The following is a 57,671-nucleotide window of genomic DNA, read 5'->3' as shown; positions in this document are numbered from 1 at the left end:
CCGGAAGCGGCGCATCTCACAGGTATTAACGTTAAGAAAATTACGTACATCGTCTTCGGATCGATGGGTATGCTGTCCGCTCTGTCCGGCATTCTGTTCACAGCGCGCATGCAATCGGCTTCGACAACGGCGGGAACGCTGTTCGAGCTTGACGCGATCGCGGCGGCTTATGTCGGCGGCGTATCCTCCGCGGGCGGCGTCGGCAAAGTAACGGGCGCGATTATCGGCGCGATCGTTATGGCGTCGCTCTCCAGCGGTATGAACCTGCTGGGCGTAGGCGTCTCCTATCAGTACATGATTCGCGGCGGCGTTCTGGCCGCAGCGGTTATCTTCGACGTGATGACGCGTAAGAAGAGAGGCTAGTTTTGGAAGGAAAGGACCTCGAACGGGTAATCGTTCGAGGTTCTTTTTTTGTACGCGGTTTGCGTCTGGAGGAGCGATAGCGACATGAGAGAGCGTTACTGGCGCGCTGATCGTGCCTTGAGGAGCGATAGCGACATGAAAGAGCGTTACAAGTGCGCGGGTCACGCCTCGAGGAGCGGTAGCGACACGAGAGAGCGCTACAATCCCCTGCTCCTATCAGCGATGTCGAAAGTTAGTCGTAACTGGATGATTTAGCAGGCAACCCTTCTCATGGAGGTAAAATTAGGGATCAAGGTTTGAAAGAACGAGAGATTGGACTGGATCTGGAGCAACAGGGTAAACTTGGGAAGATTGTGCGCGACCCGCAAGGCGACGGAGGAGCAGAATTTATTGATACTACAAGTGGCGTTAAATGGGACGTTAAAAGCTTCGTATCTTACCCAAATGGTCATACATCACCCAAAAAAGGGGCATTTACAGTAGAAAACGGGATGAGGGCCATTAATAAAGAATTGGATAAAAATTATAATGTAATTGTAGATAAAAGAGACATGATTCCTGAACATGTTGAGCAGTTAAAAGAGGCAATAGAAAAGGCGGGAATATCAAGTAGGGTTATTTGGTATCCATAGGGGGTTACGTTACGTATGACAACTGATATCAAAGAAATTATGGATCGATTAGAGTCGCACCGTCTTTGGATAGACACTATTGGAGAACAAGGCGATAAACTGGGGATAGACGAAATTGATCTGCGAAATGTGGATTTGTCACAGTACCCATTAGACCAAGCCTATATTACAGCTTGTGCCTTTGACGGCATGAACTTAAATCACAAAGATTTCTCCTCATCTTTACTAAGTTCATCAACTTTTATATCTACAAATTTAGAAGGGGCAGACTTTTGTAAATCTAATGTCTCGTATGCGGACTTCTCATATGCCAATATTAAAGCCGCTAGATTAGCTGATAGTGAGTGTATTGGGACGTTGTTTGTAAAAGCGGATTTATCGGATGCTAATTTAGTAGCTGCTCTTTTTGATGAGACGGATTTCCGCAATGCCATATTAATTAATGCTGATGTGCGATTAGCTACGTTTGAAAGAGTACTGCTAAAAGGAGCAAAATTAACTGGAGTTCAAGGGTTGGAAGAGGCTTTCATAAAAAGCATCAATATTGGGACGCCAGAACAACCAAATCTTCTAGTAGGTGAAGAAGCCAGAATATGGCTGCAAGATAACTGTTTGAGTCATGAGTAGTAATGAAATAGCGTCTTGTGACTTTGAGGAGTTGCTTCCAAGAAACGGAGGCTATAATTTTGCGGGATAGTTTATGAATTTGCTGGAGGATTTCCTTGCAAAAATTCAGACGTAAAAGGCCCTCGAACGAAATCGTTCCAGGGCCTTTTTTTGTGCGCAGGTCGCGCCCCAAGGAGCGATAGCGACACGAGAGAGCGTTACTGGTGCGCGAGGGTACGGCCTACGTCGCTTCCTGGGCGGATAACGGCTGGCGGGAGGCTGCCCGGCCGCGAAGAAGCATGACGCTGAGCAGGCCGACGGCGATCATGGCCGCGCCGGCATACAGCGCTGGCACGACGTGATCTCCGAAGTCGGCAGCGCTCTGGATGGCGCCGCCCGATTGGAACACGAGGCCGCCGATCGCGATGCCGAATACGCCGCCGAGCTCGCGCGTCGCGTTGCTGATGCCGCTTGCTTCTCCTTCGGCGGATGCTGGCACCGAGGAGAGAATGCCGTGCGAGATCGGCGTGAAGCTGAGGCCCATGCCGGTGCCCGCCATCATCATGAACGGCAGCATGTAGCCGAACGGGAAGCTGACGCCTTGTGTGACGATGAGCAGGCCGAAGCCGAGCAGCGCGATGCCTTGCAGCGCCAGTCCGGTCGTCAGGACGGCGCGGGTGCCGAACTTGCCGACGGCAAGCCCGGCCAGCGGCGCGGCAATCATCGTGCAGCCGGTCCAAGCCATTTCGCGGACGCCCGCCTCAAGAGCGGAGTAGCCCTGAGCTTGCTGCAGGAATAGCGTCAGCAGGAAGATCGCGCAGAAGATGCCCGCATTCATCCAGAAACCGGCCAGTACAAGACCGGAATACTTGGCGTTCTTGAACAGATCGAAGCGGATGAACGGCTGCTTGCGGCGCTGCTCCCATAGGTAGAAGAACACGAGGAGCAGCAGCCCCCCTCCGAGCAGGGACAGCACGGTGACGGAGCCCCAGCCGTCTTCGTTGCCGCGTTCGAGACCGAAGACGATGCCGAACAAGCCGGCGCCAAGCAGCAGGATGCCAAGCGGATCGATCGGCTTCTTCTCGCCGCGCGTCTCCTTCAGCCACTTCATGCCGAGCAGGAACGCTAGTACCCCAACCGGAATGTTGACCCAGAAGATGAGCTGCCAAGCCGCGCCTTCCACGATCAACCCGCCGACAAGCGGACCAATCGACAAGCCGAGTCCGGAGATGCCGGACCAAATACCGAGCGCCGCGGCCCGCTTATCCACGGGGAATGCACCGTTGACGAGCGTCAAGCTTAGCGGCACGATGGCCGCTCCGCCGACGCCTTGCAAGGCGCGGGCCAAGATCAGCTCGATCGAGCTGCCGCTCATGCCCGATAGAGCGGAACCAAGCGTGAACAGCACGACGCCAGCTAAAAACATGCGCTTGCGGCCGAATCTCTCGCCGAGCACGCTGAATGGAATAAGCAGCACGGAGAAGGCGAGCGTGTAGGCATTCATGAACCATTCGAGGTCGGACATGCTGGCATTGAACGATTCCTGGATGGACGGGAGCGCGACGCCGAGCACCAGGTTGTCGAGCATGGCCATGAACAAGGCGGCGCAGGTAACGACGAGCAGTTTAATGCGATCGGGGGTAAACATGGTTTTCCTCACTCCTAATCGATAAATTATTTATTAATAAATAAATTGAAGCCCAAAAAGAGGGCGACCTCATTCAAACAGACATTGCTTTTACAATCGAGAATGAGGTCGCGTGAGTGTTGAAGCTTATTCTTCCACGTGCTTCTCTCTCCAGCGACAGAGATGCGGAAGGTCGAGCGTCTCGGACATGGCGATGAGAAGACCCTCCGCGATAAAGCTGCTGGCTTCGACGTCAGCGTCGGGAATGCCCGCCGCTTGGAACCGGGCCGTTACCCGTTCATGGATTATCGCTATTTCCCTACGGGTGTAGGCTCTCACTTCCTTCTCCGGCGTGGCGTAAGCCATCATGACCAGCAGGATCTCGTCGCGATGGCTCCCTATCAGCTCCGTAAACGCGCGGCCCATCGTTTCCTTCAATTGTTCTGGTGGAGCATCAACGGTAGAGAAAGCGTACAAGATCCGCTGATACGCACGCTCCAACACGGCGAGATAAAGCGATTCCTTGGTCTTGAAGAAATGAAACACATAAGGCTGAGTTACGCCAACGGACGCGGCGACGCCGGCGGTCGTCGTCTTGTAATAGCCATTCTCGGCGAACAACGAGGCGGCGGCGTCCAATATTTGATCTTTGCGGTTAAGAGCGTCGTCTTTGGGTGTCATGATTGCGGATGCTCCTTATGATTTATTTATTGACTAATAAATAATTATCATAAAGAGATGGTCCATGTCAATCATTTTAAAAAATGTCGGTAATTCAATCCCCATTCAAACAAACCAAAAAAGGCTCCCCGCATACGCGGAAAGCCCCAAAGCAAATTATAGATTCAACGCTGGTTTCTTCAGCTTCTTATCCAGCATCGTCTTGATGTCTCTCACCAGCTGAACAGAAGCCTCGATTTCGACTTTCCTTGTGGAGACGCTCTCGACGCTGCATCCGACCGGAATGCCTTTGTCGAGCGCAAAGTCTAAGATTTCCTCGAAGATGGTCTTCGATAATTGAATGGACTTATCCAGCACATCATGGGAGTATTTCAGCTCGTTCTCTAACCACTTCGGTATGCTGATCCCAAGCCACTTCATGAATTCGAGCGTTTTTTCGGAGCCGCACGGAGCGAGATTGAACAAGATCGGCACCATGTCGAGCCCGTTATTCGCGCAGTGATAATAATAATCCGACAAGAAGTTTTTCGAAGCCTCTACGTTGTAAACGGCCTGCGATACGAAGAAGCGGCACCCGTTCTCGATCTTCTGCTGCACCCGCAGATGTTCGTCATTCCGCTTCATATGCCTTTCGGGTATGACGACGCCCCCGAGGTTTAGGTTGCGGTTAAGCTCGCAGCTCAGCCTGGATGCCTCCGCCACATTCAAGGTGACTTCCTGCTTGCTGGAGGAAGCGCCCACGTATACGGAATATAGGTCGCGTTCCTGATCGGCCGTTACCCAATTGACGAACTGCTCCTTGCTGTATCGGCCAACGCAGCGATAGATGATGCTCGGAACCTGAAGCTCATGCAAATATTGCTCGCTATAGGCTGCGGGATCTAGAGTCTGCAAATAGGGAAAGGGCCTCTCTTGATCCGTCCGGTCGGCCTCATCCTGCACGTCATAAAGAATCAAAGCGTCTATATCCAAATGTTTAATTCGTTCGACTTGCTTCTGCGCAATTTCGGCGATCTTCTCCGGAGTATTCGTCATCTTCGGCGGCGTAATGCCGTAGGTTAGAATGCCGGGCTCTCTACCTACTATCTTATCTCTCAGCATATTCTCATGCCCCTCCAGCTGTATATATAGTAATAATAGAGTGTTCCGGAGCTTAACGGGTAATTTGAATTTCTTATACCCTGCTATAGGCTGAGGCTATAGCTGGCGACCTACTCCAGATCGGGATTCCTCTTCGCCGAAACTCCTCACAAAAGCGATACCATACTTAGAATATCCAGTTAATCCTTCCTTGTAAAGGCGGGATATGTCCGGCCGAGAGTGTCGCTGATGTGGAATCCCATAAGTTTCTTTATCAGAAAAATTTGGTTGACCTCTTCGTTGTCGAGGGAGAAAATGGATGGAGCTGAGAAAAGGGGGATGCGCCATGAAAGGAAAGGCGAGTAAGGAGAAGCTCGCGGAGCAAGCCGACCTTGCGGAATCGAGAAAATCTTATCTGTGGGCGCTTCGATTCCTATGGCCATATAAGAAAAAAATAGCGGCACTGGCCATCTGCGGCTTAATGGCAGTGATCGGGGAAACGCTGACGCCGAAGATGATCCAGTATATCATCGATCACGTCGTGAAGACGAAGGATACGGAGCTGTTCTTCGCCATTATCGGGGGGCTGGTCGCCGTTAACTTGCTTATGCTCGTCGCGAAGAACTTCCGCAATCTGATTCAGCGGACGATCGGCGAGCTTGCCTCGCGCGATATGCAGCTCGCCATCTTCAAGCATTTGCGGAAGCTGGGGTTCTCCCACTACGAGCGCCATCCGGCCGGCGAGACGCTGTCGATGTTCAACTCGGAGGTCATGTCGGTCATGCGGATTTACCGCAACTTCCTGCCGGGGGTCATCGATAATCTGCTGTTCGTCACGGTCGCCATGGGGATGCTGATCTCCATTAGCGGCTGGCTCTCTCTGATCATCCTGCCGACGTTCGGCCTCTATTATTTGTTCGGTCCTTACTTCGAACGCAAGGCGGCGCTCTACGGCCGGCAGACCGGGAAAGCGCGAATTGCCTACAACCAATCCATATACGAAACCGTATCCGGCCTGCGCGAGTTCCGCGCCTTCGGCGCCCAGCCTTGGTACCGCGACCGCACGCTTGCGAAGCATAAGAGTTGGTCGGACGTTTATCTGCTAAGCGCCACGTTCAGCTTCGCCAGAGGCAGCTTTCGCCGGTTCACCTTTTACATGGGCGCTATTGCCGTATTCCTAACCGGTTATTACGCGGTCACGAACCATTGGCTGACGCTCGGCGCGTTCATCGCCTTCATCTTGCTCTACATGACGACGATGTTCCGCCTTACCCTGCTCGTGACCATGCTGACGGAGCAGAAGCTGGTCATTAATCAGACGATTCCTCTTTATCAATTCATGCATAAACCGATCGAGGTCGAGGATCCGGAGAAGCCGGTCCATCTGAAGGAGGTGCTCGGCGGGCTTGTCTTCGAGGACGTGCGCTTCCAGTATCCCGGCCAGCCGCCGGTGCTCAGGGGCTTCAGCCTTACAATTAAGCCGGGCGAGAAGGTGGCGTTCGTCGGTACGAGCGGCGGAGGCAAGACGACCCTGTTCAAGCTGATCGGGAGGTTCTACGATCCAACGAGCGGCGTCATCAAGCTGGACGGGGTGCCGATCCAGGAGTTGACCATGGCGCAGCTTCGCGAATCGATCGGGTACGTGTTCCAGGAGACCTACCTGTTCGGCTCGTCCGTGAAAGAGAATATCCGTTTCGGCCGGCCCGACGCCACGGATGAAGAGATCGTGGAAGCGGCGAAGGCCGCTTATGCGCATGATTTCATTATGCAGCTTCCGGAAGGCTACGATACGCTGGTCGGCGAGAGGGGCATGAAGCTGTCCGGCGGACAGAAGCAGCGGATATCGATTGCGCGCATGTTCGTCAAGAAGCCGGCCATCATCTTGCTCGACGAAGCCACATCCTCGCTCGATAATGTAAGCGAATACGAAGTTCAGCAGGCGCTGGACCAGGTGCTGGTGAACCGGACGACGATCGCGATCGCGCACCGCCTGTCGACGGTGAAGCACTTCGACACGATCGTGGTCATCCATGAAGGGCAGGTCGCGGAAGCAGGCAGCTATGAGGCGCTTATGGCGCGTCAAGGACTGCTCTATCAGCTGGAGGCCGGACAGTCGGAGGCGGGAACGGAAGCAGAAGGAGGGCGGATTGCCCATGAAGTACGTTAAGATCTTTTGGAGCAATTCGATGTTAATCAAGGGCACCTATTTGGCCGCTTTGCTGTACCTCGTGCTGGAGTCGGTGTCTAACTATACCCTTGTCTACGTGCAGAAAATATTAATCGACGACGTATTCGGCAAGGAGCAATATGAGCTGCTGCCCGTAGTCGTCGGAGTTTTCGCCGCGGCGGGGACGGTATACGCGCTTATGTTCACCCTCACGAGCCGCAGTCTCGTCCGCAACGAATTTGCGGTGAGCCGCTCCTTGCTCGCGCGGATGCTGAAGCGGATCGAGAAGGTGCCGGTCGAGCGATTCCAGAACGAGCGGACCGGGAAGTACGTCTATTCGTATACGCAGGATTTGTTCCAGACGGCAAGCGTCATGGGATGGCAGGTTCCGCGCGGTCTGCAGGACCTGCTGAATCTATGCATTCTCATGATCATCATCGGTTTGTCCAGCCCTACGCTGCTGCTGCTCATTGTCACGCTATGCGCCATATATGTCTCGGTTGGGTATTATTTTGCCCCGAAGCTGAAGGAAGCGGCCAAGCGGGTGTCGGAGAAGCGCGCCGCGCTGCTCGTCCAGATTGAAGAGGGTGTGGCGTCGACCCGGGAGGTCGTTGCTTATCATCGACTGCAGTGGGAGGAGAAGCTATACGACGCGATGTTCCGGGATTACTTCGACCGGGTCATGGAGGAAGGCAGGCTGGCCAACCGTCAGATGCGCTACAGCGACCCGATCAAATGGGGAATCGGCCTGCTTGTGCTCGGCTACAGCGGCTACCGTCTCATTCAAGGCGACCTATCGATCGGCACCTTCGTTATTTTGTTCCAGTTCTCCACGCAGCTTTCGGACTCTTTCTTCAACTTCTTTCAGTTCTTGATGGGCATATCGGCGCAGACGGCGAATATTGACCGCGTGTACCGCATTCTCGAGCTGGAGCAGCAAGAGGAAGGGAGCCGGCCGATTGCCGGCAGGGTCCAGCAGTTGTCCTTCGACAAGGCGAGCTTCCGCTATGCGCCCGAGCTTCCGGAGGTCATTCGCCAGCTCAGCGCCGAGCTCCCGATCGGGAGAAAGATTGCATTCGTCGGCTCAAGCGGCGGCGGCAAGTCGACGGTTGCCCAGCTGCTGGTTCGCTTCTACGATCCGGCCGAAGGAGGCATAAGTTTGAATGGCATACCGGCAGGCGGGTACAGCCGCGAGCAGTGGAGCGACAAGCTCTCCATCGTGTTCCAGGATCCCTACCTGTTCTCGGATACGATCCGAGAGAATCTGATGCTTGGACGCGACGTGACCGAAGCGGAGATGGAGGAGGCATGCAGAATCGCGCAAATTCACGACTTCATTCAAGGGCTGCCGGATGGCTACGAGACGGATATCGGAGAGCGCGGCATTAAGCTGTCCGGCGGACAGCGTCAACGTATTGCCATCGCCCGCGCCATTATGAAGAACCCGGAGATTCTCGTGCTGGACGAGGCGACGTCAGCGCTTGATTTGGAGACGGAGCGGGAGCTGCTCAGACGGCTGGATGAGCGGCGGAGAGGGCTCACGACCATCATGATCGCGCACCGGCTGTCCACGATCGAGAATGCCGATATCATCTACGTCATGGATCAGGGAACGCTGGCCGAAGCGGGCACCCATCAGGAGCTTTTGCGCCAAGGTGACGTCTATCAGCAGCTGCTGCGGGCGCAGCATTGAGGATGCGAAAGGAGAACGACCATGCGATTAAACGATGTCCAAAGCCATATCCCGCGGCTGCGGAATGCAACGGCTGTTTCTAAAATTCATAAAGGCTTCTCTTATGACGGGAAGTATCTCGTTTACGAGGGCGGCACCAAACCGGTCTACGTGCTCCGCACCGCGCCGTTCAACCAGAGCGAAAGCAAGCGCCGGGAGTTTACGGCGGTAGAGAATATTCATCAGCTGGGCGTCCGAACCTCTGAGCCTGTCGAATTCGGCACGCTCGAAGCGCTTGACTTATGCTACATGGTTTTGCGCTATGTCGAGGGGGAGGACGCCTCTGAGAAGCTACCTTTTATGACGACTGAGGAACAGTACCGCGTGGGGGCTGAAGCCGGTCGTGAGCTGCTGATAATGCATAGCGTAGGAGCTCCGGATGGCATGGAGGCGTGGTCCGATCGAAGGATCGCAAAGCATAACCGCCATTTGGCGGCCTACCTTCGTTGCGGAGTGAAGCTGCCCGAGGAGGAGGCGGTTATGGCATTTATCGAGAGCCATATGCCGCTGCTTGAGGGCCGTCCGAACCGGTTTCAGCACGATGACTTTCATCCCGGCAATCTACTCGTTCATAGCGGCGGTTATGCGGCGGCGATCGACTTCAATCGTTATGACTGGGGAGATCCTTATCATGATTTTCTGAAGGTGGCCTATTTCAGCCGCGAGGTCAGCATTCCGTTCTCCATTGGTCAAATCGACGGTTACTTTCAGGGGGAGATTCCCGCGGATTTCTGGAGCCTGTATGCTCTCTATACGGCTATGAGCATATTCGGCACGATTACTTGGACGCTTCAGGTCGTGCCGGAGCAGATGGATTCCATGATGGACCGCATTCGCATGGTGCTGGATGATCACCGCAACTTCGAGTGTGCCACCCCGATCTGGTACAAGCAGAGCTAATTGGGGCCAAGAGGCTATATTCTGGAATCCTCCAGGCATGTTTGAATGGACTTCTCCAATACTTGAATCACCTCGTCGAAATCGAGGAGCTCGAGCTGCTCCTCTTTTGCTTCATTCATGCGTTCGAAGTCGCGAGACAAATCATGAATAAGCTCGGGCAAATAGCTGTAATCGACTTCATCGATGTCAACAGGCTCAACAAGGAATTGCTTTAGCGCAATGGAATAATGATCGATTAATTTCCCGTTCAATCTCCAGAAGTCCCGGTAGTATTTTTGCTGGGCTTCCTTCTTCTCTTCGGTAGGAAGATATTTTATTTTTTTGAAATAAATATCTCGCAGCCACACCTCGTCGGAAATTAAGTGAAAGTAATAACCGATATGAAAGGGAGATTGCCGATTGATCAGATATTTGTCAAAGAAAGCATTATAATCGGTGTAGATTACACCGTTGGCATCATATTTAGCGAAGTGAGAGATGGACTTCTGTTGGTTCATATATTTGTTTAGGTCTGGCGCTAGTCCGCCAAGCAAAAAAGGAGCTTCATCCAGCTTTAAGCGAGCGTTGATCTTAGACGTAATGCAATAATGCATAATACGAGAGCCCAAGTCAGATGCCCCTTTCTATTCGAATTCTAGCTAGCACGTCCTGATAAACCCCTGCAATCCGCTTCAAAATAGCCAAGTTCTCCTCGACGTCCCCCGTTTCAAGTCCATGATCCGCCCTTGGGATTTCTATGACATTTTCGCTATACTCGATTTGCTTAGCAGCTTCCGAAGGGAAGGCGGGATCCATTCCGCCGTAAATGACGACGCGATCGGATGCATTTATATAAGGAATCGTTTCGACCAACGGAGTCAGAAAGATATGGTTTACTTTCTGTTGCATTCGACGATGTACCTCGCCGGCCACAATGGTTCCCATGCTCTTACTGATGAATAGGAGTTGATCGTAGTTTGGGGATACCTGGAGGACGGACTCTGTACATTCGTCTATAACCTTCGATAAATCCTGGAGGTCAAAGCTGGCACGGGCTGCTTGGTATCCATACTCCAGCTTCAACACGCTATGGTTATGTTGGAGCGCGGCATTCCCTGCATAGTAGAGGAGGGGGAGCTCGCATGAATAGCCTCTGCCAGGAAAGAGGACGACAAGCTTGTTCGTTTGACCTTGAACGGTTATGTGCTTTTGTTGCATCGGCGTTCCCCAGTACGAAGGAACGGTAACGATTTCCATGTTCATGCCGGCACCTCCATAAAGAATGGGCCCCGCCGCCTCCTAAAGAGGCGGCAGCTGCACCTTTTTCACTTTCAATGAATCAAATCGAATGTCTCGAATCCCTCTATCCGAGCACTCCTCGATTATCTTATTGAATATCCTTGCGATGAGGATGCTGTCGCCCAGCGCGTCATGCCTCTGAATATCCGCATCCGGGATTACATAGTGCTGGATTAAAAAATTGGTAGATACAATAGCCGAGACTTCCGGGTGCAGGTATGTAAATAGGGCTTTTGTATCAAGAACTGCAAGATCATCTAGAGGTGTATGGCTTCGTCTGCATTCCTCCGTCAATAAGGGGAGGTCATACTCGTATCCGGCTTGCGTCACGAGGACGCACCCCTTAATGAAGGCTAGGAAGCCAGCGATGATTTCGGAGAAAGAGGGGGCCTTTTCAACATCATGGTTGGAAATGCCCGTTAATTTTTCAATGGCTTCAGGTATTGGCTTTGGCGGTCGTACAAGTGTTTTGTATCGAGTGACTATAGAGCCATCCTGTCCGAGAATGACAGCCCCGATTTGCGTAATCGAGTCTTTCACGGGGTCGGGACCCGTCGCTTCAAAGTCGAATACGCAGTATTGTCTTTTATCTAGTTCCTCAAGGATAAAATCTGTAATTACATATTCGCTTTCGGAGTGATCAATGAGCTTCATAGTTGATACCTCTAATTCTAGTTATTAGCGGGCCAACCGCTCCACAGGTCGATTTTGTTGCCGGCAGGGTCGTAAGCAAAGAAGTTGTGCCCGCAGCTGCCATTATCTTCGAGGTCGGATACGTGTGCTCCGGCATTTTTCATTTTCTCATAAAGGGATGGTAGGTCTTGAACCTCCAAAGTGAGGGCGCACTGCTCCGAGCCGCCAATCTCCGTATAATTGAGGTTGTGGGGCTCTTGGCTTCTGATGAGGAAGATGGCTTGCCCGGAGCCGATTCCCAGCTGGGCTTGGTTCGCGTCCACGGGCCGCAGCAGCTCGAGCCCGAGATGCTCCATGTACCATTGCGCCGATTCCTCGGTATTCGTTGCGGGCAGGTAGATGCAATTGATATTTTTAATTACATGCAAGGCTTGACTTTGCACTCTTCCATCATCCTCTCTCCTTATCATTTGATTCTCAAATAATATACCATAACCGTTCTTTTCTGTAATCATTTGGATTAAACATTTGTGTTGTGAAAAAAGCGGAGAAGTGTTGACTCTCACGTCGCGTGATACCCTATAATCGGTTTTGTGAGGGGGCTGAGAACCGTGAAAGTAAAAGAAGTAGCCGATCTAGTCGGCATTAGCGTGCGCACGCTGCATCATTATGACGAGATGAGGTTATTGTCGCCCGATCGGATGACCGACGCCGGCTACCGTCTCTATTCCAATGCCAATCTCGAAATGCTCCAGCAAATACTGTTCTTTCGTGAACTCGGCTTCCCGCTCAAAAAGATCAAGGAAATTATCCACGATCCGGCATTCGATCGGCTGGAGGCATTGGAGCTGCATCGCAGCATGCTGCTGGAAAAGCGCAGCCGCCTTGATCAAGTGATCGCGACCGTCGATAAGACCATACGTCACGCGAAAGGAGAGCTTCAAATGACAAACAAAGAGAAGTTTGAAGGCTTCGATTTCAGTCATAACCCATACGAGCAGGAGGCCCGTGAACGGTGGGGTGACGAAGCGATGGAGAAGTCGAATGCCGTAATCGGAAATATGCCCAAAGATGAACAATCGGCGATGTCTGACGAAATGGTCATGATTTTCGAGAAAATAGCGACCGTTCGCAAGGGCAGTTCTGATTCGGAAGAGGCTCAAGCCGCAATTGGCGAGTGGTATGCTTTATTGAACAGCAAAGACTACCACTATTCGCTCGAGGCATTCAAGGGCTTGGGGCAGCTATATGCGGAGGATGAACGGTTCACTCGAAGCGTCGACCGGTTCGGCGACGGGCTGGCTGAATTCATGCGCGATGCGATGGCTGTATATGCGGATATGAATGCCTAATGGCAGGCGAGGAAGCTCGCTCTATGCGGGATGAGCTTCCTCGGTTCGGCTAATGCGCCGAGCTCTTCTAGCCGCCGAACGCGATGCGATAACCGTCGGGATCCTTGATAGTAAACTCGCTGAAGAAGTCGTTGAGATCGGGTCCCCGCTCTATCACAATCTCTTTCTCGTTAAACTCCTCTAGCAGCTTTCGAACATCGCAGTAGCAGAAGGCGTCGAAATATAATCCTCCGGCTGCCGAGGAGAACGGGCGGACATCGTCCGTATTCATCGCGGGGTGCAAGATAAATACGACAGAATCCCGAGTCATGTGAACGTGCCCAACCTCAGGGCCGCCAATAAGCTCATAGGTGAATCCGAGACGTTGATAAAACTCGATAGACCTCTCCAGATCGCTGACGAGCAGTACCATGGATGGTCCTTTCAACTCGATCTTTGACATAACATGACCTCGTTTCCTTTGTTTATTGAAGTTCGACTTGCATCTCATGGATGAGCTGCCGCATTTGATCATGCTCGCTGAAGATCAGGAAATAATCATCGTCATGGCCATAGAGCATACCGTCGGTAATATCGAAGTTTAAAGTAAGAGGGTTGGGTTCCAGGGAACCGGCATTGTATAGGACGTGAAAATAATACCCCGGCTCGTCCCCGATCTCGACGTAGAAGCCCTGTTCATTGGAAATTATCGCTGCTTTCAGCATATAGTCTCGATGAAGCTCCAGCTCTACGCCATTCCAGCGGTATCCCTCCGTTGTCTCCTCGGTTAGAATAAGGGGGCCCTTCACGACTCTAAGCTGGCCGTCATCGTTCGAATCGAGCGCGGCTTCGTACAATCGGAACCTTATGCCGTCCTCCTCGGAGACCCGAGCTGCTTTAGTAATTTCGTTACCCCTTTTGCCTTCTTTATATCTGAGTTTGTATGAGTATCCTGCCACTAAATAAGACTCTCTGTTGTCTACGAGCTGAATCTGATGGGTAATTCCCCGTTCACCCTCAATTAGCGTCTCATAATAATGCTCAAACCTCGCAAACATGTCGCCTTCGGGCACATTCGATTCTTTGATATAAGCCGTCGTGCTCACGCTCGCCTTTTCTTGAAATAGAGAAAAATCGAAAATGAAAATAAGTATGGCGCCTATCGGTATAGCGACTAGCAGAAAGAGAAACGCAAATATAGACCCTATGATGATTAATACGGTTTTTGTGCCGGATGAAATGCTGCGTTTAGCCTCTATGCCAGCCACTCTCCATTCAATGACACTGTCTGTTATGGTAAATTAATCCATACAGCTATCTTAAAGAATGCACGTTCGGTTGTAAACGGTTTTTTTGGGTTATCGGGATCATATATAAGCTCGGTTGACTCGAAAGAAGGGGGAATGCCAGCCCGCATACATAATGCGCAAACGTTGTCACAACTCGCCGAATCCAGTCAATTTATATTCGTTTTGTGATAACCGCTTTAATTTTTATTGACAGCGCTTTATTGCTGGTCGTAAAATGGCAGTAAGCAAACGCTTACAAGTGGTATTTTCCAGTAAATCATCAGTCGGGAAGGAATACTTGGGTACGGATGCTTTTATTTTTGCCATTTGTGCAAACGATTGCGCAACATGTCGAGAAAGCAGCCAAGCGGCGAAGCAGCAGACTTCGTCAGGTACGGAAGGCGTTCAAACGGGAAAGGGAAGGGAGACTTGTTTTATGGTACGGTTCAAAAGGTTCAGGCAGCAGATGGCCATCGCTCTTGCGGCGGCGCTGACCTGGACGACAATGGGGATTGCGCCGGTCCGGGCGGACGAGGAGGCGCCGAGCAGGGTGACGCTTGTGGGATCGCTGCAAACGGAGCTTGGCGCGGCCAGCGACTGGGAGCCGAAGGAATCGGCTACGGATATGACCAGCTTAGGGGGAGGGAACTACTCCTTCAAGGGTACGCTTCAGGCTGGCACGTACGAGTACAAAGTAGCGCTTAACGGCACTTGGGACGAAAACTATGGTCACGGCAGCTATACGAAGCCGGACGCGACAAGCAATAACGGCAATATCGTGCTGACGCTGGAGGAAGCAGCCGATGTAACATTCTACTACAACCACGCAACGAAGAAGATTGCGGACTCGACGTACTACGCTCCGCTGGGAACGGCGGAGCTGCCGAGAGTGGTGGGAAGCCTGCAATCGGAAATCAGCGAGTCGGACGATTGGAGTCCTTCCGCTTCGTCGTTGATCATGTCGGATGACGATTATGACAACGTGTACACCATGACGGCGAATGTGCCGGAAGGTAACTACGAATATAAAGTCGTGCTGGGTAACAGCTGGGACCACCAAGCCTATCCGGGCTCGAATGCGGTGCTTAGCCTACCGCAAGAGCTGCCTGTTACGTTCAGCTATAACAAGGCAACGAACGAAGTGAAGAGCGAGTTCATCGTGCCGGCGCCAACGGATCCGGTGCCGGACGGGCACTTACGCATTCATTACAATCGGCCGGCCGGCGATTATGATGCATTCGGGCTGTGGCTGTGGGAGCATGTGGCGGCACCGTCGACGGGGTGGCCCGGCGGGGCAACGGCGTTTCCGGCAGATAAGCGTGACAATTACGGCGCTTATATCGACGTGAAGCTTGCGGACAATGCTTCGAAGGTAGGGTTTCTGGTCTTGAACCTCTCGACGGAGGCCAAGGACGGCGGTGACAAGTCCGTCATCCTGACATCGCCGGACATGAACGAGATATGGATCAAGCAAGGAGACGATAAGGTATACTCGTCGCCGTCCGGAGAGGTAGCTAAGGCGCTGCTGTCGGCCGAGATCGTCTCGGACAACGGGCTTCTTCTTGGTTTTACGACGACAGAAGGACTGAACACGGACGTTGTGCTCAAAGACGTTACAGTCGTAGACAGTGAAGGCGAGCCTCTTGCTATTCAGACTGCGGCCGTGACATCCGGAACCAGCGTGTCGCTGACCCTGACGGCAAACATTGATATGGCTCGCGTTCCTCTCGCCGTGCAATATAACGGTATAGACATAGCGGCGAATGTCGGCTGGCGCCTGATTGACAGCAAGTATGCCTACAACGGCAACGACTTGGGAGCGACCTATGCCGACGGAGGCGTGACTCTGAAGCTGTGGGCGCCGAAGGCAAGCAAGGTGACGGCGAAGTTCTACGATAAAGACGATACTGCGATCCTGGTCGGGAGCGTGGAGCTCGCGCTTGGGGATGACGGCGTCTGGTCGGCGAAGGCCGGTCCAGCCAACATGTCGACGGAAGGCATCGAAGACCTTCGCGGCTACTATTACCAGTATGAAGTGACGAACGACGGCGTCACGAAGAAAGTGCTCGATCCTTACGCCAAGTCGATGGCCGAGTTCCGCGTTAATACGGCAGGAGAAGCCGGACCCGATGGGGACACGGTCGGCAAGGCGGCAATCGTCGACTTGAGCGGTACCGATCCGGCAGGCTTCGGTTATGCCCAAATCGATGGCTACGAGAAGCGCGAGGATGCGGTCATTTGGGAAGCCCATATTCGCGACTTCACGTCCGATCCGTCCATCGATGGCGATCTGACGGCGCGCTTCGGCACTTACAAAGCGTTCATCGACAAGCTGCCTTATATTCAGTCGCTCGGCGTGACGCATATTCAGCTCCTGCCGGTGATGGCATGGTATTACGGCGACGAGCTGGCGATGGATGAGCGCCAGATGGAATACTCAGCGGTCGGCAACGAATACAACTGGGGCTATGACCCGCACAGCTACTTTTCGCCGGATGGCGCGTATTCGGAAAATGCGATGGATCCCGAGCTGCGCGTTCGGGAGCTGAAGGAGCTCATCGACGCGATCCATGAAGCGGGTATGGGCGTCGTGCTCGACGTCGTCTACACGCATATGGCGAAAGCCGATTTCTTGAACGACATCGTACCGAACTACTACGCGTTCCAGGACGCGAGCGGCAAGTTCCTCGGCGACTTCGGCAACAACCTGGCAACGAACCGCGCCATGGCCGAGAAGCTGATGGTCGATTCGGTGAAATATTGGTTCGACGAATACAAGATCGACGGCATGCGCTGGGACATGATGGGCGACGCGTCGTATCCGGCCGTGCAGAAGGCGTATGACGAGGCTGTCTCGATAAACCCGGACGCGTTGTTCATCGGCGAAGGCTGGCGCACGTTCAAGGGCAATCTGTCGGATCCTTCGCTTGCCGGCATGGCCGCGGATCAAGACTGGATGAACAAGACGGACAGCGTCGGCGTATTCTCAGACGAGATCCGCAACGAGCTGAAGTCCGGCTACGGCTCCGAGGGCGAGCCCCGCTTCATCACGGGCGGCGCGCGGGACATTCAGACGATCCTGAACAATATTAAGGGTCAGCCAAGCAACGTGAACGAAGATGATCCGGGCGACATCGTGCCGTATATCGAAGCGCACGACAACCTCCCGCTGTATGACGTTATCGCGCAGTCCATTAAGAAGGACCCTGCGATCGCGGAGAATAACCTGGAGATTCATAAACGAATCCGCCTCGGCAATCTGATCATGATGACGTCGCAGGGCACTTCGTTCCTGCATGCAGGGCAGGAGTACGGCCGGACTAAGCAGTGGCTCGCCGAGGGCGTGCCGGAGCAGAAATATCATGCGCTGGAGGACGAGAACGGGGAAGTGTTCGGTTATTTCGTTCACGATTCCTACGACTCCTCCGATGCGATCAACAAGTTCGACTGGGCGAAAGCGACGGACGAGGCTGCTTATCCGGTCAACCATGTAACCAGCGAATATACGAAAGGTCTTATCGCGCTTCGCAAGTCGACGGACGCGTTCCGTCTTGGCGATCAGGACCTCGTCAACTCGAATGTCACGCTGCTGGACGCGCCGGAAATAAAGGCCTCCGATCTGTTGATCGGCTACAAAAACGTCGCCATGGACGGCAGCGGTCATTATTATGTGTTCATTAACGCAGATGACGAGAGCCGCATGCTGACCCTTAAGGAAGATCTGACGGAGGGCACGGTCGTCGTCGATAACGACGAAGCGGGCACGACGGCGGTATTGTCCGCATCCGGCTTCACTTTAACGGATTCCTCCATCACCATCGATCCGCTCAGCGCGGTCATCATCCGCATGGATGCGGACGCCCCGGAGATGGTGTCGATTGAGACCGACGACAGCGAGCGTGAGCTGAAGGTCAACGAGACGAGCACGATATCCGTCTACGCGAAGTATGAGGGCGGCAGCCGGGAGAAGGTCAGAAGCGGAGCAAGCTTCGAATCGAGCAATTCGAAGGTGGCATCCGTGTCTTCCAGCGGTAAGATTACGGCTCTCGGCGTAGGCCATGCGCAAATTACCGTTAAATATGCCGGTTTCAGCGCGATCGTGGAAGTCGAGGTGCAAGAAGCGGCCGCCGCGAGAGTGGTGCAGTTCAACTACATTCGTCCGGACGGGAATTATACGGACTGGAATATTTGGGTATGGGGAACCGGCGTGAAAGACGGCGAAATTTTATTCGACAAAATTGAGAACGGCGTGGCGACGGCCATGATCGACGTGCATGAGGACGCGGTCAGCGTCGGCTTCGTTCTCCGCAAAGGCACAGACTGGGCAACGGCGAAGAAGGATATCGGCTACGACCGCGTCATCCCGCTCGGAGACGGCGACCAATATACGAAGGTGAACGTTCACAGCATGGTCGGAGAACTCGATCTGTTCCCATCGATCGACGGTCCGTATCTGCTGGATGGAGACATTACCTTCCGGTACCGGGATGAAAGCCTATTCAGACAGGGACTCATGGATACGATCACCGGCGTCCAAGTAAAAATTGACGGCCAATCCTATCTTATGGTCTATGACGAGGAGAAGGAATGGTACGAATACACGCTTGAGAATGTAGAGCCTGACAGCTACGAATACAGCTTCCTCGTGACGAGGGACGGCGAGACGATCGAACGCAATGATCCGACGAATACGCAGGACGGCAAATCGGTCATCTCGTACCAGGAGCCGGAGGTGACGCTCAGCGGCAGCGTCGAGCCGGGAGCTATTCACTATGAAGAAAGCGCGGTGCTTCGCGTAAGCGCGCAGACGTCCGAGCCGCTTTCGTTCCGCGAGGGCTACATGGACCTTACCGCGCTGGGCGGCGCGGCGAACTCGCCGTTCAATACAGAGCTCATGGCTCATACCATCTCGGTCAAGGAGAACGTAACGGCCGGCGTGAAGAGCATACCGGTCACGCTGGTGGATGAGTACGGCAACTCGCACAGCCACACGGTGAACGTGACGGTCAAGCCGAGAACGTTCGCGGGCGAGCTGGACTTCGATTACGATGAGTCGCGCATCTACTTCCTGCTGACCGACCGATTCGAGGACGGCGACAAGACGAACAACGAGAATGTCGACAAGACCCATCCGGAGGCGTATCACGGCGGCGATTTCAAAGGGCTGATCAGCAAGCTGCCGTACTTGGATGAACTCGGTATTAACACGATCTGGATTACGCCGATCGTCGACAATATCGACTTCAACAAAGGCGTGGATTTTAAAGTCAAATCTAAGCAATACGGTTACACGGGCTACTGGGCGAAGGACTTCACGCAGCTCGACGAGCATCTGGGCGACATGGATATGTTCAAGAAGCTAATCGAGGATGCGCATGATCTCGGCATTAAAGTTATGGTAGACGTCGTGGTGAATCATACGGGCTACGGCCTGAAGCCGAACGATAACTACGAGGGCGTTACCGAGGCGGATAAAGAACGGTTCGAGGGCATGCTGCGGACGAACGGCTTGTCGGCGGATGTTAATCCGACGAAGGGCGAGCTGCAGTCTCTGCCGGATCTCATGACGGAAAACGCCGAGGTTCGCGAGCAGATCATTGAATGGCAAACGGGCTGGCTGGAATGGGCCAAGACGGAGCGCGGGGACACGATCGACTACTTCCGCGTCGATACGGTGAAGCACGTCGAGACGACGACTTGGGTCGCCTTCAAAAACGCGCTGACCAAGCTTGATCCAAGCTTCAAGCTGATGGGCGAATATTTTGGCGGCACGGTGGAAAGCGACGGAGGCATGTTAGACAGCGGTCAGATGGACGCGCTGCTGGACTTCGGCTTCAAGGAGCGTGCGCGTGACTTCGCGAACGGCAGCATCGACGAGGTGGACGCTTATCTTCAGGACCGCGAATCGAAGCTGTCGAACACGAAGACGATGGGCCAATTCCTGAGCAGCCATGACGAGAACGGCTTCTTGTCCCACTATGTGGGAGGCGACAAGAGCAAGCTGATGATCGCGGCGGCTCTGCAGATTACGGCCAAGGGCATGCCGGTCATCTACTACGGCGAGGAGCTCGGTCAGTCGGGCGCGAACGCCGGGGATATGAACGAAGGTCAATTCAGCCAGAACAGAGACGACATGCCTTGGGATCAGCTGGACGAAGAAGCGCAGCTTCACGGGCATTACAAGAAGCTGCTGAACATTCGGGCGAACTACTCGAAGGTGTACGCGAAGGGCGAGCGGACGAAGCTGGCCGGCTCGGATGAGCATGGCTACCTGGCCTTCAACAAGTCCTACAACAACGAGAATATCGTTACGATTATCAACACCAAAAACGAAGCCGTATCGGTGACGCTGGACGCGCCATTCGCCCCGGGCACGAAGGTCGAGGACGAATATAGCGGCAGAACGTACACCGTGTCCGCAGACGGCAAGCTTGCCGTTCAAGTGCCGAGCCGGTCGGGCGGCGGAACGGTCATTCTGAGCGACGATGTCACGCCGCCAGTGATTACGGTTCCGGGCGGCACTACGCCGACTCCGCAATGGCCGGGAGCCGAGACGGTAACGTCCGGCGAGCTCGCAAGCGGCAAGGACGGCAAAGCGGCGGTCGAGCTGAAAGCGGGCGCGACAGGAGCAGTGCTGCCGATTCAAGCCGCATCGCTGCTGGGCGGAAACAATCTCGAGATCGTGACGGACGGAATTACAATTACGCTGCCGAAGGAAGCGTTGGTCGCGGCAGCCGACTTGGTGCCGGCGAACGAACGTACTTCGGATACGTTCATCCTGTTCCAAGCGAAGCCGTTGTCGGAGGAAGAGCTGAAGGCCGCGTTTGATGGCTATGAAAGCGAGGGTATCCTCATTAAACAAGGCGGAACGGTCTACGACTTCCGAATCGCCGTGATGAAGGGCGGCAAGGAGGTTGGCGCCGTCAGCGAATTCGAAGAGCCGGTTTCTATCGCGTTCGAGGTGCCGGACGGAATGAATGAGGATACGACGGGCATCTACTACATCGGCGAGGAAGGCGAGCTGATCTATGTAGGCGGATGGCTGCAAGACGGCGTTATGACAGCCGAGCTCAGCCACTTCAGCGCCTATGGCGTGCTGGAGATCGACCGAAGCTTCTCCGATCTGCCGACTGGCCATTGGGCGGCGGCTGCGGTGAAGTCGCTCGCGGCGAAAGGCATCGTGGACGGCATGGATGGACAGAGGTTTGCTCCGGATGCGGATGTGACCCGCGCCCAATTTGCGAAAATGCTGGTGTCCGCGCTGCTGCCGGGAATGGAGCCGGCCGGAGCCGAAGGCGCCTTCACGGATGTGCCTGCGGATGCTTGGTTTGCTCCTTACGCGGAAGCCGCTTACGAGCTTGGCATCGTGAACGGACGCGGAGACGGACGATTCGCGCCGGAGGAAGCGATCACCCGCGAGGAGATGGCGGCCATGCTGATTCGGGCTTACCGATTGGTCGGCGAAGCGCAAGAGGAGTCCGCGCCAGCGCCGGCATTCACGGATTTTGACGCCGTCAGCTCGTGGGCGCTGCAGGATGTATCCGCGGCCGCCGAGCTGGAGTTGGTTAAAGGTCGCGCGGACGGAAGCTTCGCTCCGGGCGAGCGCCTGTCCCGCGCCGAAAGCGCGCAAGCCGTATACAACTTGCTGAAAGCTATTCAATAACCTCAGAGAAGAGGCCCAGGCCGCCGGAAGCGGCGAGCTGGGCCTCGTTTTATTTTATGGAGAGTCTGCCGACGTAGAAGCCAGCCAGGAATATGGTGACGATCAGAATGAAATGGATGATGAACCATCCGGGCCTACCGAACCGGAAATGAAGGTCCGCGTCAATCGGCCTGCGCTTGGACTCCGGAACGATCAGCCCTCCGACGTAGTCGAAGGCGAGCAGGAAAATCCACCACCACGTATACGAATCCCAAGTGTCCCAGTAATTCTTGTACCGGATAATGTCCGTGAAGTTGACGGCGAGCAGCTCCCCCGTCATGCCCACGTGGACCAGAACCCAGTAGAACGGAATTTTCCAGCCCCACCTCTTCGGGCTGAACCGGACCCCGAACAAGACGTAGAACGGGAAGATCGTAAGCACCTCGAAGAACGGGATTTTGAACAAATGGCCAAGAAGCACGCGCGGAAATTCGTAGAAACCAAGCTGGATGAAAATATAGCATAGGATATTGCCGACTACTGCGCTTATGAGATACAGCGCGCCGTAGCGCTTCCAATCGTACTGTATAATCCAAATCGAGCCTATGGCAGATACGCCGACGGACAGAAGCAAGATGATCAATTCTGTACTCATGGCTGTCTGTGGCTCCTTCGTTGCTCGACTTCTTGTAAGGCTGTCATCATTATTGCTGTTATCACAGGCAGCACCTCGTCGATAGGATGCTGCTTTCCAAAACATTCTATACTTGTAAAAGGCCTAGATCAGACGCTTCGGAACAACGGCTCGTTCGGGATAAAATGAACCGGAAGCTGCGGGAATTGCCGCTGCAGCCGTTCGGCGAGCAGCCTCATGCCGGCCGACTCGCTCTCCGCATGGCCAAGCGCGATTAGCGCCTTGGCGTGGCCTTGCCGCACGGCATCCCGGACATATTCGGGCGTCTCCCACTCCGGTCCTTCGCCATAGAGCACGAGATCCAGCTTCTCGCTCTCGAACAGCGGGATGACAAGCGGACCGCCTCCCCGATACCCGGCCAATAAGCCGATCCGGCGGCACGGCATATCCGGTTGACCGGCCAGTCGGACGAAAGCGAGGCCAAGCCTCTCCTTGACATGAGAGGCTACCTCCATTGCGGTCATGGGAGGAAGCTCGACGATGGAGGCGGCCGGCTGGTGCTGCAGAACATGCCGCTCCCACCCAAGCGCCTGAACCAAACCTTCGGTTATGCCGTCGGGCTGGGTGCGGTGGATATAATCATGAAGCCGGAAGAGGGCGAGACCGGATTCGGCGAGAAACGTTTTTTTGGCCTGGTAGACGGGATCGTCCTCTAGAGTAGCGGCGAAGGAGTCTTGATGGCTGTAGAAAGGCCCCTCATGGGCAATGACTACATTAGCGCCTAATGCGACGGCTTCCTCGAGCGCTTGCCGGGTCGGCATGAAGACGGTCGCGATGCCGGCAACGGCGTCGTCCGGCCGGCCGATCAAGAGCTTGTCGACGGTTTGTTCCAGCTTCGGAACGGGCTCGGTCAGCGAGTTGATGATGTCTTGAACGGTAATTGTCATAGGTATGTCATCCCCTTCTATAATAGGAAGCTTAGAATTACGAGTGCTCATTATGCGGCTCATGGCTAAGTCCTCCTACCTTTCTCCGCAGAGCCGGCGAATCCCTTCTGGCGGGCGTGCTTGCATGAGGAAGCATCGGAGAAGGTAAGGCTGTTTCAAATGTGCGTCCCGGCAGGAGTTGTTTGTCCATCTAGCAGCCCCCAAATAAAAAGACGAGCGGCGTAGTGGGCCGTTCGTCTTCTGTGTGAGTCAGGATATAATGGGTTTAGATCGTAAACCGGTTCATCAAGTCCTGCAGGCTGCCGCCAAGCTCCTTCAAGCGCGACGTTGCTTCGGTCACCTCGTCCATGGCGCTCTGCACGCTTCCGGTCAGCTGCACGATTTCTTGCACGCTTTCGTTCGATATTTCGGCGGTTTTGGCCATTTCGTCCACCGTGGCGGCAATCTGCTCGCTGCCTGCGGCAAGCTGCTCGCCCACGTAGGAGATATTGTTGATCTGCTGGTTGATCGTCTCGACGGTGTTCAGAATATCGAACATCGACGATTCCGTCGCGCGTACGACCTGCAGTCCGGACTCCACCTCGCGCTCGGATTGCGTCATCGCGTCCATCGCGTCTTTGGAATTGTCCGCCATCTTGGAGACAAGCTCTTGGATCGAGGTTGCGGATTCGCTTGCTTGGGCGGCCAGCTTGCGAACCTCGCTGGCGACGACAGCGAAGCCTCGGCCGTGCTCGCCCGCGCGCGCCGCTTCGATGCTGGCATTCAATGCAAGCAGGTTGGTTTGTCCGGATATTTCCGTAATGAGCTGAATCGATCCGCCGATATGCCCGCTGATATGGACGAATTCCTGAATCGTCGCCGACAGCTGGGAGAATGCCTCCTGCACGCGGTTCATCTGGTTGTTCATGAACGCGATATCTTCGCGGGTTCGGGCCGCAACCGCGGCCGCGTTATTGCTTGAAGCGCCGACGGCTATCGAGCTCTCCGCGATCTCGCCGACGCCGACGGCCATCTCATCCACGCCTTTGGAGCTTTCGGCCGCGGACTGCGACTGAATGCGGATGGCCGAGGACACTTCGCGGACCGAAAACATGATTTGGTTATAATCATCCCGCGTCCGGTCGAGCTGCTTCGTTACTACGCCAATGGAACGGTTGACTTGCTCCGACGTTTCTTTGGCCGTCGACACCAGCTCGTGGAGCGACTGGCGCATGCTGTTCATCGAAGGTCCGAAGCGGGCGAGCGGCCCGAGGTTTTTCATATTAATATCCTTGGTCAGGTCGCCCTGCGCGATGGTGGTAATAAAGCCTTCGATCTCCGCGAACGGAGTGGCGTAAGCCTTGAAGTTGAAGAAGCCGAATACGGTCGTCCCGAGACCTACCAACACGATGCACAGAAGCGACGGCAAGGAAAATAGCGGCGTTCCGGTGGCCGCATTCGTAATAAGGACGGCAAAAATGCCGATAACGGCGCCTTGAAGGAAACTGCGAAGCAGGTAGAGAAACAGTTTTTTAAGAATTTCGCGTTTAACGTTCACGGGAACTCCTCCGGTCGCTTAAATTAAGATTTTGTAAAGGAATTCAACGCGTTATCCTCTTTTCCTGCAATCATTCGACAGGATTCGTCATAAAATTTTAATTCCGAGATTGTTTGCGCGATTTGTAAATGATTTTCATAATAGGGATAACCAAGTTGTGAAAGAAATTCATAAAGTGGGACATTATGCATTTTAATTGGAGGAAGAAGCATGCAGCCATTCACGAAAAAAGTGATCGAAGTTATACAGAGCATACCGGAAGGGAAGGTCATGACCTACGGCCAAATCGCGGATGCGGCGGGGAGTCCGAGGGGCGCCCGGCAGGTGGTGAGAATTTTGCACACGATGAGCAGGGCGCATAATCTGCCGTGGCACCGGGTCGTCAATATTCGCGGAGAGATCGCTTTGCAGGACGAAGAAGGCAGGTGGAGCCAAGCGGCGTCGCTGGAGAGCGAAGGAGTCGAAGTGGGCCTCAAGGGAACCGTCGATCTTGAGCGATACCGGCATGTTCCGGAGCCCGAACAATTCTAGGGAGGCGCTGGCGGCCGGGTTCGTCAAGCTGATCCTAGTGTTCATGAAGCGCAAGGAGGCTTCGGCCTAAGAAGGGTACTGGGAAAAATTACAACGCTGACGTATCTTCCGTCAAAAGTCCTAGAATGCTAGAATAGAGGCATACGGACAATATACAGCTTTCACGATAATGGCAAAACAGGCGAAAGCCTGCGACGCAAAGCTACAGGGGCTAATCTAGAGCGATCTAGAATGCCAGCCAGCTGCCGAAAAGAGGGTACGACGAGCGGCTCCTTTTCTTGAAAAGGGGTCTTTTTGCGTCCTACCAAAGACCTGAATTCCAACTAACTTAACTTACTAACTAGAAGGGCAGAGTGACAACGAGATGGCAACGCAAGCATACAGCATGAAGGTGAACCGGGCGGCGAAAACAGTGGAGATGATGGTAGCGGGGACGTTCACGCCGCAGGACTATGAAAGCTTCGTCAAGGACTACGCCTCCACGGTCGGTTCGATACAAGCGACGGAGTATAAGCTCGAGGTTGATTGCACGGAGATGTCTCTATTGAACCAGACCGAGGTTGAAAAGCTGAAGACGTCGTTCGCCAGCTACAAGCAGAGCGGCTTCCATAAGGTTGTGCTGATTCTGACGCAAGCCCAGCTCGTCAACAAAATGCAGCTGAACCGCGTTGCGAAAGACGCCGGCTTAACGAACATCGAATTCACGACGAAATAAAAGGCGATCGGGGAGATAAGCAGCATGAGTAACATTCGCATCCGAAGCATTGAAATCTACCACCCGGCGAATCGAGTAGACAACGAGTTTTATATTCGCCATTTCGACGAGCGGGGACAGGATATCCGCAGCTTCTTGGCGTATATGGGAAGAAGCAGCCGGTACGTCATCGACAACGAACGCGAGAACACGCTGACGATGGGCATCGAGGCTGCGCGGAAGGCTCTTGCGGCAAGCGGTCTTCAAGGGGACGACATCGACCTGATCGTCTTCTCGACGCAGGTGCCGGAGACGACCTTCCCGTCGAACGCGATGAAGGTGCATGCCGCGATCGGAGCGGGCAGCCATACGAGCGTGATGGACTCGAACGCGAACTGCGCGGGCATGACCGTCGCGGCGGATCATGCAGCCCGATATATGATGTCGAGCCCCTCCGTTCGCAGAACGTTAATCGTCGGGTCCGATTACAACACGCTGATCTCGAATCCGGAGCAGCCGATTACGTATGCCAACTATGGCGACGCCGCTTGCGCGGTCGTGCTTGAACGTACGGACGAGGAGGGCGGCTTCATCGACTCGGTCTACTACACCGATTCCGGGAACAAGGATTTCATCATGTACCCGGCCCGCGGCCATGCCGCGGCTATGCAGGGCAGCGGCGACGCGAGGTACATCGAGTGGCTGCCGTTCGACGGCAGCGTTGCGCTTCCTCCGACTTACGAGATGATTGAGCGGCTGCTCGCGCGCAACGGATTTGAGCCCGGCGACGTGAAGGCGTATTGCTGCTCGCAATTCTCGCTCGGCAACATCCTGAAGATCCAAGAACGATTCGAGCTGAAGGACGAACAGATAGTCTACGTCGGAGACCGGTTCGGCTATACCGGCACCAGCAGTCCGTTCATCGCGCTGTACGAAGGCATCGCCACGGGACGAATCCGCAGAGGGGACCTTGTGCTCCTCTGGACGATCGGAGCGGGCTATCAGCTCGCGGCGTCTTTATTCCGTTATTAAACGCAAAAACCGCTTCTGCCGGGCCGGCAGGAGCGGTTTCTTTATATTGGAGGCTTAGCGGCTATTTGACCTCGGAAGCCGTCGCCCGCCGCCGGAACCAGCGCCTTGTCCAATAGACGATGAGGGTACATAGCAAGGAGCCCGGGAAATAGATTAAGTAATAGAGCCATTCGTCGACGGACAGCGTCATGAAACCTATGCGCAAGAGCCAGACATTGATTAGAAAAACGAGGGCCAGCGTGAGCAAGAGCGGATACAACCGCTTTGTCCAGTAGACCGCGGAAGTGAACAAGAGGGCCTTGAACAAGGAATAAGGAAGAGTCACGGCCATATTATTCCATGAGGCATTCCCGAGCAGAGGGAAATCGAAGCTGCGCAAGCCCGTGAACAGAAGCGCAATGGCGAGCGTGTCGATTATGCTAAGCGCTAACATAAGGATCGTGAGATATCGGATGAAGCCGCCCCCCTTCTCAAGCCGCTTGCTCCAGTACACGGCTAGCGATAGGAAAAATGCGATATTGATTGTGGTGAAAGGGAGCTTCCACCAATAATGCTCGAAGATGTCCAGACGCAGGAACAGCCACTCGACCCCGGTCAAGAAGAGAGCGAAGAAGAGAATCCACCGTTTCCGAAGCTTCAAAATGATCAAAGCCGCGGCTATGGAAGGAATGGTCAGCAGGTTGGATACCAGCGCTCCCGCCATGCTGTCGTACGCCGGATTCTCGAGAACGCCAGGCATATACCGATAAGCCCGGAATAAGACCAGAATGAAATATTCGAAGAGATAGATCATTCCGCTGAAGGCGAAGAACAAAACAACGGGATAATAGCTCCGGGTTCGAACAACAAGATAGCCCATCGTACAGACAGCCATAAGGGACAGTAGCAGGTAAGGGACGAAGTTTGGCATTGCTGCACCTTCTTTTGGCAGGAATGATCATGGTCATTATGTTCACACTGCCATACCATGCCCCAAAACGCAAAATTCATTCCTTACGAAGGAAACGAATATCTCAGACGGCAGAGCAACCTCGAGTGTCGGAGCCGTACATACTTCTTCCGCGTTTGGAAATCATAGAGAATGCTTTGAACAATTGCGAAGGAACTAGTGCGAGATGAATGATCAACCCAAACCGCGACGCCTTAGAGCGAATCTCAGTCAATTTTCTATGGGGCAGCTTCATTTCCGCAATCCCTGGGTGGTGGCGTTCTTCTCCTTCGCCTATCCGGGATTCGGCCACCTCATGCAGCATCGGTACGCGCCGGCATTTATCCTCATCGGCTGGGAGCTCTTCATTAATAACATGTCGCAAGTCAATCTAGGCATCATGTACTCGCTTATCGGCGATTTCGAGATGGCCAAGCAGGTCATCGCGGAGAGATGGCTGATTCTATACGTGGGCATCTATATGTTCGGGATCTGGGACAGCTATCGGACAACGGTTGACCTGAACAAGCAGTATATTTTGGCGGACCGGGAGGATGCCGCGGTCGGGGGATTCGTCATCGGAACTTGGGACATTAATTACATGGACAAACGAAAGCCCTGGCTGGCGATGGTGTGGTCCTTATTGGTCCCGGGACTTGGACATCTGTACGTTCATAAGGTCATCACCGGATTTTTTATATTCGGGTATACGATCCTGATCTTGTATTGCGCCCATATTCCGCTAGGCATCAAGTTCTCCATGGTAGGCGACTTTGCCCAGGCCAAACAAGCCGTCAACATGCAATGGCTGATGTATTTGCCGTCCATCTACTTCTTTGTCTGGTACGATGCGTACAGTTCTTCCGTCGAGTACAACATTCTGTGCGAAAAGGAACTCAGCAAGCATCTGCGCACCCATTATCAGGATCCTCGGTTCGAGTTTCCCGTTTAAGCGTTAGGAGGTGTAGGAATGGCGCTCATTATCGCGACGTTCGAAAACTCGGTGTTTCTGGAGCTGGCGATATCGGCACTGGAGCAGCGGGATATCCCGAGAATGAATATTTTCGCGGCGCCCCTGGACAAAAGGACGGAGCCGAGGGCGCTGTTCGACACGGTCCATAGCGCGGACGGCTTCAGCATGCTCGACAGCTCCGCGGTTCTGGGTACGGTTTTTATGCTGCTCGGAGCCATCTACGGCTATATTTTGCCATGGGGGCCGATCATATGGGGCATTATTGGGGCCTTATTCGGAATGACATCGGGATTCCTGCTGAAGCTGTGGCTCGTGAAACGCAATAAGTACGGCGCCAAGAAAATTACGGCGGAAATCGTGCTGATGATCCGGTGCGAGGATACACAGTGGGAAAGCATTCAGCAGATGCTGTGGGAGCATCAAGCGCTGGGGATGGCGCGGATTCATACTCCCTAGCGCTTGATTTCCCTACAGAAGCGAGGTTGGCGCGAGCCAGGCGAAGGCCGGGAAGTTGCGAAGAACGCCGAACAATATCGTGATGATCACCATTCCCGTCATTAGTGCTTGGCTGGAACGCCGCCATTGCTTCTTCTGCATGACGACATAAAGAGCGTACAAAGGAAGCAGCAGAAATAAGAGAGCATTGTATCGAAAAGCCTGAACAAGGTCGAATTGCAAGAGCGATGCGGCAGCTCGCGTAACGCCGCAGCCCGGACAATACAAGCCGGTTACTTCATGGAATACGCAAGGAATGCCGAGCCGTGTCGTCGGCAGCCAAACCTTGATGTATAAGAGGCCTGCCGCGCCAAGAAAGAAACCCCAAACGAGTTTGGGGTTTTTCTTGATGTGCAGGCGAAGCTTAGACCGCCATTTTGTTAACATCGGATTGTACCAGCGCATAAGTGACGATGCCTAGTCCGAAGAACGAAAGGATAAGGTAGAGAACCGAATTGTCGTTCGCGATCATGCCGCGCTGCCGCTGCGCTTCCGCAACAAGCTTGCCGACCTGATAGGACCAAACCAAGGTCCAGATGCCGCAAGTTACGATGCTCAGCAAGAAATGCTTGCCGCCTGTGAACGAATCGTCCTTCGCCAGTGTTCCGACTTCATTGGTCATGACGATGAACCAATAGATGCCGTAGATTCCGCATGTAACAAGGGTCAAAACGATTGCTAATGCAATGTTTCTTTGATTAATCATCTTGCACTCTCCCGTTTCAAATATCGGCAATAGACGCCAGCCCTTAGTATAAGGAAAACGCTTTCTACTGACAAGACAAATTTCGGAAATAAATAGATTTTTTTGATAGATATTGTCGAATGGTCGTTGTGGCAGGAATAGAATCGCTAAGCGCCGAACCTAATAGGCTCAAGCAAGGAAGGAGAGCGATAAAGGATGACGACGATCAAGCTTAGGGGACATCACTTGCTATGTTTATTGGGCTACCGGGGCAAAGGGTACTCGGAGGGGTTCTGCATGAATATGACGTCTATCTACGAGACACTTCGTCTGCATCCGGAGACGAGGATCGAAGTGATCGAGGGGCCTGACGACATCTGCAGGGCGTTTCCGAAGGATCAGCATCCGCATTGCGAGAATGACTCCGTCTATGAGAAGGACGCTGAGGTCATATCTCGGCTTGGCCTAAGCGTAGGAGAAACGGACAGCTGGTCGAACGTCTGCGAGCGGGTGTCGAATAACGTTCAGCCGGCGGATATACGGACAATCTGCACGAACTGCAGATGGGAGCCGCTGGGCTTGTGCAAGGAGGGCGTCGAGCATATTCACGGCGATCGCGTGCTCCGTCCGCTGCTTTGAAATATCCCATTAATTGATGGATTCACACAGAAGCTTTCATCCTTATAATGAGTAGCAGAGACCAATAGTTTCGGCTTATTAAAGGGGGAGACGATGGAGCCTGCATCCCGTGTGACGATTGCGATGTTCTGTGAAGGCAAGGCCGGGAATTTGTTGAAATATTCGTTTGCCGCCGTGGCTTCTTTGCGGAATGCGGTATTTTATTATTTCACGCCGGATGACATTCGAGCCGAAAGCCGGACCATTCACGGCTATACGATCGAGAACGATGAATGGGTTCAGCGCGTCTTCCCATACCCTGACGCTATCTATGACCGGATTGCGAGACGCGGCAGGCTGTACCCGGAAGCATACGGCGCGCTCGAAGGCATTCCGATGTCGACGGATAAGACGTTTGCGGCCGATGACAAGTTAACCATTAATCAACTCATTCTGGACAGCGGGAAATTCGAAGACGTGATCATTCCGTCCGAGAAGATTAATAGTACGGAGCAGATATTCGCCTGGCTTGAACGGTTTGGTGAAGTCATTGTGAAGCCTGCCCGGGGGATGCAGGGCAAGCAATTGTTTTATATTCGCCGGAATGAGGACGGTTATATCGTCATTAAAGATCAGGAGACGTCCTTCCACTTCCCCAGAGGATTGACCGAGTGGCTGAAGGCTGTCGGGCTGAAGGGCCGGGGTCATTATCTCGTGCAGCCGTTTATTCGCAGCGCGACGAAAAACGGCAATCCCTTCGATTTCCGCGCTCATATGTGCCGGGGGGAGAACGGCGAATTGGAAATGGTCAAGATTTATCCGCGGATCGGCAATCCATCCGGCGTTGTATCGAATTTTGCGTCCGGAGGATACGTCGGCGACCTGAAAAACTTTTACGTAAAGGATCTAGGGCTTCCCGAAGACCGGTTTTTCGGCTTCCGGCGGCGCCTGACGGAATTTTCGCTGCAATTCGCGGAGCATCTTCAGGGCTTGCTCGATTATCGCGTGCACGAAATCGGGTTGGATCTTGGCATGGATCCAAGCGGGAAGATCTGGTTATTCGAGGCCAATATGAATCGGCTGGGAAAAACGTTCATCCACCTGGAAGTCGCAAAAAAATCCGTGCCATATATCATCCACCTTGCTCGTACCGAGCAGGAACGCAAGAAACAAGACCCTGAGCTACAGCTGGCCATGATGACATCATAGAGGTGACACAATGAAGAAGAAAACAACCGCCAAGAAATCCCGCCCGACTCGCAGTATGAAAAAAACCGTAAGCTCCTCGCTTCTGGCCGTAACCTTGTCGACGAGCCTGATCGGCGGCACGGCTTCCGCGCTCGGCGCGCAGCCGGCGGAGCATTCGGGCCCGCAGCCTCCCGTCTATCAAGGGGACTCGCTGCAATATTTTACAGCCCTGATCCAAACCGAAGATGTAGATCTTCAGCTCACCAGCGGAGAAGATGTTGTACCTGCGCCTGTGCCGAGCGTGGGAAGCGGGACGAACGCGGGCGCCGTCATCGGCGCGTTGATTCCAGCCGTGAACAGCAGCCAAGAAACGCCGAACTCGGCGTCGCTTGATGTGGTGAAGTCGGCTGATGGGAAGCAGCTAGCTAAGTTCAAGGTGCTGAAGGATGGCATCGAAGCTGCCGTGAAAGCGGCGAAGAAGCGCGATACGATTGAAATCGTAGTGCCAAGCGTGAAGGGATCGAGCCGCGTGGAAGCGGACATTCCGTCCGCTGCGATTCAATTATTGGCCAGCAAATCCGTCATGCTTTCGATTCAAACGGGCGATATCGGCGTACGCATTCCTTCATCTGCGCTCCCGCTGGATGCGGCTGCGAAGCAGCTTGGCGTCGATGCCGCGAAGCTTGAGCTGAAGCTGAAAATCGAGAAAGTGGCGTCTGCCTCGGCCGAGTCCTACGAATTAACGTTCACTGCCGGCGCGAACGGTCAAGAAGTATCATTCACGCAGATGCAGGGCCAATTCGCGGCGATGATCGTGCCGATCGCGAAGCCGGTGGCCGCTCCAAAGAAAGGCGCGGCATATATTATCGAGAACGGCGTACGTTATCCGGTCCCGGTAACGTTCGATGAAGAAGGGCGCGCCCATATTCACAGTACCCGTACGGGCACCTTCGTTATCGAAGAACGGAACGAGACGTTCGCGGATACAACCGGCCATTGGGCTGCCGAAGCCCTGGACGTCATGGGCAGCAAGGGAGTCCTTGAGTCGGACGAGACAGGCAAGTTCAATCCGGATGCGCAAATTTCCCGCGTGGAATTCGCGCGGCTGATCGTGCGGGCGCTGGGTCTCGAGGGCAGCGATACAGGCCATTCAGAGAACCCGTTCCATGATATCGATTCGAACGCCTCTTACGCGGCCGCCGTCCAAATTGCGGTGAACGCGGGGCTGTTCAAGGGTATCGCCGAGGGTACCTTCGCTCCGGACCGCATGATGACTAGAGAGCAAATGGCGGCTGTGCTCGTCCGCGCGGCGGCGGCATTCCAGTTGGAGCTCCCATCGGTGCAAGGGGGCGCGACGGTGGATTCCTTCCGGGACATGGACAGCGTATCGGACTGGGCGAAGGACGACATGCGCAAGGCGATCGAGAGCGGCCTGCTGCAGGGCACGGGCGGCGGTCAAATTGCTTCTCAGAAGGCGGGAACCAAGTCGCAAAGCGCGGTTGTCATCATGAAGCTATTGCAGCAAGCCGGACTTATGAATTCTTAATTTGCTAGTTGTTTGGAAGCACAGGCCCTTGGCGCAGCGTTACGGCTGCGCCAAGGGTTGTTTTGCTTTCAAGTTCCGGTTAACGAGGGATAGCGCATAGGGAATAGCCAGCCGCGCCGCTTCGAAGCCATGAAACGTGTTGCCGATCTTATTGAAGTTCGCTTCGAACAGCCACAGCTTCCGGCTCTGGTCGACGCCGATATCGAGCGCGATCTCGTGGCAGGCCCCGCTAAGCTTCGTGGACAGATAGGAGGCGGCCATCAGCGCCGTCGTTCGAACCTTGCGGTCCATCTCCATGCCCAGCTCCTCCTGATATTGGCTCGACAAGAACCAAATCCATTTCGACGCAAGGCGCAGCGTGTTCTCGTGATTCGTCACCTGATGGATATAGGATAACGAGAGGAACGGCTGGATGAAGACGACCACCCATTCGCCGGCGCCGTTCTTCATCAGATGAACTCGGAGATGGAAGGGGTAATCTTCTTTGGTTGTGCTGTAGACGTACCGCTGGGCGACGTATCCCCTTCCCGCGAACATCCGGAGGAAGGCCTGGAATTCATCCGGCTTCAAATAATGCAAGAACTTCTGATCGAAAAGCTCGTAGTCGTCCTCCCGTTTGCGAATCATAATAATGCTCTGGCCGAAGGAGCCCTGCGCCGGCTTGATAATGACTCTGAGGTGAGTGTCGACGAAAGCGGCCATCTCGGAAGGCTTCTCCACGGGAAGGTACGGAATGACGATTTGGCGCAGAAGACTGTGCGATTCCAGCCAGCCGTACACGAACTCCTTGCGCATGGAGCCGCCCTGCAGCCCGTGCGTGAACGGGATGGAGGATAACGCTTCATATACATATTCGTACTCGGGAAAGCCACGTCGTTTGAACTTGTCGAACACGACGTCGGGATAAGGACAGGTTCGTTTTTTCCAAGCGCCGTTCTCGAATACCCGTGCACGTATGTAGTGGTTCTCAGCATTCACGTTTTTCGGATGAAAATAAAAAAATTCCGCTCCATACAGCTTCGCCACGCTGGCGCAGGCTTCGACGAAGCTCATGTCGATATCGGTGCCCGCGAGCATGCCGATAACGGGGGCGTCGCTTTTGGTTTGCAGCGGCTCGTCAGCCAGACTGCGTTCCTCCAGCGCCAAATATTTAGCATAGGCAATGGCTTTCGCGGCCCTTGCCGATTCGTGCCTGCTCGAAGCGGGGCTCGTATTGGCTTCGTAGAACCAGGTTCGCCGGCTCGCATCAATCGAGAGATCGATGCCGAGCTCGTCGAGAGGATTCTCGTAGCAATCGCTTAAATATTCCGCGATACGCAATCCCAGACGTTCCAGATATAGGCCTAGGAACGGGGCGTTATCCGGGAACTCGGTGCGCAAGAAGAACTCCAGCTCCTCTTGGCGTCCGCCGGCGCTTACATTGGAGACGACGCCCCCTTCTACGCCGATTCGGGGATAAACCCGCGTGACGCTCCATTGCCCCGTGCCATCCCGCTGCACATGGACGCGGAAGTCGAACGGCTCGCCCAGCCTCGTGAGGCAGCGCTGATAAGGCTGGACGATATAGGGCTCCGCCTCGACGAGGCTGCGTACCCTTCGTTCCAGCTGCTCCGCGGTGAAAACGATGGCGTCTTCGGCATCCTGCCATTGGTATAGGCCCTTCGATTTGGCTAACCGCACGATGCCGGCACCCTGTCTGCCGAAGTCCGGCTTCAGCACGATCTCATCATGCTCGTCCAGCATCGCGAGCAGCTGGCCGATGGCCAGGGAATTTGCCAGCCTCTTAACGGGCATAACCAAATGCGCAAAGTCCGGCGCGGCAAGAAGCTTCTGATAAACCGCATGCTTGCCGTGGATGAGATGGGTCGTGAAAACGGTCCGATACATGAGCTCCCGATAAGTTCGGGATTGCTGCCCGGGAGGGAGCGGCGACAGGTTCATGACCACTTCGGGCAGCGGGGATGAGGCTTCCGTCCATTCGCCGTTCGCAAAGCGCAGCCCGCTGACCCCATGCTCGCTGACCCCTCCGTCATGGAAAAACAGGAGCTGCACCCCTTGCTTAGCCGACTCTTCGATCATGGCTTGCAGGCGCCCGGCCGCTATAACATCGGTTGGTGAACCCTGCCTATGGTATACTCCGATCTGCATTGCGATCCCCCCATGCCGGTTGCATAAACTTATTGCCAGTATGCCGCTATGCGTGGCTAATTATTTACGGGTCGCAAGGAGGAGATAGACGGTGCGGCCATGCGAGGGACGGGAAGGGAAAGAGGCCGCCTGAACCAGGCAGCCTCTTCCCATGGGTAACTTCTATTAAAGAGCCTTATCGTCCACGCCTTCCAGCCAATTCTCGATGGTGCCGATGACGGACGAGACGCAGCCGTCTTCGAACGGGGAGATCAGTCCGGCGGCGCTCACGAGCTCCGTGAAGGAGCGGCTTCCGCCCAGCCGGCACAGATCTACATATGCGTTCCATGCCGCTTCGCGGTCCTCGTGCATCTTCTTCCAGAATTGGAACGCGCAGATTTGCGCGAGCGTGTAATCGATGTAGTAGAATGGCGAGTTGAAAATATGTCCCTGCTTATGCCAGAAGCCGCCCGCCTCGAGATACGAGTTGTCCGCATAATTGCGGTGAGGCAAGTACTTCTTCTCGATCTCGCGCCAGGCTTGCTTTCGCTCGGCCGGCGTGGCGTCAGGATTCGCATAGACGAAATGCTGGAATTCGTCGACGGTAACGCCGTAAGGGATGAAGATGAGCGCGCCCGCGAGATGATCGAAACGGTATTTGTCCGCCTCTTCCTTGAAGAACAGATCCATCCAAGGCCATGTGAAGAACTCCATGCTCATGGAGTGGATCTCGCAAGCCTCGTATGTCGGGAAGGCATACTCCGGCACCGCGTAGTCTCTGCTCTCGTACACCTGGAACGCGTGGCCCGCCTCGTGCGTCAGCACGTCGATGTCGCCCGATGTCCCGTTGAAGTTGGAGAAAATATAAGGCGCCTGATGCTCGCTGAGGTACGTGCAGTAGCCGCCGCCTTGTTTGCCTTTCTTGGCGACAAGATCCATCAGCTCGTTGTCCTGCATGAACTGGAAGAAGGCGTCCGTCTCCGGCGACAGCTCGGCGTACATCTTCTTTCCGTTCGCTACGATCCAGTCCGGGTCGCCCTTCGGCGTGGCGTTGCCGGAGAGGAACGCCAGATTCTCGTCGTAGTACAGCAGATCGTCCACGCCGATGCGGCTGCGTTGGCGTTCCTTGAGCTTCGATGCTGCCGGTACGATATACTCCAGCACTTGCTCGCGGAACTTCGCGACCATCTCCGCGCTGTAATCGGTGCGCTGCATGCGGGCATAGCCCAGCTCTACGAAGCTTTCGAAGCCCAGCTTCTTCGCGATGCGCGCGCGTGTCTTCACGAGCTCGTCGTACAGGCGGTCGAATTCGGCTTCGTTCTCCGCCATGAAGCCGGAGGAAGCCTCAGCGGCGCGCTTGCGCATGCCGCGATCCGTCGACTGCTGGAACGGGGCAAGCTGCGCGAGCGTCCGCTCTTCGCCTTCGAACGGAATTTTCGCGGAGGCGATCAGCTTCGTATAAGCCGTGGTCAGCTTGTTCTCTTGCTGCAGATCCTCGATCACCTCGGGGCTGAACGTCTTCAGCGACAGTTCGGCGAGCTGGAACAGCTGGCGTCCCCACTTGGCCTCAAGCTGCTCGCGGAACTTCGAGCCGACGAGCGAGCGGTAGTAATCGGTTATGTATTCCTGCACGACGGGGCCGTTCTCGTCGAAGAAATCCTGCTCGGCCTTGTAGAACTCGTCGGTGGTGTCAATGGAGTGACGGATGCTCGCGATCGTCTGCATCGTATCGAACTCGCTGCGCAGCTTGTTCAGTCCGGTCATTGCCTCGTCCTGCTTCTCGTAGCTGTCCGCTGCTTCGAATGCGGCCAGAAGCTCCTTGAACTTGGCCTCGAACGCCTTCACCTCTGGACGTTCATACGTATATTCGCTAAATTTCATTCCGGTGCCACCCGCTTTCATGGGATTAGAATTCACAATGGCTTACAGAAGAGTATTCTGTATAATGCCATTGTAAGCCATTCGCGATCGTAAATAAATGTAGACAATCGCTATAACAAGACGTTACCGAATCCGACGCGATAGCTGTATCTTCCCTCTTCGATCCGATATAATGGGAACATATAACAACGCGGACAGGCATGAACCTAATACGGGTGGAAGGAGTCTGAGCGAATGCTTGATGATTTCTGGGATGACAGCGATTATGCGCTCAAGGAATACGTGTCGGAGCCGCCGACGGACGAGTTGATCGCGTCGATCGAGGAGGAGCTAGGTTACAAGCTGCCTGCATTCTACGTGGCGATGATGAAGGAGCATAACGGGGGGATTCCCAGAAACGTATGCTTCCCCACGACGGAGCGCACCTCCTGGGCGGAGGATCATATGATGATTTCCGGCATACTCGGCATCGGGCGCGACAAGGCGAATTCGCTTGGCGGGGAATTCGGCAGCCAATTCATGATCGAAGAGTGGGGATATCCGGATATCGGCGTGGTGATCTGCGACTGCCCGTCGGCCGGCCATGATGTCGTCATGCTGGATTACCGCAAGTGCGGTCCGGACGGCGAGCCTGAAGTTATCCATGTCGATCAGGAATGGGACTACCGCGTGACGTTTCTAGCCCCGAGCTTCGAGGCTTTTGTCCGAGGCTTGGTGCATGAAGACATGTTCGAGTAACGAAAGCATTGGACATGTTGCGGAAAGAGCATGTATTTTGCCAACATATGGGGTACAATGGTAATGCGATCGAGAGGGAAAGGGGAATACAGAACGTGGCAAACGAAGAATTGGTCATGACGCCGGAAGGCTTAAGAAAGATTGAAGAGGAGCTTGAAGAGCTCAAAACGGTGAAGCGCAAGGAGTTGTCCGAGCGGCTGAAAGTAGCGATCAGCTACGGCGACTTGAAGGAGAATAGCGAATACCATTCGGCCAAGGACGATCAGGCCCATATGGAGACCCGGATCCTGCAGCTGGAGAGAATGCTCAAGATCGCGCGCGTCGTGGATACGGGCAGCATCAGCACGGGACATGTCGTTGTAGGCTCGTTGGTTACGTTGAACGACGTCGAATTTAACGAGAAGATCGAATACCGCGTGGTCGGTCCGGCCGAAGCGGATGTCGCGGACAACAAGATCTCTTATGAAAGCCCGCTCGGCAAAGAGCTGATGGGCAAGAAGGTCGGCGACAAGATTCAAGTGAACGCTCCAGTGGGCATTATTGAGTACGAGCTTCTAGAGATTAAGGTCTAAAGATGTAAACTCCCAAATAGGCTGTTCAACAATCGTCGATTGACGGTGTTGGCAGCCTTTTTTTGTGCAGTGAATCTTCATGAAGCTGCTGGGGTATGGTAATAAAAAGCGAGCAGCACTGGACAAAAAGGGGAATGGAACAGTGGACAAGGATATACTCCAAGAGAACAACACCTTAGTCTCCAAGGATCGATTTTTCGTCACCATAGAGTCCATAGGGTATTTCGAGGTGAAGAACGAGCAGCTGCCATTGTTAGTGGAGAAGGGGAAGCAGGCGACGGTCGGGGATTACATCCGGTTGATAAAGGAGCATTACCAAGAGGATGCCGAATTGACGAACATCACGCCTTATATGGAGTTCCGGGTGAAGCACCCGAAGCCGAAGGGGACGCGCGGTTTTAAAGTGTTGAGGATGACGAGGGATTTCACTTACAGACCGGTGACGAAAATATAAAAAGAGGGCAGCCGACCAATTGGGTTCGGCTGCTTTTTTGCTATTAGACTGACGAGTTACTCAGATGCCGTTACCGCATCTAAAGCCACTTCGATCATGTCATTGAAGGTGGTCTGTCTCTCCAGCGACGTTGTTTCTTCTCCGGTTAGGATATGGTCGCTGACGGTGAGCACGCATAGGCCTTTGACCCGGAATTTATTGGTCAAATAATACAACACAGCTGCTTCCATCTCAATCGCAAGCACGCCATGGCGGCCCAGCTCGGCAGTCATCTCCTTGTCCTCGGAGTAGAACATGTCCGAAGACAGCACGTTGCCGACGCGCAGCTGAAGGCCTTTCTTCTTGCCTGCCTCGTAAGCCTTCATAATGAGCTCGAAATCGCCGATTTGCGGGAAGTCGTAGCCCGGGAACCGGTTGCGGATGATCGCCGAGTTCGTTGCGGCAGCTTGCGCGATAATGACGTCGCGTACTTTGACGTCCGGCTGGATGGCGCCGCATGTGCCGACTCGCACCAGGTTTTTGACGCCGTAGTCGTTGATCAGCTCGTGTATGTAGATGGCGGCCGACGGCATGCCCATGCCTGTCCCCTGAACGGAGACGCGTTTTCCCTTATACGTGCCGGTATAGCCGAGCATGCCTCGTACCTGGTTGTAGCAGACGGCATTCTCAAGGAACGTCTCGGCGATATATTTGGCCCGGAGCGGGTCGCCCGGCAGCAGGATCGTTTCGGCGATTTCGCCCGGTTTGGCTTCAATATGCACACTCATGTTCATGTCCTCCGTAAACTCGAAATTGTGAATGGATCGGATCCTGTTTTAGCATAGCATATTTGCAGCCAAAACCCATAAAAGATGAGGCGCTAACCAATTGTAGCCGGCAAAACGAATGGCTTCTTGCGCGGACAGGCTTTGGTTTTATTACAAAATTCAAGACGACGAAGAGGCCGAGCCGGTCATGCAGGAGCTGGTTCGTATTCTGCGGGAAGGCCAAGCGGACGGGACGTTCGGCGAGTTTCGGGCGGAAGTGATGGCGAACGCGATTCAGGGCGCGATCGGGGAATACATGCTGAATCCGGCCGTCATTCGGCATATCGGGCTTGCGGCCTACACGGAGGAGCTGATCCGCACCTTTGAGAAGGCGGTCTGCCGCCAGTAGAGAGAAGGCTGGGACGGAGAACAAGCCGGGACGAATGGCGTCTCGGCTTGTTTATTCGTTAGGCATTCGCCGCGGTCCGCTCCAGCTCCTTGCGGACGATCGGAGCGACCTTGGTGCCGAGCAGCTCAATGGAGCGCAGTACTTCGCGATGCGGCATGGAGCCGATATCGACGTGGTGGAAGAAACGGGTGAGTCCCAGATTTTTGTGGAGCAGCACGATTTTCTCCGCCACATATTCAGGATCGCCGACGTACAGGGCGCCGCGCAGGCTGCGCGCATTGTCGTATGCCGCCCGGTCGTAGTGCGGCCAGCCGCGTTCCCTGCCGATCGTGTTCATCTGAGCTTGGTTGTACGGGAAGAAGAGATCGGCCGCTTCCTCCGTCGAGTCGGCAAGGAAGCCGTGCGAATGAGTCGCGATCTGAAGCTTGCTTGGATCATGCCCGGCTTTTGCCGCGGCTTGCTTGTAAAGGTTAACAAGCGGCGCGAACCGCTCCGGCATGCCTCCGATAATGGCGAATACGATCGGCAGGCCGAGCATGCCCGCCCGCACGGCCGATTCCGGATTGCCTCCGCTTGCGATCCATACCGGAAGGGGCTCTTGAACGGCACGCGGGTAGACGCCGCGGTTGCTGATGGCCGGGCGATGGCCGCCGCGCCAGTTCACTTTCTCGTTCTCGCGAATGTGGAGCAGCAGCTCCAGATTTTGCTCGAACAGCTCGTCGTAGTCGTCGAGGTTCTGCCCGAACAGCGGGAACGATTCGATGAACGAGCCTCTGCCGGCCATTATTTCCGCTCTGCCGTTCGACAACCCGTCCACGGTGGCGAAGTCCTGATAGACGCGGACCGGGTCATCCGATGATAATACGGTTACGGCACTGCTTAGCCGGATCCGCTTGGTTTGCGTTGCCGCCGCGGCGAGTACGAGCGCCGGCGCGCTGGCCGCGTAGTCGGCGCGATGATGCTCGCCTACTCCGTAGACGTCGAGGCCGACCTGGTCCGCGAGCACGATCTCCTCCACCGCGTTGCGCAGCCGCTCCGCGTGGCTGATTGGGGCTCCGGTCTTCGGATGCGGTGTCGTTTCTAGAAAGGTACTGATTCCTATATCAAACATGGCGTGACGCCTCCTTTTTTGTTGCTTCTATTTTACTATAAAAATTAATGTAAATCAATAAAAGTAAGTTATTTTAGTGTTGGGGTCTACTTCAGTTGGATTGTTCGGGTAGTTTTCCCGATTTCGGAGGAAATAGAGGTGCCAGGCACGTCTAAAGGTAAAAGGAGGGGTTGGATGTGGATGAGCGACAGCTGCTAGCATACGGTTTGTCCTTGATTGCGCAATGCAAGCGCGCGACGGGGGATATATGGCAGGCTCATATCGGGGCGGCGGCCATTGGGGGTTATTTTCTCGCGCACGAGTACGGCCTGGATGATGAAACGGCGGAAGCGATTAGATCGCAAGCCGATCGGATGCGGGCGAAGCATCCGACGGTTAAAGCGGCGAGCTCATCTCCCGACTGCGTCCCAGAGCGAGCGGAAGCCATGATTGCCGATGCGCTGGAGCAGACGCTAGATAGGCTGCATTGGGTGGGGCATAACGTCATCTACTCGGCAGTCAGCCTCAAAGCGTTGCGCGAGCTGGGGCAATGGGGCAACGAGGATGACATAGCAGGCATCGTGGAGCTGATTCGCGCCTTCAAAGGCACGATCCCCGGCCGCTCATGGATCGGCGTGACCGCTTCCGAAGTGAAGAGGATGTCGATCGAGGAAAGCGACGGCATGCCGCGGATTGAAGGAGCGGATCAGCTGTCCGAATTCGTGCTCGTCGAGCTGGCCGCGTTCCAGACGATCTATAGGGCGGAATCGCATCATGATTTGATCGGGCATCTGCTAACCTTCTCCCATGGGCTGAATATGCTGCACGATCTAGGGTTCCGTGAGCTGTTCGAGAAAGGAGTCCCTTCCCTGCTCGTCCTGGCGAAGGCTCTCAGAGGCAGCCGGATCGTAGAGCGAGCAGAGGCGGTAAAGCTTGTCTCTCCCGTCGATAGGCTGCCGCTCGTTCGCTCGCCCCGGTCCGCTCATCTCCCGCATGAACGAGAGTACTGGCAACAGGATTTCGCGGGGCATGACTGGGATTTCGGGCATGTGTTCAAATTCCCGTTCAGCTTCTACGACCATCTTCGGCGCGTAACCGATGAATCGCTGCGTGCGCGAGCGATGGAGCAATTCCGCTACATCGTGCAGTCGAATCTAGTGAAGGCGTAGGCGCGAAGGGCCATAACCAAACCCAAGGCAGCACCGAAAAAACAGGCAAGCGGCTTACGGCCGCATGCCTGTTTTTTGTGTTATATGGAGGAGGACTCGGGATAGCGATCCGGCATCGTCCGCCGGGCAGGCGATACTGGGGTATGGACCATCAGCGTCACAAGAGCGGCCGTCACCGAGAAGGCCGCCGGGGGGAAGACGAGATACGTATCCTCCCAGTTCGGCTCGAATTTATTTTTGAATTCGTATAAGCCCTTGAAGTTATAAAGACGATTCCCGTATTTGTACAGCAATCTGGCGGCAAGCATGTCGTTGATATTCGCGAGCGGCGCCATGCCGAGGCTGCAGTGCCCGAAGCCTTGCTCCTTGGCCCATAGGCAGAGAGACAGGATGAGATAATCCATCGTCCCTTGCGGGCAATCATCCGAATAGCGCATGAGGTCGACCGTAAGCTGAGCATCCCCAGAAGCCACTTGGCATGCGCCCGCGACGGTCAGGAACGCTTCGATCCCGCCGTCAGGCCCTGTCATTAGCGCGACCGGGAACCGGCTGACGTATTCGCGGCTGAAAGCGCCGACGGAGAAGCTTTTCTCCTTGCGCTTCTGCAGCCACTGGGAGGATACCGCCTCCAGGCGGTCCAGCAGCTGGCCTGTATAGGGTGGCATAACCACCCGGAATTCATACCCGCTCTTGCGGAACTTGCTTAACCGGTTGCGCTGCTTCAGCCAGGCTTTGCCGTTCAGATGGAAGCCGGCCAAATCGATAATGGCTTCCTCGCCGATCTTGGCCGCCCGCATGCCCAGCTCCCGGTACACCGGCAGCATGTCCGATTTGGTCTGATAGAAAGCGGGGATGCACCGCTCTCTCTTGCAGCTCTCGACAAACTGCTGAACGACGCGCTTCATGGCGCGGGGATGGCCGGAAGGATCGCCGAGCGCGATTCTGCGGTTCCCGATGGATCGGTACGCGATGACCGCCTCGCGTTTGGAATCCCAGAACCATTCTTTATCGCCCAAGTAGTACAAGTGAGTATGCGAACGGTGTCCGCAGCGTTCGATCAGGCGATGAAGCCGAGTCTCCGTCATGCGATCCATGTGTATAATCAACCCTCCGTGCGGATTCTAGATGTCGTCCGATGCGTCTACTTCTTAATCATCGGCATTTCACTTGAATCATTATAGAGGGGCGCCCATGACGGAGCAATGGTATATGATTCAAGCGCGCGAAGCATCCGCGGCGATGGCCATCATCCGTTCGACAGCTTGACGAACGCCCTCCGGGCTGCTGATCATCGGCAGGTGGCCGCTGGCCAGCTCGAAGACATGGGTCCGCCCGAAGCGCTGAATCATCCGGTCCTGCAGCTGGGGCGTTACTTCCAGATCCTTCGTAAGCTTCACGTACAGCTTCGGAATATCCGGTACCGGCGCGCCAATTCGTTCGGTGTATAGGAGCCTGGATTCAGCCGCAAAATGACGCACGATCTCATCCGTCTGCGCCGGCTCCAAGTCGCTGCACAGATTGGCGCGAAGCAGCTTCTCGGGCGGTCTCGTTCCGGACAGCCGCAACAGAAGAGGGAGTATCCATCTTGCGGGAAGCGGCAGCGCCGATAGGAAGGAGCCGCCGCCCTCCGGAATAATCGCCCCGACGGCCGCTAATCCGACCACGCGGTCGCGGAACCGGCGCGCCAGCTCAAACGCAAGAACGCCGCTAATCGAATGGGCGACGAGAATGAATTTCCGAACCTCCCAATTCTCGATCTGCCGGGCCAGGTCTTCCACATAATCTTGAAGCGACAGTCCCCTTCTCTGTTCTTCCGGCGCGTCGCGCAGGGGAAAGTCCGCCAGCAGGCACGGATACGGCAATCCTTCCGCCGCCTCGCGCCATACGCTGCCTCTCAGCCCAACACCGTGTATGAAGACGACGCCGATTTGTTCTTGTGTTTTATCGTTCATATTCCATATGCCTCCCTGTACCTAGTTTGTTCTCATCTCTTGAAATCATCATATCTTCTAAACAAGACAGATAATGTCTTATTTAAAAAGTAATATCGTAGTAAAATGACAGGAAAGGAAGGGGGAGCCTGTATGCAGAAAGCGCAGCGTCTCATCCAATTAATTATGATCATTAACGCCCGCCGTTCGTTCACCGTAGGCGAGCTTGCCGAGGAATTCGGGTTATCGAAGCGCACGATTGCCAGAGATCTGGAGGAGCTGAGCGAGCTCGGCATCCCGATCTACTCGATTCAAGGCAGAGGCGGGGGCTTCATGCTGCTGCGGGAGAGGCTGCTGCCTCCGATCAGCTTCACGGAAGGCGAGGCCGTCGCGTTATTTTTCGCTTGCCATTCGCTATCGTTCTATGGCTCGCTTCCGTTCGGGGAGGGCGCGGACAGCGCGCTTCACAAGTTTTATCATTATTTGCCCGCCGACCTGAAAGCGAAGATCGACGCGATGAAGGAGCGGGTCATGCTGTGGAGTCCATACCGGGAAATGTCGGAGGAAGTGCTTCGGACGCTGCTGCAGGCGATCATGGAACAGTCGGCGGTAACGATAACCTATCGATCGGGCGGAGGGGAGACGGTGCGGGACATTCAGCCGATCGGCTTGTATGCCAGCTCCGGCTATTGGTATTGCCCCGCCTACTGCATGCTTCGCGGTGAGATCCGGCAGTTCCGGGCCGACCGGATCGTATCCGCCGTCTTGAACCCGGACATCCCGTGCCGGGAGGACATCGCGGCGCTGTCGCTGCGTGATAAGCCGGACAGCAGTCTGAGAGAGCAGACGGAGCTGCGCGTCACTTTAACGGCCGGCGGCGTTAGGCAGCTGGAGTCGAACCCCAGGTTCTCCCGGTTTATCCGGCGGCAGGAGGACGGAAGCGGGACGGTCGTCATGTCGATCGCCAGAGACGAGACGGCGTTCTACGCCGACCTTATTTGGACCTTGGGCGAAGCTGCGCGAATTGAAGGGCCGGAGGAGGCCGTGGAACATATCCTGCGCAAGCTGGATGCTCTATCCTCCAGGTACCATCGCTGCTAAAAGAAGGAAAACACAGCCCGGATCCAGAATACAGGGAGAACGACTGAGACGGGGATGTCAGGAACAAGAAGAGGGGGAGGCTTTTTTGCAAGGGAAATACGCTCTGCCATATGTATGGACCCTAACGGCGCTGCTGATGATGGCGGCAGTCCTTAGCGGTTGCTCCGGCATCGTTCAGAGCTTCGGCGAAGGGTTCAGGGAGGGTCTTCATGGCACCGAGGAGGAGCGCCGGATCCAGGCATTGAACGAGGCGGGGTACACGCTCATTGAAGAAGGAAGCTTCGAGGAGGCGGTCGTGAAGCTGGAGGAGGCCGTCCGGCTCGTCTACGAGCTGCATCCCGAATACGAGACGCTGGAAGAGGAACGGGACGTCTCGGGGGATTTGGATACGCCGTTTAATAATTTGAGCTGGGCTTATAACGAGCTCGGCGAATTCGAGGAGAGCCTACGCTTCATCGAGCGCTCGCTGCTGCTCCTGCCGAACACGGAAGCGGAATACGTGAACAAAGGCAACGCGCTGTACGGCTTGAACCGCAGCGAAGAGGCGCTGGAGCAGTACAATTTGGCGATTGAGGATAACAGGAGAAGCGAAAGCGCCTATTACGGCAGAGGCATGATCTATTATGACGAGGGCAAATTCAAGGAGGCGGCCGACGATTTCAACCGGTATCTCTCGTTCGATTCTAGCGATTACGATGCAGCCGAGATGCTGCTCTATTCGTTGATCGGCCAGGAGGAAGCGGGGGAAGCGCTGAAGTTCGCGGACAAATGGTTCGGCGATTATCCCGAGCGTTTCGAAGCGTACCGCTTGAAGGCGATAGCACTCGAATATGCGGGGAAAGAGGAAGAGCTTGAGGCTTTCGGCCGGCTCGCGGCCGAGAAGTTCCCGGATCTCCCCGAAGCGCAAGAGCTGCCGGGCGAGCTGTACTATGACGGGGGAAATTACGAAGCCTCCATCGCTTATTTTCGCGATAGGCTGGAGGTGAACCCTGAAGATAGAGCTTCGTATGTCTGGCTGATCCGGAATTTCACGGCGACGGAGGATCTGGCAAGCGCCGAAGCGCTCTATGCGGAGGCGGAGCCGCTGTTTCTGGCGGACCCGGAGCTGCTGGAGGCGATGGGCGATCTGTATGGGAACGCATGGCGGTATGTAGAGGGGGCGCGGTACTATGGGCTGGCGGCCGAGCTGGATCCGTCCGACGAGTGGTATGCGGCGGCCAAGCTGGAGGCGTTGTACAGCGGCAATCGCATGGTAGAGTGCGCGGCCTACGGCGCCGAGAAGCTGGACCCGGAAAGCTCGTTCACTTCCATTGCGTACTATACCGGGCTTTGCGAGCTCGAGAGGGGCGAATATGAAGCAGCGGTCCGTATGTTCGAGCATGCCGTGGGCGTCGATCCCACCGATTACATGGCCTATGCGCAGTTGGCATACGCCAGCCTGCAGCTTGGACTCGACGCGGAAGCGCGCGAATATGCGGACATCACGCTGGGAATGGTCGAGAACGATTCGACCGCTGAGTATGTGGCGCAAGAGCTGGAGGACAGGAAACGTCCGCTTGGCGAGAGGGTGGAGCAGTTCTTCCGGGAAAATTATCTTTACCAAGAGAGCTCCTCGAACTGGGACGAGGCATTCGCGGGCATAAGCTCGCGAAGCGCGACTGCCGAACAAATCGCCCTCGTGGTAGACCAAGCGAAGAGACCGGATGACCCGTTCACGTTCGTGATCTATGGCGAGGATTACGAGCAGTTGACGGAAGGCGGCGGAGAGCAGGTTACCTACCACGAAGAAGACGATCTGCTCTACGTGTCGATTCCATCCTTCGACGCGGAGACGGACGATCGGTTCATCTCGATCTTGGATGCCGTGAAGCAGCCCGAGAACAAGACGCTGGCGCTGGACCTGCGGGGCAATGCGGGAGGAAGATCCGACAGCGCCAACCGGATGCTGGACGCGCTGCTTCCGGATTACGCGGCGAGCACGATGATCTACAGCGACGGGTATACGGAGAGCTACTATTCCGATGCTTCCTCCATCGCGTTCGATTCCATCTATATTCTGGTAGACGAGAATTCCGCCAGCGCCGCGGAGCTTCTCGCGCTCGGACTGAAATCTTATCTGCCGAACGTGACGATCGTCGGCAGGCAGACTTACGGCAAGGGCGTCGGCCAGGTCGTGTTCGAGGACCGCAGCGCGAAAATCATGGTATTCGTCGTCAACTTCTATTGGAACGTGAAGCAGAAGAACATATCGGAGGAGAAGATCCGTCCCGATATCGAGGTGGAGGGCAACGCCTTGGAGAGCTTCATGAGGCCCGTGCGGGAACGCTCTCGCGCAGGGTGAGTTCCATAAGTTCATAAGGACCCGGAGGAGCTTAGCTCTGTCCGGGTTTTTTCCATTTGCATAAAAAGGTAATGGAATAGGCATACAATAAAGGTTATCGTATGCAAGCGGGAGGGGGCGGCTATGTCGGTATTCAAGCAGCCTAGAAGACGAAGAGCCCATTTGAGCGGTTCCGGCATCACGCATATCCAGTGGCATAATCCTTATATGGTCGCCTGGTGGTCCGCGGCGTTCCCCGGCTTCGGCCATCTTATATTGAATCAATACGTACGCGGCGTGCTGCTTACCTTATCCGAGGTTTTGGTCAATACGCTTGCGCATATTAACGATGCAATGGTGTATTCGTTCACTGGCAGATTCGAGCTCGCGATCGAGGTGCTCGAGCCGAGATGGGCGTACGCGTATTTGCTCATCTACATGCTGGCCATGTGGGACAGCTATCGGTCCGCCCTGCAGAACAACGCGCACGTTCAATTGGCGGAGCTCGAGAATGCCCGCCTCCAGCCTTTCTATCTGGGTAAGATGGAGCTTCACTATTTGGAGAGGAAGAGCCCGTGGAAAGCCGCGATCTTCTCGTTCGCCTTCCCGGGCTATGGACAGCTGTACAACCACCGCGTCGGTCTGGGCTTCTACGGCATGGGATGGTGGCTCATCTATCTTACTTTTTCGCACTTCTATACAGCCCTATTGCGTCTCACGCAGGGGCAGGTGGCGGAATCCACGTTGACCCTGAATGCGCATTGGCTGATGTTTATGCCGTCGGTCATCGGAGGCTCCATCTACCATGCATTCGATACGGCCATCGAGCATAACCGCTTGTTCAAGGTGGAACAGCTGCAATATTTTCGAGAGAAGTACGGGAGCTCCCGGGTAACCATTTTTTCGGAGAATAGGGTGAAGTAATGATCGTGATCGGATCGTTCATGCAGACGATGGAATTGGAGACGGCGCTCACTCTCTTGGAGCATCACGGCATCCAGTCTAGTCGAATTGTCGTCGTGCCTATGAGCGGAAGCGAGAATATCAAAGCTTCGATTCCTTCGCAGACGGGAACGATTCAGGAGAAAGCGTTCGAGATCGGCATCGCCGTGGCGACCGCCCTCGGCGTCATCGGGACCAGCATCGGCTTCTCGAACCGGCTGGGGCCTCTGTTATGGGGTTTGATCTTCGCCTTCGGCGGGGGACTCATTACATTTTTTATTGCCGCCCTTTGCATGAAGAAGAAACAGAAGCACTTGCGAAAACGCAATGGCAAGGCGCGCGCGGGACGACGTCCGGAGCTTACGGTCATGATCGAATGCGAGCCGGAACGAGCGGATTGGGTGAGCCAGCTCTTATGGGAGCATGAAGCGATGGCGGTAGGACGTATGGGGGAAAACGAAGTACGGGAAAGCTAAACATGCCTCGGAGTTCCCGACAACGGCCGAATACGCTTCTCGCGCGTTTCATCCGCCTTTGCGTCCTATCGATAGGAATGAAAGAGAGCCGCCGTTCATGGGAATAGATTCCCTTGGACGGCGGCTCTTCGCGTTGTGCTGCAGCTTGAACTTATCCACGATAAACCGCGATTCGACATAATACGACAATTTGAATTTATTTCATAAATGCGAAGCCCCTTCGTACAAAAGAACTATTCAAAAATGCAGGCGGTCAGCCGAAAATATAGGGAAGAGTATTTGTCAGTTTGTGTCGAAATCAGTCGTGAGCGACGTTTTCTTCTGACCTCATCCATCAATAGACATCTATAGAAAAGAGGAAATCATTCATGGAGCATGTGCACGGTACATACGACGGGGCGTTAGTCGTTTTCTCATACGTGGTGGCGGTTGTCGCGTCCTACACGGTTCTCGACCTTGTCGGGAGAATCGGCTCGTCCTCGGGAAAATTCCGATGGTTGTGGCTGCTGTTCGGGGCCGCGGCGATGGGGATGGGCATTTGGTCGATGCATTTCGTCGGGATGCTTGCGTTCTCCTTGCATGTGCCGGTTGCTTATGATCTCGTGACGATCATCGTATCCGTTATCGCCGCGATTGCCGGTTCCTTCGTCTCGCTGGCGATCGTGGGGCGGAACGAGCTAAATGTCAGGCAGCTGATCGGCGGGGGCCTTCTGCTCGCGGCGGGCATCGTCGCGATGCATTATATCGGAATGGACGCCATGCTGATCGATATTGACTATAATCCGTATTACGTGGGACTGTCGGTAGTGATCGCCATCGTCGCGGCTATTGTGGCGTTCTGGCTGTCGTTCTACTTCCGCAAGGAGAACGATAAGTGGCAGGTGTGGAAGAAAGCGATTAGCGCCCTCATCATGGGCGCGGCCGTTGTCGGCATGCATTATACGGGAATGTTCGCGGCTAATTTTTATTTTGGCGCCAAATACCATACCACGGCGGGCATCGTTCTGGATCAGAAGTGGCTGGCTTATTTCATCACAAGCGGCACGCTTCTGACGCTGGGGCTGTCGCTGCTCGGCATCTTTATCTCCAACCGCTTCTCGCGCAAGGATTCGGAGATCCAAGCCGGCTTTATGTGGTACAAGTCGCTCTTCGACAACAATCAGGACGGCATTATGACCGTCGATCTGAATTATCGAATCATGGCCTTTAACCCCGCGATGACAAAGCTTACGGGGCTGACCGGCGAGACGCTCGTGAATCAGGGCGTGGATCAGATCCTGCCTTATATCGTCGAGGAGGAGCGGGAGCGGACGAGAGAGATGTTCATGCGCTCCTTCGGCGGCAGTATCCAAAATTACGAGACGGCCGTTACGCACCAGAACGGGAATCGCGTCGACCTGCAGGTCATTAACGTGCCGGTAGTTATCGAAGACAAGGTTGTCGGCAATTACATTATGGCCCGGGATATTACGGATGAGAAACGCGCCAAGGAGAGAATCCAGCATCAGGCGCTCCATGACGAATTGACGGGCCTTCCCAACAGAAGGATGTTTAACAGCCTGCTTGCGGAGAAAATCGAAGGAAACCCGCAGCGGTTCGCCGTCATGGTCATGGACATCGACCGGTTCAAGCTGATCAACGATTCGCTGGGCCACATGTACGGGGATCTTTTCCTAAGGGAAGTCAGCAAGCGGATCGGCAGCTGCATCGAAGGAATGGACGTGACGCTGGCTCGAATGGGCGGGGACGAATTCACGCTGCTCTGCGACGGCAAATACAGAAACGATGAGCTGGCGGAGCTCGCGGAGAGGATTATCCGTTCGATCAGCCATCCCTATCGTCTTAAGGACAATGATTTCTACGTGACGGCGAGCATCGGGATCGCGCTGTACCCGGGCGACGGCGGGGATGCGGTGCAGCTGCTGAAGAACGCGGACACGGCGATGTACGAAGTGAAGAAGAACGGGAAAAACGGCTTCAAATTTTATTCCAGCGATCTTCACACGAAGCTTCAGGAGAAAATCGAACTGGAGGGCTATTTGCGCAAAGCCTTATCGTTGAACGAATTTTTTCTGCACTACCAGCCTCAATTCCGCGCGACCGATAACCAGATCGTCGGGGTAGAAGCGCTGGTGCGATGGCGGCATCCGAGCCGGGGCGTCGTATCTCCGGGCATCTTCATCCCCATCGCGGAGGAGACGGGCATTATTTACGAGCTCGGGAGCTGGGTGCTTAGAGAAGCATGCCGGCAGATGAAGGAGTGGCACGAGGCGGGAGGTCCGCTTATTCCGGTTTCCGTTAATCTGTCCTCGCAGCAGTTTCATCAGCCGAATTTGAGCTCATATATTCAATCGATTCTGGAAGAGACGGGGCTGGCTCCGCAATATTTGGAGCTCGAGATTACCGAAAGCATGATGATGGACCCCGGCACCTCGACCAGCATTCTGAACGAGCTGAGCGAGTGCGGCATACGGATCAGCCTCGACGATTTCGGCACGGGCTACAGTTCGCTCAGCTATCTGAAGCTGCTGCCTATTCATAAGCTGAAGATCGACCGTTCCTTCATCCGCGACATAACGGAAAATCCGAACGACAAGGCGATCGTCGCCACGATCATCTCGATGGCGCAGCATCTCAAGATGGACGTCATCGCGGAAGGCATCGAGACGAAGGAGCAGCTCGACGTGCTGATGGCGAACGACTGCAAGGAGATTCAGGGCTATTACTTCAGCAAGCCGCTGCCGGCGGACGAGCTGGTGGAGGCGTTTCTCAAGATGAAGCGTGAAGTGTAACCTATTCTTCTGTTCGAAAGAAATTATAAGATTGGATTATACCAAACGAAAAGACAGTGGCAGTCATGGACCTGGAAATTAAAGTCCTAGACTGCCACTGTTTTATTCTTGCTCCAAGCCATTCTTCATTGCATTCCCAGTCATCCCCTTTATTTCACCCTCTAAAGCAACCCCTGCAGCATTTGAGGCGGGATACGACGCTTGGTGGATGCTTCACCTTATAAATCCGGTAAATTCCCTGATCTGGTCCCGACTCGGTACAGTGTTGAGATACCTTCATAATTGAACATCATGCTCATCCCCATGGAGGAATGTCTTAGATTATGGCAATGCATCATCCACAAGCCCGGGTTATCCGCCTTCACATATACCTCATAGAATTCGCCTTCTTGCGTTGCCAGGGTATCTAGAATAATAGGGCTACCGGTCAGCGGGCGGCCATTTCGGCTTAAAACCTGAAAGACGTGCCCATGCAGATGAAAAGGATGATCGCCTCCCCCATTGTTGATAATCGTAAGCTTCACCCGCTCACCTTCTTTCACGACGATCGGGGGGATTTCATGAAAGCTCTTGCCGTTAATCGATTTGACGAACAGCGTTTGACCAAGCTCGAGTGTAAAGCTCTTATCGATGATCAGGTTCCCGACAGGGGCAAGCGGATCCGGTGCTCCGTAATTCGTCCAGTCGAACAGCGAGTAATCGGAACGAGACTTAGGATCGCTCCCTGCTCCCAGTACCGCCCTCAAACCGGAATCGTTAGCGACGATCACCTTGCCTTCTTGTGGCATCTGCAACAGCAGATCGTAGCGTTGCCCCGCCGCTATTTGGAATTGAACATTTTCCAGTACCCCCGGCTCGCGAAGGTCATGGCCATCCATGGCGATAATACGGTAAGCTGCCCCGTTCACGCTTATTGTTTCCGTTTCGTTCGCTGCATTGACCATTCGTAGCCGAACCGTGCTTCCGGGGCTTGCCTGGATAGTTACGCCTTTGGTTGAACCGTTCATGAGCCATGTTCCGTTCAATTGCTGGATAAGAAGAGTCTCCTCTTGTTCGTACTCAGAGCGTTTCTTCAGAGGCTCGACTATGAGCTTTCCGAGCAAGCCCTTCTCGACCTGTACCGAGCTGGCTTGATGGGAATGATACCAGTAGGTACCCGGATGGTCGGCAATGAATTCATACGTAAACTGCTCCCCGGGCTTAACCGCTTCTTGCGTTACTCCGGCTACGCCATCCTGCGAACAGGGGAGGATGATCCCATGCCAGTGGATAGTGACGCCCTCCTTTATGTCTGTATTCTTCAGCACGATACGAAGTCTTTCTCCCTCTGTCACTCGTATTTCCGGACCGGGCGTAAGGCCATTGAAGGTCCATACCAGCTCGGTTTGCCCATTATCTAATTTATTCTCGTGTTGTGCGGCTGTAAGATAATATTCACGTACAGGCTCATTTCCAGCTTTCTCGGTAATCGCTTCGCACCCTGTGGCAGCTGCATCATGCATGGTTCCATGATCATGCCCGTTCATGCCGCCCATATGATGCATAGCAGCCATATTGACTTCAAACGGTTTTTGCAATCGCATTTGCCAAAAATACGTGAGAATGACGCTCCCCAACAGAATGACCACTGCTAGGCCGGCGATTCCGGTTTTACCTTTCCATGTCCATTGTCGCATAATCCGACTCCTTGTGTTTATTGATCAATCCATTACTTAAAACTATGGGTAATTAGGCGATAAAGCATTATGGTTCAAATTACTGCTTCTTTAGGGCCGGAATGACGGTAAGAACAACGCTTGCACCCAGGATCGCCAATGCGGCAGCACCCAGGAACACCCAAGCGAAGCCGCTCGTCAACGCTTGCGGTTGCGAAACGCCCTGCTCAAGCAGGCTTTCCGTCCTGGCTGAGGATAAAGCTGTTAAAACCGCGATGCCAATTGCTCCGCCGATTTGTTGGCTCGTATTCACTAAGCCGCTTGCAAGCCCTGCTTCGTCATCGTCCACTCCGTGTACCGCAGCCTCCGTCCCGGAAACGAATGCGCCGCCCAATCCGACTCCAATCAGCAAGGAAGGACCAAGCAAGTGAATAGTGAATGCAGCATTGATTGGCGCAAAAGAAAGCCATATGAGGCCTGCCGCCAGCAAAATTAGAGAGGCAGCCAGCGGGCGGCGTGTCCCGAATGCTTTGACTATGGCAGGGACAACGCCCGCGATCGCAACCAAAGCACCTGCCATGGGAAGCTGAGTAAGGCCTGCTTTCATCGCGTCATAGCGCAGCACCTGTTGCATATAAACGGAGAGTGCAAAGAATAATGCCGTAGTCGCGCCCCCTATGAGGAACATCGCCAGATTGCCGCCAGTCACCCATCGATTGCGGAAGATGGACAGCGGCATGAGGGGATTTGCCACCCGTTTCTCCAAGAAGATGAACAAAGAGAGCAGAATAACAGCCGCGCCCGCTAATATCAGCGTCTGAGGCGATGACCAACCGACGCGTTCCGTTCCGGCGAGTGCGGCGACCAGTGCCGTTATGGCAGCGGTCACAGCTGCCGCACCCGTCATATCCAAGCCAGTGCGCTCGCTAGGAGCATCTTTAGAGATTAAGAAAGGCACTGCCGCCATGATCAGAACACCGACGGGAACGTTCACGAAAAATACCGATGACCAGCCTAAGGAGGAGGTTAGAACTCCGCCCAATAAAACACCCGCCGCGCTTCCGATACCCGCGACTGCCCCCCAGATGCCCAATGCTTTCGCCCGGTCCTTCGGATCTGCAAACAGTTTGGTTAGGAGAGCGAGTGCGGCCGGTGCCAGGAGGGCGGCCGAGGTGCCTTGAACCGCTCTGGCGACTAACAACCACTCCCCAGATATAGACACTCCCGCGGCCGCCGAAGCGACGGTGAAGCCGCCAACGCCGGCAATAAACAATCTCCGATGCCCAAACCGGTCAGACAGCCTGCCGCCTAGTAGAAGCAGTCCGCCAAACGGCAACACATAAGCCGTAATAACCCAGCCGAGCATATTGGTTCCCAAGTGGAGTTCGGAGCCTATCGCGGGAAGCGCAATATTCACGATGGAAGCGTCTAGCACGACCAAGAATTGGGCCAATGCGAGTGCGATCAATGCCCACCATCGATAGGACATTGCCCCTGGTAATTCCTTTAACGATTGAGCCATTACTGTCATGATAATGTTACTCCTCATCTACTATTTTTTGAGTGATCAATCAATTACTAGACATTAAAATATCACTTCTTTTTCTGCAATTCTCGAATGGTCGCCGCAATGCCAACCTCAGGTCTGGTAGCCGGAATAGCCCCGATATGGCGCCGGTACTTCTCCCCGCTTAAGCGCAGCGGTTCTTCCGTTAAGTACAGCATTTCCACAACCTCTTTCATGACGGGAACGAATAATCCCAGTAGCGATAGTCCAACCTTCCCGAGGGCAATGACGGGCTTATTCATGCCGCTTGCCTGTTGGGCAATACGGACAATCTCGCGGCCGGAGATAATGTCCGAACCAGGAATATTCCAGTTCTGCCCATAAGCCTGCTCGCGTCCCGCAAGCTCCGCAATCATGATTGCCGCGTCAGGCAGATACACGTATTCACGCGGCGTTTTCATATTCCCTACGAAAAACGCCATTTTCCCAGCTGCGATTGCTTCGAGCGTTCCGCCTAAATACGAAGCTTGATTGGCGGTTGGCCCATAATAATCCGGAAGGCGTACAATCATTGGGCGTGCCTTGCTCCATCTGCTGCTAAAGATCATCTGCTCAAAGGCAAGCCGCACTTTTCCCTTCTTCGTATGAGGCTGCTTAGGATGATCCTCGGTCACGCGTTCCATTTGTCTTCGTCCATAGGGGTAGATTCCATCAATGACGACTACCTTCAAGCTCAGTCGGTCGGCTGCTTCCATTATGGATTCCCCGAGAGGAATCAACTTGGTCGCCATCTCGTTGTAAGGGACGTTCGCGCAATGGAATAGTACATCCGCATCTTCTGCCGCGGCCGTAATATCATCCGTCCGGAATGCATCCCCGATTGCAAGCAACAGGTAAGAAGGGTTTCCTAACTGGCTGGCAAGTTCCTCTAGCTTTTGGCGAGACCGTCCGAAGGCAATCGTCGGCACTCCCCGTTTTACAAGTTCAGATACGATAACCGCGCCTGTGCCGCCTGTAGCTCCAATAACAATTGCTTTGTTCATCATTCTTCATCTCCCGATTAGTTTTTTGGTTAGTGATTGATTAATTACTCACTGTTAAACACAATATAGCACGGTGTTAGTGATTGGTCAATAACTGTTTTTCAAATTATGGCTTTCGCCATATTAAGGTTCCCGTTCGATGAGCTCCGGCATATCAAGCGCCCATGAAATATTGCACAACATCCCCCTGGCAAGGAACATGAAAGTCCGATCCTCTGGATTTTGCAGGCCCTTCTCGCGAAAAGCACTCAACACGATTTGACGCACTTCCCGAAAGCCATTACGCATCGCTTCCCGAATCGGCTCCTCACGCATCGTCTGCGCTTGCATTTGCAAATATGTCTCATTCATATGGGAGACTAAGATTTCCTTATATGCCTCAATCAAATCGCTTTCTAGTTGCTCAGGGGTTGCTGCGCTTTCCACGACCATTCGAAAGGATTGTTGGATCCTTTCCCATGAAATCTCTAATGCGCTGAGCAGCAGCGCCTCCTTCGTTGCAAAAAAACGAAACACATAGGGTTGAGAAATTTTCGCCCTTTCCGCAACCTGTGCCGTCGTCGCGCGGTAATAACCCGTTTCCGCAAATACCTCAATCGCTGCCGAGATGATTTCGGCTTTTCGATTCACGCTGCTTTTTTCATCCTTTGCCATATACCCCAACACTCCCTCTAGTTAGTGACTAATCAATTACAACTACCAAGCAGTATAGCTTATTTCCGTCTTTCATGCAAATTATAAGGCCGCCGTCAACTCGTGGCGATAACCTCTCCCGATAGCGGATGACTCTGCCGATGTTTTACACGGCTTACGGAACTCACGGCCCTTGATATGAACGAAACCTGTCAAGCGTCTGTGTCGCTCCTACGTTTTTGACGCACTTGAATAAGGGTCTGTCAAAAAGTTTTTTGACAGACTTTTCTCGCTTGTAATCTAACTACCAGTAAAG

At 54.5% G+C, this 57,671-nt stretch carries 50 protein-coding genes, 1 pseudogene and 1 riboswitch (1 of these 52 running past the window's edge); of the genes and pseudogenes, 26 read left to right on the top strand and 25 right to left on the bottom strand.

The features are described from left to right. The 3 genes from NQZ67_RS23850 to NQZ67_RS23840 all read left to right on the top strand — a co-directional run. Positions 1 to 363, top strand: the final stretch of a protein-coding gene (locus NQZ67_RS23850; RefSeq protein ID WP_257450897.1) for a sugar ABC transporter permease. 813 nt of this gene lie to the left of the window's left edge; the window shows 363 of its 1,176 coding nt (coding positions 814-1,176); its start codon lies off the left edge, out of view; its stop codon occupies positions 361 to 363. Between the two features lie 296 nt (positions 364 to 659). Next, positions 660 to 995 (top strand): ADP-ribosyltransferase family protein, encoded by a 336-nt coding sequence (locus tag NQZ67_RS23845; RefSeq protein WP_257450895.1) that lies wholly within the window; start codon positions 660 to 662, stop codon positions 993 to 995. A gap of 15 nt (positions 996 to 1,010) precedes the next feature. Further along, a complete protein-coding gene (locus NQZ67_RS23840) occupies positions 1,011 to 1,622 on the top strand; it encodes a pentapeptide repeat-containing protein (protein ID WP_257450893.1) in 612 nt (203 codons plus the stop codon). A gap of 220 nt (positions 1,623 to 1,842) precedes the next feature. Here NQZ67_RS23840 and NQZ67_RS23835 read toward each other — a convergent pair whose 3' ends face one another. The 3 genes from NQZ67_RS23835 to NQZ67_RS23825 all read right to left on the bottom strand — a co-directional run bounded on the left by NQZ67_RS23835 (position 1,843) and on the right by NQZ67_RS23825 (position 5,010). After that, a complete protein-coding gene (locus tag NQZ67_RS23835) occupies positions 1,843 to 3,249 on the bottom strand; it encodes an MFS transporter (protein ID WP_257450892.1) in 1,407 nt (468 codons plus the stop codon). Between the two features lie 126 nt (positions 3,250 to 3,375). After that, positions 3,376 to 3,909 carry a TetR/AcrR family transcriptional regulator gene (locus tag NQZ67_RS23830; protein ID WP_257450891.1) on the bottom strand — a complete coding sequence of 178 codons (534 nt, stop codon included), beginning with the start codon at positions 3,907 to 3,909 and terminating at the stop codon, positions 3,376 to 3,378. A 156-nt stretch (positions 3,910 to 4,065) separates the two neighbouring features. After that, a complete protein-coding gene (locus tag NQZ67_RS23825; RefSeq protein ID WP_257450890.1) occupies positions 4,066 to 5,010 on the bottom strand; it encodes a methylenetetrahydrofolate reductase in 945 nt (314 codons plus the stop codon). Positions 5,011 to 5,335: 325 nt separating this feature from the next. Here NQZ67_RS23825 and NQZ67_RS23820 point away from each other — a divergent pair, with 325 nt between their 5' ends. Genes NQZ67_RS23820 through NQZ67_RS23810 form a run of 3 tightly spaced genes read left to right on the top strand, consistent with a single transcriptional unit; the run spans position 5,336 to position 9,788 of the window. After that, positions 5,336 to 7,156, top strand: coding sequence for an ABC transporter ATP-binding protein (locus NQZ67_RS23820; protein WP_257450888.1), 1,821 nt, complete (start codon positions 5,336 to 5,338; stop codon positions 7,154 to 7,156). After that, entirely contained in the window at positions 7,143 to 8,849 is a 1,707-nt protein-coding gene (locus NQZ67_RS23815; protein WP_257450887.1) for an ABC transporter ATP-binding protein, read from the top strand. The genes NQZ67_RS23820 and NQZ67_RS23815 overlap by 14 nt, the downstream gene beginning before the upstream one ends. Before the next feature lie 21 nt (positions 8,850 to 8,870). After that, positions 8,871 to 9,788: a phosphotransferase family protein gene (locus NQZ67_RS23810; protein WP_257450886.1), complete on the top strand. Its 918-nt coding sequence runs from the start codon at positions 8,871 to 8,873 to the stop codon at positions 9,786 to 9,788. A 14-nt stretch (positions 9,789 to 9,802) separates the two neighbouring features. Here the strand turns inward: NQZ67_RS23810 and NQZ67_RS23805 are convergent, their stop codons facing one another. The 4 genes from NQZ67_RS23805 to NQZ67_RS23790 are packed head-to-tail and all read right to left on the bottom strand — an operon-like array spanning position 9,803 to position 12,142. Further along, entirely contained in the window at positions 9,803 to 10,396 is a 594-nt protein-coding gene (locus tag NQZ67_RS23805) for a hypothetical protein (protein ID WP_257450885.1), read from the bottom strand. Position 10,397: 1 nt separating this feature from the next. Further along, positions 10,398 to 11,030: an alpha/beta fold hydrolase gene (locus NQZ67_RS23800; RefSeq protein ID WP_257450884.1), complete on the bottom strand. Its 633-nt coding sequence runs from the start codon at positions 11,028 to 11,030 to the stop codon at positions 10,398 to 10,400. Positions 11,031 to 11,066: 36 nt separating this feature from the next. Beyond that, positions 11,067 to 11,720, bottom strand: a complete 654-nt coding sequence (locus tag NQZ67_RS23795; protein WP_257450883.1) for a 3'-5' exonuclease — start codon at positions 11,718 to 11,720, stop codon at positions 11,067 to 11,069. 17 nt (positions 11,721 to 11,737) lie between these two features. Next, entirely contained in the window at positions 11,738 to 12,142 is a 405-nt protein-coding gene (locus NQZ67_RS23790) for a VOC family protein (RefSeq protein ID WP_257450882.1), read from the bottom strand. 159 nt (positions 12,143 to 12,301) lie between these two features. On the opposite strand from NQZ67_RS23790, the gene NQZ67_RS23785 reads away from it, so the two are divergent. Then, the gene (locus NQZ67_RS23785; RefSeq protein ID WP_257451016.1) at positions 12,302 to 13,051 is read left to right on the top strand and encodes a MerR family transcriptional regulator; all 750 of its coding nucleotides are present in this window, start codon (positions 12,302 to 12,304) and stop codon (positions 13,049 to 13,051) included. 67 nt (positions 13,052 to 13,118) lie between these two features. On the opposite strand, the gene NQZ67_RS23780 is transcribed toward NQZ67_RS23785, so the two are convergent. Then, positions 13,119 to 13,493, bottom strand: coding sequence for a VOC family protein (locus tag NQZ67_RS23780; RefSeq protein WP_257450881.1), 375 nt, complete (start codon positions 13,491 to 13,493; stop codon positions 13,119 to 13,121). Positions 13,494 to 13,515: 22 nt separating this feature from the next. Then, positions 13,516 to 14,298 (bottom strand): hypothetical protein, encoded by a 783-nt coding sequence (locus tag NQZ67_RS23775; protein WP_257450880.1) that lies wholly within the window; start codon positions 14,296 to 14,298, stop codon positions 13,516 to 13,518. A 457-nt stretch (positions 14,299 to 14,755) separates the two neighbouring features. Between NQZ67_RS23775 and NQZ67_RS23770 the strand changes: the two genes are divergently transcribed. Next, positions 14,756 to 21,982, top strand: coding sequence for an alpha-amylase family glycosyl hydrolase (locus NQZ67_RS23770; protein ID WP_257450878.1), 7,227 nt, complete (start codon positions 14,756 to 14,758; stop codon positions 21,980 to 21,982). 49 nt (positions 21,983 to 22,031) lie between these two features. Here the strand turns inward: NQZ67_RS23770 and NQZ67_RS23765 are convergent, their stop codons facing one another. From NQZ67_RS23765 to NQZ67_RS23755, 3 genes are all read right to left on the bottom strand, one after another. Continuing rightward, entirely contained in the window at positions 22,032 to 22,616 is a 585-nt protein-coding gene (locus NQZ67_RS23765) for a CBO0543 family protein (RefSeq protein ID WP_257450877.1), read from the bottom strand. A gap of 128 nt (positions 22,617 to 22,744) precedes the next feature. Further along, on the bottom strand, positions 22,745 to 23,542 hold the full coding sequence (locus tag NQZ67_RS23760) for a Nif3-like dinuclear metal center hexameric protein (protein ID WP_257450875.1): 798 nt from the start codon (positions 23,540 to 23,542) through the stop codon (positions 22,745 to 22,747). Between the two features lie 265 nt (positions 23,543 to 23,807). Further along, a complete protein-coding gene (locus NQZ67_RS23755; protein ID WP_257450873.1) occupies positions 23,808 to 25,079 on the bottom strand; it encodes a methyl-accepting chemotaxis protein in 1,272 nt (423 codons plus the stop codon). Between the two features lie 210 nt (positions 25,080 to 25,289). Here NQZ67_RS23755 and NQZ67_RS23750 point away from each other — a divergent pair, with 210 nt between their 5' ends. The 3 genes from NQZ67_RS23750 (at position 25,290) to NQZ67_RS23740 (ending at position 27,336) form a co-directional block, all read left to right on the top strand. Further along, entirely contained in the window at positions 25,290 to 25,610 is a 321-nt protein-coding gene (locus NQZ67_RS23750; RefSeq protein WP_257450871.1) for an MGMT family protein, read from the top strand. A 161-nt stretch (positions 25,611 to 25,771) separates the two neighbouring features. Next, a riboswitch (cyclic di-GMP riboswitch) is annotated at positions 25,772 to 25,860 on the top strand. A gap of 114 nt (positions 25,861 to 25,974) precedes the next feature. Continuing rightward, positions 25,975 to 26,325 carry a hypothetical protein gene (locus tag NQZ67_RS23745; RefSeq protein WP_257450868.1) on the top strand — a complete coding sequence of 117 codons (351 nt, stop codon included), beginning with the start codon at positions 25,975 to 25,977 and terminating at the stop codon, positions 26,323 to 26,325. Between the two features lie 24 nt (positions 26,326 to 26,349). Next, positions 26,350 to 27,336 (top strand): ketoacyl-ACP synthase III, encoded by a 987-nt coding sequence (locus NQZ67_RS23740; protein WP_257450865.1) that lies wholly within the window; start codon positions 26,350 to 26,352, stop codon positions 27,334 to 27,336. A 61-nt stretch (positions 27,337 to 27,397) separates the two neighbouring features. On the opposite strand, the gene NQZ67_RS23735 is transcribed toward NQZ67_RS23740, so the two are convergent. Next, positions 27,398 to 28,246 carry a hypothetical protein gene (locus NQZ67_RS23735; protein WP_257450862.1) on the bottom strand — a complete coding sequence of 283 codons (849 nt, stop codon included), beginning with the start codon at positions 28,244 to 28,246 and terminating at the stop codon, positions 27,398 to 27,400. A gap of 205 nt (positions 28,247 to 28,451) precedes the next feature. Between NQZ67_RS23735 and NQZ67_RS23730 the strand changes: the two genes are divergently transcribed. Continuing rightward, positions 28,452 to 29,216, top strand: a complete 765-nt coding sequence (locus tag NQZ67_RS23730; RefSeq protein WP_257450860.1) for a hypothetical protein — start codon at positions 28,452 to 28,454, stop codon at positions 29,214 to 29,216. An 18-nt stretch (positions 29,217 to 29,234) separates the two neighbouring features. Then, positions 29,235 to 29,693: a hypothetical protein gene (locus NQZ67_RS23725; RefSeq protein ID WP_257450857.1), complete on the top strand. Its 459-nt coding sequence runs from the start codon at positions 29,235 to 29,237 to the stop codon at positions 29,691 to 29,693. Positions 29,694 to 29,705: 12 nt separating this feature from the next. Here NQZ67_RS23725 and NQZ67_RS23720 read toward each other — a convergent pair whose 3' ends face one another. Both NQZ67_RS23720 and NQZ67_RS23715 read right to left on the bottom strand, forming a co-directional pair. Next, positions 29,706 to 30,119, bottom strand: a complete 414-nt coding sequence (locus NQZ67_RS23720) for a DUF2752 domain-containing protein (RefSeq protein WP_257450855.1) — start codon at positions 30,117 to 30,119, stop codon at positions 29,706 to 29,708. Continuing rightward, complete coding sequence (locus tag NQZ67_RS23715) at positions 30,097 to 30,438, bottom strand: DUF4234 domain-containing protein (RefSeq protein ID WP_257450853.1); 342 nt, start codon at positions 30,436 to 30,438, stop codon at positions 30,097 to 30,099. The genes NQZ67_RS23720 and NQZ67_RS23715 overlap by 23 nt, the downstream gene beginning before the upstream one ends. A 195-nt stretch (positions 30,439 to 30,633) precedes the next feature. Here NQZ67_RS23715 and NQZ67_RS23710 point away from each other — a divergent pair, with 195 nt between their 5' ends. The 3 genes from NQZ67_RS23710 (at position 30,634) to NQZ67_RS23700 (ending at position 33,769) form a co-directional block, all read left to right on the top strand. Further along, positions 30,634 to 31,056, top strand: coding sequence for a DUF1284 domain-containing protein (locus NQZ67_RS23710; RefSeq protein WP_257450851.1), 423 nt, complete (start codon positions 30,634 to 30,636; stop codon positions 31,054 to 31,056). A 93-nt stretch (positions 31,057 to 31,149) separates the two neighbouring features. Then, positions 31,150 to 32,244, top strand: a complete 1,095-nt coding sequence (locus tag NQZ67_RS23705; RefSeq protein WP_257450849.1) for a YheC/YheD family protein — start codon at positions 31,150 to 31,152, stop codon at positions 32,242 to 32,244. Between the two features lie 10 nt (positions 32,245 to 32,254). Next, complete coding sequence (locus tag NQZ67_RS23700; protein WP_257450847.1) at positions 32,255 to 33,769, top strand: S-layer homology domain-containing protein; 1,515 nt, start codon at positions 32,255 to 32,257, stop codon at positions 33,767 to 33,769. A 39-nt stretch (positions 33,770 to 33,808) separates the two neighbouring features. Here NQZ67_RS23700 and NQZ67_RS23695 read toward each other — a convergent pair whose 3' ends face one another. Both NQZ67_RS23695 and NQZ67_RS23690 read right to left on the bottom strand, forming a co-directional pair. Beyond that, on the bottom strand, positions 33,809 to 35,917 hold the full coding sequence (locus NQZ67_RS23695; protein WP_257450845.1) for a YheC/YheD family protein: 2,109 nt from the start codon (positions 35,915 to 35,917) through the stop codon (positions 33,809 to 33,811). Positions 35,918 to 36,082: 165 nt separating this feature from the next. Then, complete coding sequence (locus NQZ67_RS23690; RefSeq protein ID WP_257450843.1) at positions 36,083 to 37,777, bottom strand: M3 family oligoendopeptidase; 1,695 nt, start codon at positions 37,775 to 37,777, stop codon at positions 36,083 to 36,085. Between the two features lie 234 nt (positions 37,778 to 38,011). On the opposite strand from NQZ67_RS23690, the pseudogene NQZ67_RS23685 reads away from it, so the two are divergent. The 3 genes and pseudogenes from NQZ67_RS23685 to NQZ67_RS23675 form a co-directional block, all read left to right on the top strand. Then, positions 38,012 to 38,512: pseudogene (locus NQZ67_RS23685) on the top strand (SMI1/KNR4 family protein); the annotation flags it as partial. Between the two features lie 98 nt (positions 38,513 to 38,610). Beyond that, positions 38,611 to 39,087: a transcription elongation factor GreA gene (greA, locus tag NQZ67_RS23680; protein WP_257450841.1), complete on the top strand. Its 477-nt coding sequence runs from the start codon at positions 38,611 to 38,613 to the stop codon at positions 39,085 to 39,087. A gap of 142 nt (positions 39,088 to 39,229) precedes the next feature. Beyond that, positions 39,230 to 39,541 (top strand): hypothetical protein, encoded by a 312-nt coding sequence (locus NQZ67_RS23675; RefSeq protein ID WP_257450838.1) that lies wholly within the window; start codon positions 39,230 to 39,232, stop codon positions 39,539 to 39,541. Positions 39,542 to 39,597: 56 nt separating this feature from the next. Here the strand turns inward: NQZ67_RS23675 and deoD are convergent, their stop codons facing one another. Further along, positions 39,598 to 40,308: a purine-nucleoside phosphorylase gene (gene deoD, locus NQZ67_RS23670; RefSeq protein ID WP_257450837.1), complete on the bottom strand. Its 711-nt coding sequence runs from the start codon at positions 40,306 to 40,308 to the stop codon at positions 39,598 to 39,600. Positions 40,309 to 40,426: 118 nt separating this feature from the next. Between deoD and NQZ67_RS23665 the strand changes: the two genes are divergently transcribed. Beyond that, positions 40,427 to 40,696: a hypothetical protein gene (locus tag NQZ67_RS23665; RefSeq protein WP_257450834.1), complete on the top strand. Its 270-nt coding sequence runs from the start codon at positions 40,427 to 40,429 to the stop codon at positions 40,694 to 40,696. Between the two features lie 58 nt (positions 40,697 to 40,754). Here NQZ67_RS23665 and NQZ67_RS23660 read toward each other — a convergent pair whose 3' ends face one another. Next, complete coding sequence (locus NQZ67_RS23660) at positions 40,755 to 41,807, bottom strand: LLM class flavin-dependent oxidoreductase (protein ID WP_257450832.1); 1,053 nt, start codon at positions 41,805 to 41,807, stop codon at positions 40,755 to 40,757. A 176-nt stretch (positions 41,808 to 41,983) separates the two neighbouring features. On the opposite strand from NQZ67_RS23660, the gene NQZ67_RS23655 reads away from it, so the two are divergent. Further along, positions 41,984 to 42,955 (top strand): hypothetical protein, encoded by a 972-nt coding sequence (locus NQZ67_RS23655; protein WP_257450830.1) that lies wholly within the window; start codon positions 41,984 to 41,986, stop codon positions 42,953 to 42,955. Between the two features lie 80 nt (positions 42,956 to 43,035). Here NQZ67_RS23655 and NQZ67_RS23650 read toward each other — a convergent pair whose 3' ends face one another. Both NQZ67_RS23650 and NQZ67_RS23645 read right to left on the bottom strand, forming a co-directional pair. Then, the gene (locus tag NQZ67_RS23650; protein WP_257450827.1) at positions 43,036 to 44,049 is read right to left on the bottom strand and encodes a phosphatidylglycerol lysyltransferase domain-containing protein; all 1,014 of its coding nucleotides are present in this window, start codon (positions 44,047 to 44,049) and stop codon (positions 43,036 to 43,038) included. 120 nt (positions 44,050 to 44,169) lie between these two features. Then, a complete protein-coding gene (locus NQZ67_RS23645; protein ID WP_257450825.1) occupies positions 44,170 to 44,907 on the bottom strand; it encodes an alpha/beta fold hydrolase in 738 nt (245 codons plus the stop codon). A 132-nt stretch (positions 44,908 to 45,039) separates the two neighbouring features. Here NQZ67_RS23645 and NQZ67_RS23640 point away from each other — a divergent pair, with 132 nt between their 5' ends. The 5 genes from NQZ67_RS23640 (at position 45,040) to NQZ67_RS23620 (ending at position 52,517) form a co-directional block, all read left to right on the top strand. Beyond that, positions 45,040 to 45,987 (top strand): helix-turn-helix transcriptional regulator, encoded by a 948-nt coding sequence (locus NQZ67_RS23640; RefSeq protein ID WP_257450823.1) that lies wholly within the window; start codon positions 45,040 to 45,042, stop codon positions 45,985 to 45,987. 85 nt (positions 45,988 to 46,072) lie between these two features. Next, on the top strand, positions 46,073 to 48,328 hold the full coding sequence (locus tag NQZ67_RS23635; protein WP_257450821.1) for a S41 family peptidase: 2,256 nt from the start codon (positions 46,073 to 46,075) through the stop codon (positions 48,326 to 48,328). A gap of 123 nt (positions 48,329 to 48,451) precedes the next feature. Then, positions 48,452 to 49,231: a hypothetical protein gene (locus NQZ67_RS23630; RefSeq protein WP_257450819.1), complete on the top strand. Its 780-nt coding sequence runs from the start codon at positions 48,452 to 48,454 to the stop codon at positions 49,229 to 49,231. Further along, entirely contained in the window at positions 49,231 to 49,725 is a 495-nt protein-coding gene (locus NQZ67_RS23625) for a hypothetical protein (protein ID WP_257450817.1), read from the top strand. The genes NQZ67_RS23630 and NQZ67_RS23625 overlap by 1 nt, the downstream gene beginning before the upstream one ends. Positions 49,726 to 50,093: 368 nt before the next feature. Further along, positions 50,094 to 52,517: a bifunctional diguanylate cyclase/phosphodiesterase gene (locus tag NQZ67_RS23620; protein WP_257450795.1), complete on the top strand. Its 2,424-nt coding sequence runs from the start codon at positions 50,094 to 50,096 to the stop codon at positions 52,515 to 52,517. Positions 52,518 to 52,735: 218 nt separating this feature from the next. Here the strand turns inward: NQZ67_RS23620 and NQZ67_RS23615 are convergent, their stop codons facing one another. The 4 genes from NQZ67_RS23615 to NQZ67_RS23600 form a co-directional block, all read right to left on the bottom strand. Continuing rightward, positions 52,736 to 54,193: a multicopper oxidase family protein gene (locus NQZ67_RS23615; protein WP_257450793.1), complete on the bottom strand. Its 1,458-nt coding sequence runs from the start codon at positions 54,191 to 54,193 to the stop codon at positions 52,736 to 52,738. 79 nt (positions 54,194 to 54,272) lie between these two features. After that, the gene (locus NQZ67_RS23610; protein WP_257450791.1) at positions 54,273 to 55,703 is read right to left on the bottom strand and encodes an MFS transporter; all 1,431 of its coding nucleotides are present in this window, start codon (positions 55,701 to 55,703) and stop codon (positions 54,273 to 54,275) included. Positions 55,704 to 55,765: 62 nt separating this feature from the next. Further along, complete coding sequence (locus tag NQZ67_RS23605; protein WP_257451015.1) at positions 55,766 to 56,722, bottom strand: NAD-dependent epimerase/dehydratase family protein; 957 nt, start codon at positions 56,720 to 56,722, stop codon at positions 55,766 to 55,768. A 123-nt stretch (positions 56,723 to 56,845) separates the two neighbouring features. Then, complete coding sequence (locus NQZ67_RS23600) at positions 56,846 to 57,376, bottom strand: TetR/AcrR family transcriptional regulator (RefSeq protein ID WP_257450788.1); 531 nt, start codon at positions 57,374 to 57,376, stop codon at positions 56,846 to 56,848. Positions 57,377 to 57,671 lie beyond the last annotated feature (295 nt).

Origin of the sequence: Paenibacillus soyae, assembly GCF_024623455.1 — a bacterium.
Lineage (GTDB): Bacteria > Bacillota > Bacilli > Paenibacillales > Paenibacillaceae > Pristimantibacillus > Pristimantibacillus soyae.
This window is presented reverse-complemented; position numbering and strand designations above follow the sequence as displayed.

Bases quoted from the DNA above. Each gene is read 5' to 3' on its own strand.
- NQZ67_RS23840 (WP_257450893.1), top strand. From the start codon at position 1,011: ATGACAACTGATATCAAAGAAATTATGGATCGATTAGAGTCGCACCGT.
- NQZ67_RS23835 (WP_257450892.1), bottom strand. From the start codon at position 3,249: ATGTTTACCCCCGATCGCATTAAACTGCTCGTCGTTACCTGCGCCGCC.
- NQZ67_RS23830 (WP_257450891.1), bottom strand. From the start codon at position 3,909: ATGACACCCAAAGACGACGCTCTTAACCGCAAAGATCAAATATTGGAC.
- NQZ67_RS23825 (WP_257450890.1), bottom strand. From the start codon at position 5,010: ATGCTGAGAGATAAGATAGTAGGTAGAGAGCCCGGCATTCTAACCTAC.
- NQZ67_RS23820 (WP_257450888.1), top strand. From the start codon at position 5,336: ATGAAAGGAAAGGCGAGTAAGGAGAAGCTCGCGGAGCAAGCCGACCTT.
- NQZ67_RS23815 (WP_257450887.1), top strand. From the start codon at position 7,143: ATGAAGTACGTTAAGATCTTTTGGAGCAATTCGATGTTAATCAAGGGC.
- NQZ67_RS23810 (WP_257450886.1), top strand. From the start codon at position 8,871: ATGCGATTAAACGATGTCCAAAGCCATATCCCGCGGCTGCGGAATGCA.
- NQZ67_RS23800 (WP_257450884.1), bottom strand. From the start codon at position 11,030: ATGAACATGGAAATCGTTACCGTTCCTTCGTACTGGGGAACGCCGATG.
- NQZ67_RS23795 (WP_257450883.1), bottom strand. From the start codon at position 11,720: ATGAAGCTCATTGATCACTCCGAAAGCGAATATGTAATTACAGATTTT.
- NQZ67_RS23780 (WP_257450881.1), bottom strand. From the start codon at position 13,493: ATGTCAAAGATCGAGTTGAAAGGACCATCCATGGTACTGCTCGTCAGC.
- NQZ67_RS23770 (WP_257450878.1), top strand. From the start codon at position 14,756: ATGGTACGGTTCAAAAGGTTCAGGCAGCAGATGGCCATCGCTCTTGCG.
- NQZ67_RS23765 (WP_257450877.1), bottom strand. From the start codon at position 22,616: ATGAGTACAGAATTGATCATCTTGCTTCTGTCCGTCGGCGTATCTGCC.
- NQZ67_RS23760 (WP_257450875.1), bottom strand. From the start codon at position 23,542: ATGACAATTACCGTTCAAGACATCATCAACTCGCTGACCGAGCCCGTT.
- NQZ67_RS23750 (WP_257450871.1), top strand. From the start codon at position 25,290: ATGCAGCCATTCACGAAAAAAGTGATCGAAGTTATACAGAGCATACCG.
- NQZ67_RS23745 (WP_257450868.1), top strand. From the start codon at position 25,975: ATGGCAACGCAAGCATACAGCATGAAGGTGAACCGGGCGGCGAAAACA.
- NQZ67_RS23740 (WP_257450865.1), top strand. From the start codon at position 26,350: ATGAGTAACATTCGCATCCGAAGCATTGAAATCTACCACCCGGCGAAT.
- NQZ67_RS23735 (WP_257450862.1), bottom strand. From the start codon at position 28,246: ATGCCAAACTTCGTCCCTTACCTGCTACTGTCCCTTATGGCTGTCTGT.
- NQZ67_RS23730 (WP_257450860.1), top strand. From the start codon at position 28,452: ATGAATGATCAACCCAAACCGCGACGCCTTAGAGCGAATCTCAGTCAA.
- NQZ67_RS23725 (WP_257450857.1), top strand. From the start codon at position 29,235: ATGGCGCTCATTATCGCGACGTTCGAAAACTCGGTGTTTCTGGAGCTG.
- NQZ67_RS23720 (WP_257450855.1), bottom strand. From the start codon at position 30,119: ATGTTAACAAAATGGCGGTCTAAGCTTCGCCTGCACATCAAGAAAAAC.
- NQZ67_RS23715 (WP_257450853.1), bottom strand. From the start codon at position 30,438: ATGATTAATCAAAGAAACATTGCATTAGCAATCGTTTTGACCCTTGTT.
- NQZ67_RS23710 (WP_257450851.1), top strand. From the start codon at position 30,634: ATGACGACGATCAAGCTTAGGGGACATCACTTGCTATGTTTATTGGGC.
- NQZ67_RS23705 (WP_257450849.1), top strand. From the start codon at position 31,150: ATGGAGCCTGCATCCCGTGTGACGATTGCGATGTTCTGTGAAGGCAAG.
- NQZ67_RS23700 (WP_257450847.1), top strand. From the start codon at position 32,255: ATGAAGAAGAAAACAACCGCCAAGAAATCCCGCCCGACTCGCAGTATG.
- NQZ67_RS23695 (WP_257450845.1), bottom strand. From the start codon at position 35,917: ATGCAGATCGGAGTATACCATAGGCAGGGTTCACCAACCGATGTTATA.
- NQZ67_RS23690 (WP_257450843.1), bottom strand. From the start codon at position 37,777: ATGAAATTTAGCGAATATACGTATGAACGTCCAGAGGTGAAGGCGTTC.
- deoD (WP_257450837.1), bottom strand. From the start codon at position 40,308: ATGAGTGTGCATATTGAAGCCAAACCGGGCGAAATCGCCGAAACGATC.
- NQZ67_RS23665 (WP_257450834.1), top strand. From the start codon at position 40,427: ATGGCTTCTTGCGCGGACAGGCTTTGGTTTTATTACAAAATTCAAGAC.
- NQZ67_RS23660 (WP_257450832.1), bottom strand. From the start codon at position 41,807: ATGTTTGATATAGGAATCAGTACCTTTCTAGAAACGACACCGCATCCG.
- NQZ67_RS23650 (WP_257450827.1), bottom strand. From the start codon at position 44,049: ATGGATCGCATGACGGAGACTCGGCTTCATCGCCTGATCGAACGCTGC.
- NQZ67_RS23645 (WP_257450825.1), bottom strand. From the start codon at position 44,907: ATGAACGATAAAACACAAGAACAAATCGGCGTCGTCTTCATACACGGT.
- NQZ67_RS23640 (WP_257450823.1), top strand. From the start codon at position 45,040: ATGCAGAAAGCGCAGCGTCTCATCCAATTAATTATGATCATTAACGCC.
- NQZ67_RS23630 (WP_257450819.1), top strand. From the start codon at position 48,452: ATGTCGGTATTCAAGCAGCCTAGAAGACGAAGAGCCCATTTGAGCGGT.
- NQZ67_RS23625 (WP_257450817.1), top strand. From the start codon at position 49,231: ATGATCGTGATCGGATCGTTCATGCAGACGATGGAATTGGAGACGGCG.
- NQZ67_RS23620 (WP_257450795.1), top strand. From the start codon at position 50,094: ATGGAGCATGTGCACGGTACATACGACGGGGCGTTAGTCGTTTTCTCA.
- NQZ67_RS23615 (WP_257450793.1), bottom strand. From the start codon at position 54,193: ATGCGACAATGGACATGGAAAGGTAAAACCGGAATCGCCGGCCTAGCA.
- NQZ67_RS23610 (WP_257450791.1), bottom strand. From the start codon at position 55,703: ATGACAGTAATGGCTCAATCGTTAAAGGAATTACCAGGGGCAATGTCC.
- NQZ67_RS23605 (WP_257451015.1), bottom strand. From the start codon at position 56,722: ATGAACAAAGCAATTGTTATTGGAGCTACAGGCGGCACAGGCGCGGTT.
- NQZ67_RS23600 (WP_257450788.1), bottom strand. From the start codon at position 57,376: ATGGCAAAGGATGAAAAAAGCAGCGTGAATCGAAAAGCCGAAATCATC.